The sequence below is a fragment of the Agarilytica rhodophyticola genome, assembly GCF_002157225.2.
GTDB classification, from domain to species: Bacteria; Pseudomonadota; Gammaproteobacteria; order Pseudomonadales; family Cellvibrionaceae; genus Agarilytica; species Agarilytica rhodophyticola.
Map to the genome: position 1 here is coordinate 1 of NZ_CP021745.1, position 57,671 is coordinate 57,671.

General features: G+C 39.6%; 46 protein-coding genes and 1 pseudogene. 10 read left to right on the forward strand and 37 right to left on the reverse strand.

The features are described 5' to 3' along the window. Positions 1–115: 115 nt before the first annotated feature. The 3 genes from BVC89_RS28335 to BVC89_RS28345 form a co-directional block, all read right to left on the reverse strand. Positions 116–538 carry a hypothetical protein gene (locus BVC89_RS28335; protein ID WP_103654323.1) on the reverse strand — a complete coding sequence of 141 codons (423 nt, stop codon included), beginning with the start codon at positions 536–538 and terminating at the stop codon, positions 116–118. 235 nt (positions 539–773) lie between these two features. Further along, entirely contained in the window at positions 774–1,175 is a 402-nt protein-coding gene (locus tag BVC89_RS28340; protein WP_103654324.1) for a CesT family type III secretion system chaperone, read from the reverse strand. Between the two features lie 113 nt (positions 1,176–1,288). Next, the gene (locus BVC89_RS28345) at positions 1,289–1,738 is read right to left on the reverse strand and encodes a hypothetical protein (protein ID WP_103654325.1); all 450 of its coding nucleotides are present in this window, start codon (positions 1,736–1,738) and stop codon (positions 1,289–1,291) included. Between the two features lie 1,436 nt (positions 1,739–3,174). Between BVC89_RS28345 and BVC89_RS28355 the strand changes: the two genes are divergently transcribed. Together BVC89_RS28355 and BVC89_RS30650 are read left to right on the forward strand one after the other, a co-directional pair. Beyond that, complete coding sequence (locus tag BVC89_RS28355) at positions 3,175–4,044, forward strand: AraC family transcriptional regulator (protein WP_103654327.1); 870 nt, start codon at positions 3,175–3,177, stop codon at positions 4,042–4,044. A 213-nt stretch (positions 4,045–4,257) separates the two neighbouring features. Next, positions 4,258–4,386 (forward strand): hypothetical protein, encoded by a 129-nt coding sequence (locus tag BVC89_RS30650; protein WP_281261010.1) that lies wholly within the window; start codon positions 4,258–4,260, stop codon positions 4,384–4,386. A 324-nt stretch (positions 4,387–4,710) separates the two neighbouring features. On the opposite strand, the gene BVC89_RS28360 is transcribed toward BVC89_RS30650, so the two are convergent. The 9 genes from BVC89_RS28360 to BVC89_RS28400 form a co-directional block, all read right to left on the reverse strand. Further along, entirely contained in the window at positions 4,711–4,992 is a 282-nt protein-coding gene (locus tag BVC89_RS28360) for a 2Fe-2S iron-sulfur cluster-binding protein (protein WP_103654328.1), read from the reverse strand. Continuing rightward, positions 4,979–6,061: a fatty acid desaturase gene (locus BVC89_RS28365; RefSeq protein WP_103654329.1), complete on the reverse strand. Its 1,083-nt coding sequence runs from the start codon at positions 6,059–6,061 to the stop codon at positions 4,979–4,981. The genes BVC89_RS28360 and BVC89_RS28365 overlap by 14 nt, the downstream gene beginning before the upstream one ends. 10 nt (positions 6,062–6,071) lie before the next feature. Then, positions 6,072–6,905: a hypothetical protein gene (locus BVC89_RS28370; RefSeq protein WP_158658184.1), complete on the reverse strand. Its 834-nt coding sequence runs from the start codon at positions 6,903–6,905 to the stop codon at positions 6,072–6,074. A gap of 659 nt (positions 6,906–7,564) precedes the next feature. Next, entirely contained in the window at positions 7,565–8,701 is a 1,137-nt protein-coding gene (locus BVC89_RS28375) for a DUF2891 domain-containing protein (RefSeq protein ID WP_103654331.1), read from the reverse strand. Positions 8,702–8,855: 154 nt separating this feature from the next. Further along, positions 8,856–9,659: a hypothetical protein gene (locus tag BVC89_RS28380; protein ID WP_103654332.1), complete on the reverse strand. Its 804-nt coding sequence runs from the start codon at positions 9,657–9,659 to the stop codon at positions 8,856–8,858. 38 nt (positions 9,660–9,697) lie between these two features. Further along, on the reverse strand, positions 9,698–10,285 hold the full coding sequence (locus tag BVC89_RS28385) for an imm11 family protein (RefSeq protein WP_103654333.1): 588 nt from the start codon (positions 10,283–10,285) through the stop codon (positions 9,698–9,700). Between the two features lie 17 nt (positions 10,286–10,302). After that, positions 10,303–11,295, reverse strand: a complete 993-nt coding sequence (locus tag BVC89_RS28390; RefSeq protein ID WP_103654334.1) for an AHH domain-containing protein — start codon at positions 11,293–11,295, stop codon at positions 10,303–10,305. A gap of 15 nt (positions 11,296–11,310) precedes the next feature. Then, on the reverse strand, positions 11,311–12,396 hold the full coding sequence (locus BVC89_RS28395; RefSeq protein WP_158658185.1) for a hypothetical protein: 1,086 nt from the start codon (positions 12,394–12,396) through the stop codon (positions 11,311–11,313). A gap of 440 nt (positions 12,397–12,836) precedes the next feature. Next, positions 12,837–13,343 (reverse strand): papain-like cysteine protease family protein, encoded by a 507-nt coding sequence (locus BVC89_RS28400; protein ID WP_158658186.1) that lies wholly within the window; start codon positions 13,341–13,343, stop codon positions 12,837–12,839. Positions 13,344–13,700: 357 nt separating this feature from the next. Between BVC89_RS28400 and BVC89_RS28405 the strand changes: the two genes are divergently transcribed. After that, positions 13,701–16,847: a tetratricopeptide repeat protein gene (locus BVC89_RS28405; protein WP_103654337.1), complete on the forward strand. Its 3,147-nt coding sequence runs from the start codon at positions 13,701–13,703 to the stop codon at positions 16,845–16,847. Between the two features lie 331 nt (positions 16,848–17,178). Here the strand turns inward: BVC89_RS28405 and BVC89_RS28415 are convergent, their stop codons facing one another. From BVC89_RS28415 to BVC89_RS28465, 11 genes are all read right to left on the reverse strand, one after another. Beyond that, positions 17,179–17,541, reverse strand: a complete 363-nt coding sequence (locus tag BVC89_RS28415; protein WP_103654339.1) for a hypothetical protein — start codon at positions 17,539–17,541, stop codon at positions 17,179–17,181. 58 nt (positions 17,542–17,599) lie between these two features. Then, a complete protein-coding gene (locus BVC89_RS28420; RefSeq protein WP_103654340.1) occupies positions 17,600–18,031 on the reverse strand; it encodes a hypothetical protein in 432 nt (143 codons plus the stop codon). A 173-nt stretch (positions 18,032–18,204) separates the two neighbouring features. After that, positions 18,205–20,328, reverse strand: coding sequence for an FG-GAP-like repeat-containing protein (locus BVC89_RS28425; RefSeq protein ID WP_103654341.1), 2,124 nt, complete (start codon positions 20,326–20,328; stop codon positions 18,205–18,207). Positions 20,329–21,193: 865 nt separating this feature from the next. Then, complete coding sequence (locus BVC89_RS28430; RefSeq protein ID WP_103654342.1) at positions 21,194–21,793, reverse strand: hypothetical protein; 600 nt, start codon at positions 21,791–21,793, stop codon at positions 21,194–21,196. Positions 21,794–21,933: 140 nt separating this feature from the next. Then, complete coding sequence (locus tag BVC89_RS28435) at positions 21,934–24,636, reverse strand: S8 family serine peptidase (protein ID WP_103654343.1); 2,703 nt, start codon at positions 24,634–24,636, stop codon at positions 21,934–21,936. Positions 24,637–24,753: 117 nt separating this feature from the next. After that, a complete protein-coding gene (locus tag BVC89_RS28440; protein ID WP_103654344.1) occupies positions 24,754–25,248 on the reverse strand; it encodes a hypothetical protein in 495 nt (164 codons plus the stop codon). A gap of 255 nt (positions 25,249–25,503) precedes the next feature. After that, positions 25,504–26,013: a hypothetical protein gene (locus BVC89_RS28445; RefSeq protein WP_103654345.1), complete on the reverse strand. Its 510-nt coding sequence runs from the start codon at positions 26,011–26,013 to the stop codon at positions 25,504–25,506. A gap of 274 nt (positions 26,014–26,287) precedes the next feature. Beyond that, positions 26,288–28,066, reverse strand: coding sequence for an NF038122 family metalloprotease (locus BVC89_RS28450; protein WP_103654346.1), 1,779 nt, complete (start codon positions 28,064–28,066; stop codon positions 26,288–26,290). A 276-nt stretch (positions 28,067–28,342) separates the two neighbouring features. After that, positions 28,343–29,401, reverse strand: a complete 1,059-nt coding sequence (locus tag BVC89_RS28455; RefSeq protein WP_103654347.1) for a sensor domain-containing diguanylate cyclase — start codon at positions 29,399–29,401, stop codon at positions 28,343–28,345. A 394-nt stretch (positions 29,402–29,795) separates the two neighbouring features. Continuing rightward, positions 29,796–32,258, reverse strand: a complete 2,463-nt coding sequence (locus BVC89_RS28460; RefSeq protein WP_158658187.1) for a leucine-rich repeat domain-containing protein — start codon at positions 32,256–32,258, stop codon at positions 29,796–29,798. Positions 32,259–32,986: 728 nt separating this feature from the next. Beyond that, positions 32,987–34,633 (reverse strand): hypothetical protein, encoded by a 1,647-nt coding sequence (locus BVC89_RS28465; protein ID WP_158658188.1) that lies wholly within the window; start codon positions 34,631–34,633, stop codon positions 32,987–32,989. 240 nt (positions 34,634–34,873) lie between these two features. Here BVC89_RS28465 and BVC89_RS28470 point away from each other — a divergent pair, with 240 nt between their 5' ends. Both BVC89_RS28470 and BVC89_RS28475 read left to right on the forward strand, forming a co-directional pair. Then, positions 34,874–35,095, forward strand: coding sequence for a Na+/H+ antiporter NhaA (locus BVC89_RS28470; RefSeq protein ID WP_103654350.1), 222 nt, complete (start codon positions 34,874–34,876; stop codon positions 35,093–35,095). A 486-nt stretch (positions 35,096–35,581) separates the two neighbouring features. After that, entirely contained in the window at positions 35,582–37,105 is a 1,524-nt protein-coding gene (locus tag BVC89_RS28475) for a hypothetical protein (RefSeq protein ID WP_158658189.1), read from the forward strand. A gap of 169 nt (positions 37,106–37,274) precedes the next feature. On the opposite strand, the gene BVC89_RS28480 is transcribed toward BVC89_RS28475, so the two are convergent. From BVC89_RS28480 to BVC89_RS28540, 13 genes and pseudogenes are all read right to left on the reverse strand, one after another. Further along, positions 37,275–38,156: a hypothetical protein gene (locus BVC89_RS28480; RefSeq protein ID WP_103654352.1), complete on the reverse strand. Its 882-nt coding sequence runs from the start codon at positions 38,154–38,156 to the stop codon at positions 37,275–37,277. A gap of 1,011 nt (positions 38,157–39,167) precedes the next feature. Then, positions 39,168–39,923, reverse strand: coding sequence for a hypothetical protein (locus BVC89_RS28485; RefSeq protein ID WP_103654353.1), 756 nt, complete (start codon positions 39,921–39,923; stop codon positions 39,168–39,170). Between the two features lie 258 nt (positions 39,924–40,181). Next, positions 40,182–40,313: a hypothetical protein gene (locus tag BVC89_RS30655; RefSeq protein WP_281261011.1), complete on the reverse strand. Its 132-nt coding sequence runs from the start codon at positions 40,311–40,313 to the stop codon at positions 40,182–40,184. A gap of 485 nt (positions 40,314–40,798) precedes the next feature. Further along, positions 40,799–41,059, reverse strand: a complete 261-nt coding sequence (locus tag BVC89_RS28495; RefSeq protein ID WP_245929453.1) for a hypothetical protein — start codon at positions 41,057–41,059, stop codon at positions 40,799–40,801. A gap of 140 nt (positions 41,060–41,199) precedes the next feature. Next, positions 41,200–41,280, reverse strand: a pseudogene (locus tag BVC89_RS28500) (IS6 family transposase); the annotation flags it as partial. Positions 41,281–41,467: 187 nt separating this feature from the next. Next, the gene (locus BVC89_RS28505) at positions 41,468–43,075 is read right to left on the reverse strand and encodes a hypothetical protein (RefSeq protein ID WP_103654356.1); all 1,608 of its coding nucleotides are present in this window, start codon (positions 43,073–43,075) and stop codon (positions 41,468–41,470) included. A 13-nt stretch (positions 43,076–43,088) separates the two neighbouring features. Beyond that, on the reverse strand, positions 43,089–44,246 hold the full coding sequence (locus tag BVC89_RS28510; RefSeq protein WP_103654357.1) for a c-type cytochrome: 1,158 nt from the start codon (positions 44,244–44,246) through the stop codon (positions 43,089–43,091). Positions 44,247–44,250: 4 nt separating this feature from the next. Next, entirely contained in the window at positions 44,251–45,102 is an 852-nt protein-coding gene (locus tag BVC89_RS28515; protein WP_103654358.1) for a hypothetical protein, read from the reverse strand. A gap of 51 nt (positions 45,103–45,153) precedes the next feature. Continuing rightward, positions 45,154–46,407 (reverse strand): hypothetical protein, encoded by a 1,254-nt coding sequence (locus tag BVC89_RS28520; protein ID WP_103654359.1) that lies wholly within the window; start codon positions 46,405–46,407, stop codon positions 45,154–45,156. A gap of 332 nt (positions 46,408–46,739) precedes the next feature. Further along, positions 46,740–48,908, reverse strand: a complete 2,169-nt coding sequence (locus BVC89_RS28525; RefSeq protein WP_103654360.1) for a galactose-binding domain-containing protein — start codon at positions 48,906–48,908, stop codon at positions 46,740–46,742. A 536-nt stretch (positions 48,909–49,444) separates the two neighbouring features. Next, a complete protein-coding gene (locus BVC89_RS30660; protein WP_281261012.1) occupies positions 49,445–49,570 on the reverse strand; it encodes a hypothetical protein in 126 nt (41 codons plus the stop codon). A 1,376-nt stretch (positions 49,571–50,946) separates the two neighbouring features. Further along, on the reverse strand, positions 50,947–51,447 hold the full coding sequence (locus tag BVC89_RS28535) for a Clp protease N-terminal domain-containing protein (protein WP_103654362.1): 501 nt from the start codon (positions 51,445–51,447) through the stop codon (positions 50,947–50,949). A 7-nt stretch (positions 51,448–51,454) separates the two neighbouring features. Further along, complete coding sequence (locus tag BVC89_RS28540; RefSeq protein WP_103654363.1) at positions 51,455–51,679, reverse strand: helix-turn-helix domain-containing protein; 225 nt, start codon at positions 51,677–51,679, stop codon at positions 51,455–51,457. A gap of 117 nt (positions 51,680–51,796) precedes the next feature. On the opposite strand from BVC89_RS28540, the gene BVC89_RS28545 reads away from it, so the two are divergent. The 5 genes from BVC89_RS28545 to BVC89_RS28565 all read left to right on the forward strand — a co-directional run bounded on the left by BVC89_RS28545 (position 51,797) and on the right by BVC89_RS28565 (position 56,758). Further along, positions 51,797–52,186, forward strand: a complete 390-nt coding sequence (locus tag BVC89_RS28545; RefSeq protein ID WP_103654364.1) for a PadR family transcriptional regulator — start codon at positions 51,797–51,799, stop codon at positions 52,184–52,186. Beyond that, the gene (locus BVC89_RS28550) at positions 52,179–53,051 is read left to right on the forward strand and encodes a sensor domain-containing protein (protein ID WP_103654365.1); all 873 of its coding nucleotides are present in this window, start codon (positions 52,179–52,181) and stop codon (positions 53,049–53,051) included. The genes BVC89_RS28545 and BVC89_RS28550 overlap by 8 nt, the downstream gene beginning before the upstream one ends. Positions 53,052–53,168: 117 nt before the next feature. Continuing rightward, positions 53,169–53,867: a CPBP family intramembrane glutamic endopeptidase gene (locus BVC89_RS28555; RefSeq protein WP_158658190.1), complete on the forward strand. Its 699-nt coding sequence runs from the start codon at positions 53,169–53,171 to the stop codon at positions 53,865–53,867. 189 nt (positions 53,868–54,056) lie between these two features. Then, on the forward strand, positions 54,057–54,956 hold the full coding sequence (locus BVC89_RS28560) for a sialate O-acetylesterase (protein WP_103654367.1): 900 nt from the start codon (positions 54,057–54,059) through the stop codon (positions 54,954–54,956). Between the two features lie 509 nt (positions 54,957–55,465). Further along, positions 55,466–56,758, forward strand: coding sequence for a sialate O-acetylesterase (locus BVC89_RS28565; RefSeq protein WP_158658191.1), 1,293 nt, complete (start codon positions 55,466–55,468; stop codon positions 56,756–56,758). A 192-nt stretch (positions 56,759–56,950) separates the two neighbouring features. On the opposite strand, the gene BVC89_RS28570 is transcribed toward BVC89_RS28565, so the two are convergent. Then, the gene (locus BVC89_RS28570; protein ID WP_103654369.1) at positions 56,951–57,541 is read right to left on the reverse strand and encodes a cupin domain-containing protein; all 591 of its coding nucleotides are present in this window, start codon (positions 57,539–57,541) and stop codon (positions 56,951–56,953) included. Between the last annotated feature and the right edge of the window lie 130 nt (positions 57,542–57,671).

Here is a 57,671-nt window from a genome sequence, read left to right on the forward strand (position 1 = left end):
CTCATACGGTTTTCAGATAATTTTTTTGATAAAACTGTATGGGCTTATTCTCACCAATTTAATTAAATAATGAGCCTACCTTTAGGTTAGGCTCACTACTGGAAATTATTTCTGCTTATCTCCTATGCGAAGACTTCGTATTATCATAAGAATAGGTTTTTGCTCCTGTGTTATCGGTACCTGTACGGTGAGGATTATGTTGTCTTCTATTTTTGTTATTTATCTCTTTTTCTGTTCGTTTATGAATTTCAGCAGGTATGTCAGTCCAATGTGGTCCAGGTTTAGTAAGTTTCTTTTCCACAGTTTTTTTAGCAGCTTTACCAGCCTGACGAAGCATTGCTAATGATGGGTCATTTAGCAGCTTATCTAGGTTGTATGCCTGTTCTAGATCATTTTTTGATGCTTTAGCCATCTGTGGATCCAGCATCGGAGGTCTACTTTGTGCGGTAAAGTTTGGCTTTACCATAATTCCACCGGTAAGTTTAACTGCAGGTGCTGTGGTTCGTTGAATGGTTGCTGGTTGTAACGGGATTTTCATAGTTATGCCTCATGCTAATTAAATATGGAAAAGTGCACTATTAAATAAAATATATTTAATAGTGCAAAACAAAAAAATTTAGCAAGCGTACGAGTAGTATTCACTCAAATAGATAAATACTGATATTTATCTATTTGAGTGAATACCACTATAGATTTTCAACGCTTGAAGTGCTGATCAAAGCTACCCTTATATAAAGTAGCTAGTTAATAAAAATTAAAAACCTTTAACATCATTAATTGATTATAAGACGTTTCGCCTCATCATCTACTTTTTCCGTTAATGCTGAAAAATCTTTAAAAACTTCTTCAATTTTTTCCGAGGTAGCAATGTCTAAGATTGTAGAATTACAAAGGCGCAGTGACTTGGAGTTAGCTTCTATCCCTAACCATGCACCCTTCATAATATCAGGGCGAGTATTGAGTGTTAACCATTGTCGTATTTCATTTGAACCAGCCACAGCAGCGGCGCTAGCAATTTCTGTATGCATAATTAATAGGGAATCATCACAGGCTAATTCAAACCAAAACTCTCTTCCATCATTATCGTTATCGCTAAGCACCGTAGCCCCGTGATAAAATGACATTTCCACACCTAAGCGATCGCCGAGCTCACGAAAAATCACATCATTATTCATTTTTTATTTCCAACAATTATTTCTATGTTAACTTATCTTTATTTAAATATAGTGGGAAAGTAATGAGTCTATCTCTAGTTTAGAGACGACTCATATTTTGAAACTATAATTATCTATCTTCTCTTCGAAGAAGAGCTAGAATTATCGTATTTATAATGCCGTGTGCCTGTACTGTCTGTGTGTGTATAGTGAGAGTTATGTTGTGGTCGGCTCATATGTTTTCTATGCTTCTCCGATTGCCTATGAGCTTCGGCAGGTACGTCAGTCCAATGTGGCCCAGGTGAAGTCAATTTATTCTTGACAGTAGTTGCTGCGGCTTTAGCTGCTTTTTTACCAAGTTTGCTTGCTGCGTTACGAAGTATTGCCATCGAGGGATCATTTAATACTCTATCCAAATTATCTGCTTTTTCTATATCACTCTGTGATGCTCTACGTGCTTGTGGATCTAACATTGAAGCTTTGCTTTGAGCGGTAAAATTATGCTTTACCATAGTTCCACCAGTTAACCTAATTGCTGGTGCTACAGTTGCTTGAGTGTTTTTTAATTGATTCGAAATCATCATAATTATATCTCGCTTATATTCAACAGGTATTTGCCCGTTAAGTGAAAATAATTATTGAAAAGTTCTTCTGCTAAATTTTCCTATTTGATTTCTTGTTGCCACCTATAAATTTTATTCTTCATTTTAAATTCTATTAATTTTTAATTAACGTATTAAATATTTTAATTTCTTGATTATCATCAATCCATTATTAACAGTAATTTGATTTTAATCAAATCTCCAAAATGACTCTATAACTAAAAATAAATTGATCTTGATCAAATTTACTTTATATTCCTTGTTAAGCCATTACCAGTTTTTACATTTTATTTATAAATTTTAATGATCATTTATAGCGAAATATATAATGCTTGTATTAATAACATATTAACTAATAATCAAACGAGTTGCTTCAAAAATAACGCTACTAAAATTTACATGGAAAATGGTTTATCTTCTCGTCTTTATACAAAACCTATAAAATAAACTGATTATATTCAGATGCTAAGTTATTATTTAATCAGTTGAACGATCTATTAATAGAAAAAATTCTTTAGGATTGTGTTAAGAATCAGTTGATGGCATTCATCGACGTATAAATGGCAGTTATCAATCGATATTACACTTTATTGATAGATACAAATAATTGTATATGGTCTATGTCAATCTATTATTGTGCCAATAATAGTAATTCAGGCCATTTAATATTTACACATTTCTAATTCTAATATAGTTCGAGATCTGCTTAGTTAGTGTTTACTGGAGGTGTTGTAGATATAATGGGCAATTCTAATAAAGAGTATCAATGTTGTAATATAGTATGCGTCTTCCAGTTTAAATATCAAACAATTGAGTGTCAAAATGATAGAGCAACAGTATCAATATTTCTTGCTCATCCTGTAACCAATCAATGGAAATTGAACCCAGAATGAAAAATAAAAAAATGTTAAATACCAGTAAGGAAAAACAAATTTTATACCTAGTCCTTTATATATACCTAATAGTAAATAGTCGAAAATAAAAAGGGGAAGAGTAAGATACAAGGCCAACCAAAACGAGTTTTTGAAGTGATGGCCATTATTCCAAAACTTCTTAAGTGATTGTGACGTAACAGGAAAGTATAACCCAGTAACTAAAATACAAATAATTATTTTTGTCTCAAACATCCAGCTTTGATAATAATCCGGTAAGCCGATAATATAAAAAATTGCCCATGTAACAAACGCATAAGTAAACAAGCTTATATGTTTCTTCAAAGTCATAAATATTCTCTATAGTTCAATTAAGTTGTGTTAAGTTTATATTGCTTTTAATCATTGAAAGCGATATTTTAAGCCGCATTTTGTAACACAACAGACACAATACTATTGTATTCCTGCCTAAAACTCTCATTCTTCTTGAGCTATTTCAATTCCATCAATATACTTTCTATAAAGGAAATATAAAGTTTATTATTGATGAAAAATATACTAACACTTACAAAAAATCTGGCTGAGAAAGAAAGTTTCAATTCAACTAACATAGAAGGGGTTAAGATTTTTAGAATCAGCCAAAGTCAATCACGCCTTCCCCTTTCATATGCACAAGGAATCGTGTTTGTTATCCAAGGTGCTGAAACTATCTATTTCGGAGGGGAAAAGTATATCTATGATAGCCAAAATTATTTGGTACTGCCTGTGCCTATTATTGCTGAGTGTGAAGTTAGAGCATCTAGTGAAAAACCATTCCTAGCTCTTACTATTGATATCGACTTGAGTATGCTAGAGGGGATCGTATATCAGCTGAATAAAACCGATGCATTAACACACATTGATTTTCAGAATTCAGTAAGGGGCTTGTTTGTATCACCGGTATCTGATGATATCAAGAATACTGTATTTAGATTATTAAGCATACTATCAGACAGCGTTGCGAGTGAAGTGATAGGAAGCCAAACCGTTAGAGAATTGCTATTTCGAGTATTTATCAACAATAGGGGTAAAGAGTTTTATAATCTCACTGCAAAGGAAGCAGAGCTATCCCGTATTGATAATGCACTTAAATGGATGCATCAGAACTTTAAACAAAAAGTTAGCATCTCTGAGTTAGCAAATAAAGTGCATATGGGGGAGTCAACCTTTCACAGAGTTTTTAAGGATATCACTAAACAGTCTCCTACACAGTATCTAAAAAAACTGAGATTAAGCCATGCAAGAAACCTAATCATAGAGAATGGTTATCAGGTTCAGCAGGCAGCATTTAATAGTGGTTACAATAGCACCACACAGTTTGCACGAGAGTTCAAACGACTCTATGGCAAGAGTCCAAGCGAATTTTATAAGGCCTAATTAGAACACATAATTAATAAAGACTAATCTAAATTAACGATTTTAAACATTACTTTATGCACGTCTAAGAAACTTGGAAATTTCCTCGTTGTTATAGTTTCAGATGTATACACAAAATCTATTTAACCACTTTTTAGCGTGGCCATGGTAGAGATAACAAAAGAGCAATAGAACTTTCTACTTGAAAAGGCTACAAAAAAGAGGTTCTTATTTATGAAAATTCGTAATGACGATAGTCTATCGTGGTTAAGTTTTTATAAAAATGCTGCAACCGATAAAAAGCCTTCCTCATTTGCCAAGGTAAGTAGGGCTATGCCCGCCTTTTTGAAAAGAAATGGCTGAGAGCCTTAAGTCAGCGGGCCTAAAGAGGTTATTTCAGACCTACGTGAGCATATCCGAATAGGAGATAAGGGCGTCAATATTAATCCCGTAATCATGCGTAAAGCCGTATTTCCTAATGGATTTCCGGTACCAGAGAGATTCGGATTAAATACCGTGAAAGGTAACGTAGATATTGCCTTTGAAGGCATTCGCTATAAATAACAAAAGACGAAGGAGAACATTAGACTATTTTTTTAATGTTCTCGCTATCGAGAGTACTAGAGGTTTAAATTTGAGCATCTTAATAAGTAAAGTGCATGTAAAAGAGTGATTGTTTATTTTCTACTAAAGTGCTAATTCAAACTCCATATCACCTTCTACCATAACTTTACAGCATAAACGATTATTTTCGCTTGCCCCTAAAGCTTCTAACAATGCTACCTCATCATGGCATTTTTCGTTCAAGTTATCTAAGCCTTTAGTGATATTGATAAGACAAACACCACACCCTGCGGATCTGCAACCAAATAGAATGGATGCGCCCTCATCTTCACAGGCTTCCATTAAAGATTCACCAGCGTCAACTTCAAATTCAATATCGTCTGTTAATAATTTAACCTTTGGCAAGATATTCCTCCTCTATAGAATCTTGACCTTTTCCGTCATCATAGAAAAATACATCGACGTCATCATGTAAAACTTTCTGTTCACGAAAATTCTTTAAGTATTCCCAAAATGCCGGCCATACCGCCATAGTACGGTCTTTTGCCAAGTGAGGAAAATGTCTTCTAAAATGTGCAGTAGCCTCTTTCATATGATAAGTAGGAACATGAGGGAATAAATGATGAATTTGATGCAGGCCGTTATCTTGCACAAGGTAGTCAAGGAAACGTCCATATGAAACATCAATAACAGAAAAAATATTTCCTTTCATATATGTCCAAGTCTTGTTTCCCCACCATGGCACTTTTGGATCAGCATGATTTAGAAATGATGAGATGACGAGCCAAGTTGCATACCCAAATAAAGGAACACCGTAGAATGCAAGCACATTGATAAAGCCAAAAATGAATATCGATGCGATAACAGCACAAAAAAACACGAACCAAACAAGTAATGATATTATTACGTCACGGCGATTGTTTTTAAACACATCGCCAAATGGATTAAAGTGATTTATTCTATAAGTAGAAAGGCCACATAAATAAAGAAAATGAGCGATACCTAACAATCCTACTATCCAATGACGTTTGATTAATTTTTTGCTCCTTTTCGGTGGATAATTAACATCTTTGTCAATATTTCCAGCATTCATATGATGCAATTTATGTGTAGTTTTCCAGCTTTCATAAGGCATGAGAATAAAAGAATGAGTAATGTTACCTACCAGAGTGTTTACCCACTTATGCTTTGAAAAGCCATTATGTCCACAGTCATGGCCCCAGCCAAAGAAACTCCAGAATATTGTGCCTTGGAAAAACCAATAAAATAGCCAGGCGAGTTGCTTAAATGGCGAACTCAATTCTGGAATGATATATAAGGCAAACAAAAATAGTAAAACACATAGAAAAACTGTTTGTGAATATAATAAAAAACCTTTTTTATGGTCTGGCAAAAAAAGATGCGAAGGAATTATCTTTTGAATATCTCTTAAAGTTGGTAATTCTTTATTCCAAGGTGCATTGTTCGTCATCATTTATCTACTGCTATTTGTAAGTTAAGTATAAATCTTGTGCATACCGAGGGTTAGGGTAATTCAAAACAACCGACATAATGTCATTTCTAAAAACTTTTTTAGGGACTTCTTGGTCACCTAACACATGTATAAATTCAGTGTTTCCTTTAGGCTTTTTACTCCACATACTAATGGCTAAGGTCTTCACCTCAGAATTAATTAATTGATCACGGCCTGTTTTAAAGTTCCTACAATAGTTAGCATCATAATAAGGATCTTGTTTTGTAGCTCTACCATATAAAAAAGGAACTTTCATAGCCATAGTTAATAATTCTTCAACAGTGATTTTATCTGTTTCAAAGCCATTTTCTTTAGTTAAAGCCACTGGATGATCTTTTCCATAGACACCTATATATGGAACCAAGTTAGAAGAAACTTCAGTAAATGGTGTATCTAGAAACTCTCTTGTAAATGCATAATCAAATATTTCTTTATATGGTAAATTTCCGTACAAAGGTTTTCCTGTCAAAAACTTTATCATTTGGTATAAAGGCTGAAATCGACTCTTATTATGAGCATAACGAATAGCCTTATCGAGACCACCATAATATGTTTTTAGAGGATGTAGGTAATGGTTTTTCTCAAATGCGATATAATTTATATATGCAAAAGTAGAACCTGAGAAAACATGAATCTCAGAAAATTTTTCAAGTACTTCCATGCCAACACCAGATAGATATGGCATCATCATGGTTACTCTTGGACCTGTACCCTCAAGTAATAAACGAGTACTTTCCGATTCATGCCGCTGAATAAAATTGCGGATTGGAGCACTTAAATTTTCTCTTTGATTTTTGTAGTTCACAATTTCAACCATTTGTATTATTAGGTGGTATTTTTCCTATTTGCTATTATTTAGACACTTTAGGAAAAATAACTAATATTGGAAAATCTTCTGGCCACTATGATGTAGTAATGTGTAGTGTAAATAGAGTGCTTTAGATACAGCATAGTTAGAAGGCTGCGGATCTTAAATAAACAAAAAATACAATACTAGATATTTTAATGATATCTAGAAAAGATCTACATGTTGTAAGGGTTTTATACTTTTAAAGGAATAAATGAAAAAGTGGTAAGGCCACACTAATCTGTATTGATTAAAACTGTATATTTATATTACTTCTATCGCATTATTTTCCGGAGAGTCTAAGAAGACATTTCTATCAATTCGATAACTATTGTAAATAATATGAGGGTAGACTTATTTATTATCATATTATTCTGAAACTTTGCTGGAATATAATTCTCCCTTCTCGAAGAAGGGATTAAAGAGCTCTCTAAAATTAAGCACAATTAGATGAGCTCTTCAGATACATATTGGTACACAAAAGGCTAATACCAAGAGTTAATTTATCAAAAATTATAGTATTACTAAAATTCAGTTTCTAATTCACAATAATAAAGTGTTATGTACTTATTCGTTATGTAAAAACTAATAAGCTTACTATAGTAAATTGGTTTAATTTATTGCTCCATGATATTCAAAGCTTCAATAGCAAATGAAGCTAGCCAATGACCGCCTTCATAAGAATCATCTACTAAATTAGGCAGAGAATATTGCATATGGCGATTAGCCAGATGCTGTAAATGTTGGTATGTGTCACCTTTATTGTGTAGAGCTGCAAATCTACTTATCGCGTATAGGTTCCATGCCCGACTAAAATTTAGACCATCAAGATGTACTAGTTTTCCATCGCTTCTGTCGCTAACTAAACCCACAGGTAAATCAAAGTTCTTATCACTTAGCTGCGGCAAATAACTCTCTAGCCATAGAAAGTATCGATCGGCAGGTAATACTCGACGCATAAGGTTTGCTACTTCTAAACATGGAGATAAAAAGTCGAAGCCACTTGGCTCCCAAGATAGGGGACATGCTTTGTCGTCAGCATAAAAATCGATAGCACGTTGCTCTATCAGCGATTTTAACTCGCCATGCTCTGTTTCATTAGCATAATCTAAGGCGAAACCCAAACCAAATGCCGTATTAGTGTGCTCCCCAACACGTATTGGATAAACCAGCTTAGGTAAAAATTGTAGATACAAGTCGATGATTTTTTCAGTTAATGGCGATAAGTTTGCTGATAAGTTGCTTGCAATATCGTCATCCCATGTACGCAACTCTAACGCTAACTTTAATAGCCAAGACCATCCATACGTGCGCTCAAAACTTTTATTATGCTCACTGTTAAAGTATGCGACTTCTCTTTCTATATTTTCTTGCGATAAGCTATTTATTAGCAATCTTCTCGCTTTTTTTCCTTGGGGCAGTTGTGGAAATTTTTTTAATAAAGAAACTAATGACCAATGCCCGTGAACTGCCGAATGCCAGTCAAAGCAGCCATAAAAGGCAGGGTGTAGTTGCTTTGGCGATGCTAAATCCTGACTGCTACCAAGTACCTGATTAAGTTTATTAGGGTATTCCACAGTGATACAATTCATCGGCAATTGAGCCAAATTACTTGCAGCCTCGCTAGTTAAGGATGGTGCCTGTGGGACTTCAACTCCCGATTGCGGGAGTAAATTTTCTGAGTTTTCATGTGATGCATTGTCACATCCAGCCAGATAAAATAAGCATAATAGTGAGATGACATTTCTGTTCATAATCTGCCCCTAATATATCTTGATAGCTTAAAGACGAATAAACACGCCATTGTATCAAGAAAATTGTTTACAAATATAGATAAGCTATCTATTTGGCCTGGTGAATTATTTTCACTTTAATACACATCTTGTATCTTCTTACGACCAGAATTCATTAGTGCTTAAGCGGGACTATTAGCCAATCTTCAGAATAGAAATCGTCTGGTATTTTTTCTAAGGCCTCATCGGGACAGTATTTTGTATTGTTAAAAGGGAGGGGCACCTCTTTTGCTAAAGCAAGATGCAAGAATGCTAACCCCTCTAGCCACACATATCTATGAGCAATAAACTGTGTAATACAAGTAGCGGCAGATGAGCTTTTTACTTCTATTGCTTCATCATACTCATACAACGCCGTCTCAAATAAAGGCCAAAAGTCATTCATACTTAGCTCATCTAAGCCAAGTAATACTTTAAACATTTCTAGTTTGGTGGCGTCTTCACAGGCGCTTTCGTAAGCTTTGAGATGAGTTTCTATTTCTGCAGTAAGCACACATTTATTTTGTGCTAATAATAAAAAAAGCCAGCTTAAGTGGAAGTTATCAGCATACTCTATTTTTGGGGTAGGTGATTGTGGTAACACTTTTGCAATATCGAAAAGTTGTGTATTGTTACCAACAATAACTGCTGCCATAAGTGGCGCATTATAGGTTAGTAAGGGTTTCTTATTATAATATCCTTGACTGGTGGAGATAAAACGTAGCCAATTATTTGCACATCGGTATAAATTGGCAAAGAACATTGCCGGCTTAACATTGATGTATATTGAACCTACAGACAGTATTAAGAAATAATCACAAATTTCCCGGACTTCATCCCGAAAATCCCGCCAGTCACTAGCGAGAACTATTCCACTAGCTAATTGCTGTAGCTGGAACTCGGCGCTAGTTTGCATACCTTTAAGATTAAAATCTAACATATATTCTTTCCCCAGCTATAGCAACTTCCCGACGTAATCTAGATGCCATTCCAGCCTTCAGCATCTTTCACCACAAAGCCTTCAACACCCGCTTTTTCTAATGCGTCTTTCACATCATCATTAATAAAAATCTGCACTAACATTTTAGATGCTCTGAAGACTTTGGCATCTTCTGGTACTGCATTATAATCAACAACCATGTTGTCTACATCATCAATTTGGCTTTCGTCTAGAGAACTCATATCATATTCAGATTCTTCCATATCAAAAATGTCTACCTTGCTCAGAACATTGCAGATAAAATAATCCTTTGACGATACTTCATGTTTGTGATCGCATAACCAGATAGGCAAGTATTCAATACTGTCAACTCCTGTATCTTCAAATATCTTTTTTACTTCCTTGTTTACAATAAGAAGATCGTTAATATTATCTAAGAAACCATACAGCTGAGTACCTTCAGGATATTCTGGGTCATAATAAATTTTACAATTTTCTGCGGCGGGATATTCGTCAATCAAGCTAATACCTTTATCAAATTTATAGGCTTTAGGCATGCTTGAAGATACCTCTGAAAGGTATGCAGCATCAGAGGGGCCTGACGGTTTTATTACCCAATATTTCATTATTTATTCTCTCTCTATTATATTAAATTTCCGCCGCCGGATTTATCACCCACCATAGCAGCCTGCTCTTTAGTCAATACTGCCTTACGTTTTTCTACATAAGCAGTGACGTTTTCTTCGCCGATTTGATGCAGTAACTTCCAACATTTGTTTTCGATTTTAACTATATCTTTAGCCACTTTCACACTAACATTCGGGTGTGGTTTGTCGGCATCGCCTTTAATTTGATCTAGCTTTTTTGCTATTTCTTTCAGTTTTTTTTGGACATGCCTCGTATAATTGGGGTGGCCAGAAGGATGTAGCAGCATTTTGTGTACAGGTTGAAAGAAATCCCACCCAGCGTCCGGTAGAGGGATCATATTATTGCCATTATTGACATCGTAGTCTGACATTAGTAAAAGGTAATATTGCTCCTGGGTAAAGATTTCTACAGGGTTGCCGTCAACCACATAGGTAGAATAAAAGGCGCTGCCGGGAATCATATGATGGGCGTTCCACTTATAAGGCATCGTACAGTTAGCATTTTTACCTTTCTTTTTACTTTGGGTTCTGGTGGCGCCGCCCCTTTTGGTTACCTTCTTTTCACTGCCCTTGTATTTAGCTTCTGTGTTAAAGTTGCATGCCATCGCCCCATAGGGATAATAGTCAACAAAAACATCGATAAGTTTAGGGAAATCTTCATAGGCTTTTTCCATAAAACTTTTTTCTACTTTAAAAACTTTATCTTTACCTCCTCGACCATCTAATCCTTCAGCGGTATTCTTACGATAAAGAGAGTTTTTCCACAATACAGCCTTTAATTCACCTAAAAATGGACTATGCTCCTGTTTATCTTTTTCGTCTTCAGGTGGAGGGTTTTTCTCTTGTTTTTTATTCTCTTCTTTAGCCCATTTCTCTACTTCTAGTCTAAGGTTATGTTTTAGATCTTGAAGGCTAACAGGGTTCCCTCCTTGTTTTCTAATTCTCTTTCTACCAGCATATTCTTGTAATTGGTCTTGTACATAGCCCATGTAATACCCTCTTCACTAAACACTTATTTTAATCAGCGCTCGTCGGCCACTATCTTCGGATAAGCTTATGATAAAATGTCGTTGTTTAGCATATTTTCGTTCAATACTAGCAAGAATAATTGCTAACCCGATTGGTCCTGCCATAGCACCTAACTCACCAAATCCTAAAGCGGGAACTTGCTCTGTTGGCAATGGTATATCAGGGTAACGACTCTTAAGCATAACCTGCAACATACCATATTCCTGTGCACGATGCTCTTGACCGTTTAGGTCAATAATAAACTCAGGATAAGCTTCCATTTCTTTTGGTAAACACTGTTCATATAGAGCAAAGAGTTTTTTACCCATCCAAGATTCCCGTTCAGCTGCTTCGTCATCATAATCAAAAGTTGTTTTATCCATAAGTACATGCACCGACATTGACACATTACTGCGCTCGGTTGCAGTGCTCACTAGAAGCATCGCTGCTCCCTCTCCTGGAATATATCCCACAGGGTTATCCGCAGTTTTGATCATATTGTGTTCAAGCTGAAAATCTAAGTCCTCTTTGCCGAGTAAGCTATCTGCAATAAAGAGTAGACAGTGCTCAGTATCTTCACTTTCCAATGCATCCTGCGCTTTTTGTAGAATACGCGGAAAGGCTAGGCGGTCACCAAAAACAATTTGAAATGGCATTTCGCTGAATGTAGGACTCAACTGCTTAAACAGGGTGGGGAGCAAAGTATCCATGTAGGACTTTAGCTTTTCCGTTCTATTGGCATACCAGGGTACGTCTAGCTCGATTTCTCTCTCTTCTGGCTCTGGTAGTGCTATCAATATCGAAAATTTTTCTGGCAACGGTTTTTTTCTATTATTCAGCAAGTCCTTATAGGCCTGTTGAAACAATTTAATTGTGCGTCCGATACTTTCATACCCATAAAGGGTGGATACCCCAGCAACCGTAAGTGGAGCTGGTTCTTCTTCACCAGCAAACATTAGTTTCATAAACTCATGGCCACTAAAACGATTCAACCCTGCTCGATATGCTGCACAAGCATCTTGATATCCTCCCATAGAAGAACAAAGTCCAATTCCAGAAATATCTATAAGCTTAGATTTCATAGACATAAATATAAATGTATTTTGGTGGTTAATCGGATTATTTTCATATTTAGATAAGAATACTTTTGTGTTAATACATCTCTGAAAACATTGAGTGGTTTGTTGGAGCTAAACTATTTATTACTTGGCTATAATAAATATCATCACCATACTACAGAACAAATAATTGCTTAAAGTGACAACCGAATTATTTATAGTTTAATTACAGAAGCTACATCAACTGTGTTAGCTCCCTAAGACAGTCGATTGTATTTTAATATTCGGCTCTTTTAAAGAGACAAAACATAAGGTAGACAGTACAGTGGGCAATTCTATTATTGTATCTTTCTTTATAAACAATAAATAAAAGCATAAATATTCTTCTTACGAAGAAATAATACACGGCATAAAAAGAGTATTTTCATCTAGTCGTCTTTGTGTTTTGTTATTATGATTAGTATTTAATCCATCACCCAGGCTGACATTAAGAGCCTTTGCATAACACCAATACCAATGATTTCAGGTTGTTGGTTAGAATCTTTCCTTGGATCAGGGTCTAGTATTAATAGCTGACCCGCTCCATTGTATCCTACAAGTACACGAGCATGGTTGTTAATTGACGTTAACACAGGTTTATATTTATTTAGATGTTGCATCCAATAATCGGCATTTTTTGATTTTGGATTATCGATTGGAGAAAAGGAGATAGCCCCATCTGTCAATTTTTTTGCAACTCGATTAGCTTCTGCATTCGTGGCTTGTTGGCCATATTGATAGCCACCGGGTATAAATTCTGGCGCTCTTGTAAATATTTCGTCAGAGGTAATAGCGACACCTCTCCAGCGGAAAATCATTGCTAAACACGTAGCCCAACAATCATTGTCATGTTTTTGTTTTAAGTGCCGAATCGGAATGCGGAAGCCGCCAATAAATGGCCCACCGGGGGTTGTAGGAAGAGAAACTGACATATAAAACATCCTTTTAAACAAGTTTATATTGGATTTGAGTCGGGTTAATATATCAGCAGTCCTAATGTTTCTGCAATTTATAAGCGCCTTTATAAAGGGTGCTTTATTTCACTTTTATTTTTATTTGTAGTGGTATAAATAATTCTTCATTTTAATGTTGAAAAATGTGCCAAGCACCATTTTCAGTAGTATTTTTTATGCGACGAAGGGGCAGGGCACCCTTAATATGTCTAGCTAAGCAAGTTTCTACGCTACTATCTTCACAATTATAGGAAACAAGCATATAGAAACTGTTGATGGATAGCACCCAGGATATTAATATCATATGCCTATTATGGGAAATTTTATGGAATAGCCATGTACTTAAAGGGAAATGTTAATTGCCGCGCCAAAAATACTTCTTTTCTAATTTTTTTTATTTTTCTTCTTTGTCTTCAAGTACATGCTGAGGAGACATTAGAAAACCTAAAATCACGTCTTACCGACAGCCGCGATATAAAGCGTGCGAAAGTTGCTGCTGAAATTGCCCTGGCTCTCCGGCAATCCGATGCGGATCAAGCGCTGCGTTATGCACGAATTGCACTGACACAACTCCAAAAGACACCACACAACCCGACATATGTCAGCGTTATGAACACGTTAGCAATTGCACACCTCCAAAAACGTGAGTACGAGAAGACAGTTAGTCATGCTGAACAAGCCCTGCATATGGCAGCCAACCACACACTAGTACTTGAACAAGCGCGCGCCCTTAATACCCTGGGTGCTCTAAGCTGGTATCGTGGTAATCTCGATGAAGCTAAAAAGCATTTTGAGGCCTCATTAAAGTTGCGCGAACAAGCCGGCGCCTATAAAGAGATGTCTCCTGCATTAAATAACCTGGGCGTACTTGAAGAAATTCAGGGTCACTACAATAAAGCGATTCAATTTTACTTAAAGGCGATCGATTATGCAGAACGTGTAGGTGATAATGAGCAGCTTTCCCGTCCTATTAGTAATCTTGGCATACTCCATCAGATGTTAGAGAATTATGACAAGGCCTTGGCTTTTTATCAGCGCAGTCTAGATTTAAAGTTAAAAGCCGGGAACTTAGTCGGCGTTGCTCTTGCTTACAATAATATTAGTGAAATTCAAGTCATAAAAGGCGATTATCAGAACGCAATTCAATCCTTAGATTCCGGTTTGAGCGTACTAAAAGATATTGAAGCGCCACAAGAAAAAGCGTTGTTACTGGTTAACACAGGTACTGCTCAACTGCATTTAAATAATCCTGACACAGCGTTTGACTTCTTTGAGCGTACTAAAAATTTGGTCCGTCAGTTTAACAGTATCGAAATCGATATATACCTTGCCCAAGGTTATGCTCGTGCTCATCTACAAAAGAATCAATTGAATGATGCGTTAGCTTATGCACAGGAGTTTTTAACACTTTCCGAAGAGAAAAAAGGACGTAACAACATTAAAAAAGCGCATTATTTACTCTACGAAATATATAAACAAAAAGGCCTCTATGCCCCAGCGCTGGCGGCATACGAAAGCTTCTTTCGTATTCACGATGAGCTAAGTAGTAAGAAAAACACTGATTATGTTGCCAGATTGCAGGCGGAATTTGATTCCGAGAAAACAGCCAAAGAATTGGCAATTTTGCAAGGACAAAACGCTCTTTACGAAAGCAATATTAAGCGTCAACAATTCATACGTAATTTTGTTATCTTATTAAGTCTGTCAATTTTGATTGTTGGGTTTTTAATATTTAGGGCACGGGCAATAAGCATAAAAGCCACATTACTTGAACAAAAAATCGTTGAACGCACACAAGAAATTCAACATAAAAACTTGGCAATCTCTGAACTCCTCAAGCAAAAAGAAACGTTGTTGGAGCGGAAGAATTTTTTATTTTCTTCTGTTTCACATGAATTTAGAACGCCACTCACTCTAATTATGGGCCCTTTAAAACAGCTAGCTGCTGGTACAAGCGACGGAAATACTCAATTGACACTTCATCGCATCCATCAAAATGCAACTCGCCTTTTACGAATGGTAGATCAGTTACTTGATTTAGCTCGTATTGATATGCAGACAGAGACGATAGAAGAGCCTATCGAAGCGAGCGCGGTGGTAAGATTTTTGCTGACTAGTATGTCTCCCCTGTTTGATGAACATAAAATTACTTGCACTACACAACTAAACACAGATATATGGATAGTGATATCGCCAGAAGCTTTGGAAAAAATTATTATCAATCTACTATCAAATGCACTCAAATATACACCGCAAGGTGGTGAAGTTCATGTTATTGGCGAAGTCAATGATAATATGGTAACTATATCTGTTAGTGATAGTGGTATTGGCATGGAGAAAGATCAACAGCCTAGAATCTTTGAGCGTTTTACACGTTTGGAAAACCATTTAGACAAACCTGTGCCCGGTGCCGGTATTGGTCTAGCACTAGTTAAAGAGTTAGTGGAATGCTATAGCGGTAAGATAGAGGTTGAAAGTGAACCTAACCAGGGAAGTACGTTCACTTTGATTTTCCCTGCAGCTACATCGACAAGCACGTGTACTCAGCTTCGATTACAATCCACCGCATGTGAAAATGAATTTGCAGTATTGACACAAATAACGCCTCCCAATAATGAAGAACAATTTTCTACCGAACCAGAAACAGTTATCGAGAAACAAGGTACCGCACTCATTGTGGAGGATAATGAGGACATGCGTACTTACATTGGCCACTATCTCAATCGCCATTACCATTGTCTCTATGCCTGCGATGGCCAACAGGGTATTGAATTAGCAATCAAGGAGATTCCAGATTTAATTATTAGTGATGTGATGATGCCCCGTACTAATGGCCTCGATCTTGCCGCAACCATAAAAGGCAACCAACTCACATCACATATCCCCATTATTTTACTAACTGCCAAAGGCGACCCGGAAACGCGGCACGCAGCTTGGCGCAAAAATGTAGACGAATATATTGAAAAACCCTTCGATGCCGAAGAGTTACTAATACGTTGCGATAATATTTTGAGTATTCGCCATCTTCTCTCCCAGCGTTTTAGTCTCAAAGCGATAACATCAAAAATTGAACATCGAGAAGCAGACAATGATAAAAGTGATTGCGAACGCAGCTGTTTTAGTCAGAGAGATCAAGTGTTTCTAGATAATCTATATCGCTATCTGGAAGATAATTTCTATGAAAATCAAGTTAACGCAAAAGTGATTAGTGGTGCCTTAGCAATTACAGAAAAACAATTACAACGCAAAGTGAAGGCACTCACAAACGAAACAATCCCTGCATGTGTTCGCAACTTTCGACTGAAAAAAGGCGCCGATATGTTAGCTGATGGAGCAAGTATTACTAACGTAGCACTTGATGTAGGCTTTTCCTCTCAGAGCTATTTTAGTACCGCATTTGCAGCACGCTATGGTTGCTCGCCTTCTGAGTACCAACGGCAAAAGCGTCAAGTTTTTGAAGGAGTTGATGTTATAAATAGTTAAAGTCCGTAGTTAACTAGCCTGTTATGGGCCATAAAAAGTTAGGTACCAGTGGGTACTTTCCTTGAAATAAAAAATTTATTTCTTTGATCATAACTTTGGGAGACAATACTGTTATCAACATCTTGATATGAATAACACTTTCTTCCTGTACTTTAATATTTAATCTAGGAATTAGGGATATGTATTCGCAGTCGTTATTATAACTCATAAAGCTCCATTTAAAGTTCGTGAAAGCTTTATCATTATTGGTAGTTACTACTACTTTTTCGAATTTGAAATTTTTTACAAAATCAAATTAGACTTTAGATAGCTACCAAATGTATTGGTGGCCTTAATTTTCAGGGATATCACCGAAAAATCCAATGACACATGATATTTTCTTTTCTTCATTTATCTCTACCACATCGAACCCAGAGAGAATTAATGTATTATTTAGATGGATTGCCCAGTGGTAGCGATAAAACCCATGCTGAGAATCCAGACCACTGGTACGAGAGTATACGGCTCCTGGAATTTTTGATTTGACATCATGGACATTACCCTCAAAACCGTCAATCCCCGTCACATCTATGGTGGGATCAACAAATCGAATATCAGCACTAAGTGCCTTTTCGAGATAACCTCGGACTTTTGTAAGGTCAGGTTCATTCCATGCAGCCAGCATATGATCAAGTGCTTCAGGGTAGTCCGACATTTTTATTTCAATCCTCTATCAAATTTTCAAACGCCCAAATACTAAGTTGATTGCCTTGTTAAAGATTTTCATCACTTAGTCTAATCAGAGAATTTATCAGATCTTTTTCTCTTTTTGAATTTCCATAGTTTACACCTGTTTCCCAATTATAGTGGAATTCATAATTGGGATCACATAAATCTATCTTATCTAGAGAATCAGTAAACACAGCATAGATTTGCCCTAGTTGAAAGATCTGGTATTCGGCTCCTTCTGTGCGAGCAATCAATACTGAACTAGAGTCACCCTTTAGATTTTTTTCAACTTTGAACTTATACGTTATTTCAGATGATCCATTTTGATGACGTGTATATTCAGCTTGAATCAGAAATCCAATAAACACGTTGTGAGCATCTTCCCAAGCTAACTCTGGTGTTTCTTCTTTCTGAATACATTCCAGTGAAAAAGTGTTCATTGAAGCAAGACAAATAAGTAAAATAGTAAATCGCATGGTGCTCCTTGTTTGTTATTTCACATCATTCCACTTTTGTAGATATTTGGCCCAAAACTCGATGAGTTCGGATTGGTGCAGTCTGGGAGAAGAGAATTTTTATAACAGTGGCTCAATATTAAGCGAGCAAGCAGCATCGCCGCTCGCCCGCCAATAACTCTTATGTGAAAGTATTAGGGAAAATTACTCAACGAAACAGAAGCCCCCGCATTACCAAAGCCGACGATATCCGCTTTGCTATCCCCGTTCACGTCCGACATAAAGCGCGGGTGTAAATCAACTCGCCAGCCACCGGCGTTGTAGCCAAAGCTATTTCGTCCTAGTTGTGGTGATGTAAAGCCGAAGCCCGTTGACAGTGAGACATACGCGCCGGCATTGCCAAAGCCCACGATATCGTCGCGATTGTCACCGTTAACGTCGGCGAGTATTCTTGGGTGTCGATCCACTCGCCAGCCTCCAGCATTATAGCCATAACTGCCAACCCATAGGCTAGGACTCGAGAAGTTGAAGCCGCTGGATAATGAAACATAAGCACCAGCGTTGCCGAAGCCCACAATATCTTTGAGTCCATCTCCATTCACGTCAGTAATCACACGCGGATGTTGATCCACTCGCCAGCCACCAGCGTTGTAACCGTAACTGCCAATCCATAACGAGGGAGCTGAAAACCCAGAACCTGTGGAAAGCGAAACATAAGCCCCCGCATTGCCAAAACCAACGATATCATCGCGTCCGTCGTTATCCACATCGGCCAGGATTCTGGGGTGTCTATCTACTCGCCAGCCGCCGGCATTGTAACCGTAACTGCCAACCCATAGTGATGGGTTAGTAAATCCGGATCCCGTTGATAGTGAGACATAAACCCCGGCATTACCAAAGCCAACAATGTCTGCACGTCCATCGCCATTCACATCCGCCATCTCGCGAGGATGCAGACCCACTCGCCAACCGCCGGCATTGTAACCGTAACTACCGACCCACAATGCGGGTGCGGTAAAATTTGACCCAGTGGATAATGAGACATAGGCACCTGCGTTGCCGAAGCCGACGATGTCAGCCAGTCCGTCACCGTTGACATCCGCCATTATCCGCGGGTGTTGCTCCACACGCCAGCCGCCGGCGTTGTAACCGTAACTGCCAACCCAAAGGCTGGGGCTAGTAAAGCCCACACCTGTGGACAGGGACACATAAGCTCCCGCATTACCGAAGCCGACAATGTCTTCGTAACCATCGCCATTAACATCCGCCATCATTCTTGGATGTCGATCTGTTCTCCAGCCGCCGGCATTTTGGCCATAGCTAGCAACCCACAAATTAACGTCACCGAAATCGTAGAGTGCGTCGTCGAGGATGTCGGTTAAAATGGGTGATGCAGCAACAATCACATCCATCGGTACACCATGGTTTGCACCACCGGTCGCGCTGCATCCTGCGTTGGTGTGAACGCCAACGATAGCACCAAATTCATTGAGTATACCTGAGCCGGAGGAGCCACCTTGTGTGTCGAGGTCGGAATAGCGCATATAGCCTGTCAGACCGCCGCTCGTCGCGAGTCCTTCATAATTGCCAGCCTCAATAACTTTTGGGATACCTGCTGGGTGTTGAATAATACTCAGCTCATCGCCGACAGCTGGAGCATTGGTGGAAATAGCGGTTGAGCCAAATTGGTTGCCGGGACTGCCGACGAGCTCGAGTACGGCATAGTCCAAACCGTTTAAGCGGTATTCGTGCATGGCCACAACATCCACTACAGTTGCCGTACGCAGGTTTCCGTTAGGGTCTTCTTGATAGTTAAAATTCACGTGCATTCGCTGCGCAGCGACCTGAGGTGTAATTTCGTCACCGGTTGCATTATCAATGGGAAAATCCCAGCCAAAACCATCATTGTTTTGTACATCAAAACAATGACCGGCGGTTAAAAATAAATTCGCTGAAATTAAGGTGCCAGAACACCAGCGAACGTTTTGCACGTTACCTGGATCATTGTAGATGGCCGATAAATTATTATCCCATTGCAATTGACCAACGGGGCCTTGGTGTTGATTAACAAAAGCGATGGATGGCCCCAAAGTACCGTCGTATTGCTCAACATCTTGGTAGTCAATGGTGCTGCCACATATGGATTCTGGCTCGTTTGAGTCGGGTGGTAAAGGAATTTGTTGGGTGCTCACTGTGGCATTGCTCGCGTGGGCAAATAACAATCCTGCAACCGCACATAAGTTTTTTATTGTGGCGTATTTCTTTCGCGACAAGAGAAAAAAATGCTGCGATGTTATATCGTGTAAAAGCGTATTCACTCTTTAAAATCCTCTTTTTTTATGAATAAAAGCTTTTCGCAGGCACAGGCAAAAAGCAGATAACTTGATGACATTACCGTTTTAACATGTTCTAGCAGGTGTTCTTATTTAACTTTTAAACTGATAATTCCATGCAGATTACTTCCATTTCATATTTTTTGAGATGAGACTTTAATTATTATTTTTTTGTCAGCATTTGCCGATATCTAAAACATTATCATAACTAGTTCGTTATCAAGAAGTTTTAAAGTGACAAAATAGATGCTAATTTTATAGCATTTTTATAAAATTATTTTTCCAAAAACGCGATATTAAGAATAATGATGCACTCAAGATAATAGTGTATGGAATGCTTATTTTATTTTGTAGAATTTATCTATGAATAATGGCGTATCGTGAACGACTCTTTTTTATACTTAGTACAATTGTCTAAACGCCAAATACTAACATCAGAAAAACACCGACGAACGATAATAGTAAAGCCCATGAGTTTTATGCTTCATTTTTTAAATAATAAATAGTTGTTTTAATAAGAAAATGATGCAATTAAACCTAAATGGAAATTTTATTGACGAGATGTTAACTTTTGTGCCAAGCAGTCAGAAGAACTATTCCCTCAGTCACTTTAATGTAGTCAATTATAAAATAATATAATTGACCAAATATTTAAATAGACATGGGTTTTTAATTTAAGTTAGCCACAATATTATCTTTCCATTCATTCTTTTTATTTAAGGTATTATCAATTGCATCATATACTGGATTATTTAAATATAAACGCCCAAGCATGAAGTTCGTAAAATAGGCTAGATTTGCAAGATAATGTATGGATATTTCTCATACTTTACTGCCTTACTAATAAGCGCTAATGATTTGCAGGAGATAAATGCCAACCGTTTGGTAAGCGTACAAAGGATAGAAGGTCAGTAAATGCTGGTGAATTTAGAATTACTTCTATACAACGATCTCTCTGTTGGTTTCTGCCCCGCGGATAAAAGAACAAGTCAGCATATGTATCGGCGAATTTTTCCTGTGAATGATTAGTAAACCGACTAGAGTGATGTCGTGCGTTTATCAAATGGTAGCCCACTCTATCATTGCGCCTAATCCATCTAAAATTATTTGTCGACCAATCAACCACATGGCCTATCTCGTGTAAAAGTGTGTAATGAAGGCCATTGGGTCGATTATTAATGGGTCTTTGTACAGGGTCGAAACTATCAATATCTAACATGATCCAATAATTTCGACTGCCAGGCCTTGTTGTCGGCCATATGTTCCTTGCGCGGTTAGTGCTACCCCCCGCGTAGTCATTGCGATCTCGGATTTGTATATACTGTAGACAATCAAGGTGAGCCCCTGGTATAGCTTGAAGTGTTCTTTCCAAACACGCCTTCATTCCATTGTCGATATTAAACCTTCCGGTTCTAAGTTCAATTCTTCGAGCACGAGCTTGTAAATACATGTGTTCATCCTCCAATTTTTACATTACAGTAATTCACTAAACAGCTTCTACTGGCAAAACTAAGTCGTTTTTTATTATGTCTTTAAGCTGAGCCATATATTTTAAATTTACGACATGCCGGCGCGTACGCCGGCAATTCATTATTTTATTTTTATTTTATTTCTTTCTGCTTGTAACTTACTGTTGATAACTCCAATAGTGAGGCCACCCAGTGTTTCAATCCCCTTCTCACCTTTCACCATTTGTGCAACGTCAATATCACCCATCACTTCTCTTGATCTTGCATGAAGGTATAAATCCACCAAGATCTCTTCGCCAGGCTCCATTTTGAAAGGTTGTTGCCAGTCGAAGCCTTCGGTTTTGATTTCTACTAACTCTTGTAGCCGTGGGTCGAGATTTACCGCTAACCAAGTGTTGATTACCCGTCGGGTGGGGTTGCGAACAAAGAAGCGGAAGTTACCATCTTCAGCGACGGATGTATCTAGGTTATGGTAATTTCTATGAGTGACATTATTGTCGTTGGGTGTGATGGTATCGGCTAGTAAAAATGTTTTAGAAAGGGGATCTACTGGATCATTATCTGCATCTGCTACCGCCAATAAACAGTAATGATTAGCAAGTGAAGAATCGTAGTCAGGTGCGTCAAAATCAAACCTGGCAATGCGCGCAGCATCTGCCGGTGTACCGGCGACACTCGCTCCAGAGTAGGGGATTTGGTCGATGTTACAATGATCCATGCCTGTACCGTGGCAGGTCATTGATGTCCATCGACTGGATGGTAATAATGAATCGTTAGGATATTGTGTCCAAAAATCTGCATTAAGTGCTGGTAACGCTGTGCCAAATTGTGTCCACATTAATTTAACATTAACATTTTGCGCGCTAACGTGGCCGCGGTTACGAACTCTCACATAAGCACGGTTTACATCGCCTGGGGCAAGACTTGGCTTCTCATCCACAAAGGCATCAAAGGTTGCAGCAGTTGGAGGTGTTTGATACGGTGGCGCATCTACTTTTACATCTTCACTTTTCCAGTGTCCGATAAAGCTACGTGGCGAATCAAATTTCACATTACTTTTTTGTTGCCCTAGATACCCTGTTGTATTTCCCCAATCCAAACGATTATCACGTACAAAAATATCGACTCCACTGCGCCCATTAGCATTAGAACTCGCGACACGAACAGCCTCATGAGCATTGGTTCGACCATAAGCATGGGTCACACTGACACCGGTATCTGTATTATAGTTTGCCGTATCAGGTACGATTTTGTCAGCGGTATCTTGAATAAGGTTCTCAACTTGATTTGGATTTAAGCTATTGTCAGCTGATAAAATTAATCCAGCAATACCTGCGGCAAATGGACTGGCCGAAGATGTTCCACCAAAGCAATGAGTATAATCGCGATCCGTCGGGTCAGTCTGCGCACAAGGTGTAGATGATGGACTATTTAAGTTATAGCCTGCGTTTCCTGAACGGTCCGTTGTGGTAATATTTTTTGTGCCTGTAAATGGCGCTGAATAACCGCGATGGCTGGGAGCAAGAATATCCACGCAGTTACCCCAGGCTGAAGCAGTAACTTTTTGATCTAGGTTAGTTGAACTAGAAACAGCGACAACACTATTTAGCGAAGGGTAAGAGGCGTTACACCAACCACTAGAGTTACCATTACCCGCAGCAAAAAAGATCGTCACACCACTGGCGTTAGCATTATTTATTGCCGTTGTTAGGCCTGCAGAAACAGTACCCGAAGGGAAGGTATGTCCCCAGCTATTATTCATAATATCTACATTCATCATTGCTACGTAGTTAAAAGCAGCGATGCGCCCAGAATCTGGAAAACCTCCGTAGCTTCGACGTAATGGCATCCATCGGCATTGTGGACATGCGCCAGCGACACCTCGCGAGTTATCACCTCGGGCTATGGCGACACCACTCACTGCCGTACCGTGGCTTTCAGTACCTTGAGGACTTGGGTTATTATCGCCACCAGCAAAATCCCATCCGTTAACATCGTCAACAAAACCGTTACCATCATCATCTACGCCATTGCCAGGAATTTCGCCTGGGTTAGTGTACAAATTCGGTCTTAGATCTTCGTGATTAATATCAGACCCATCATCAAACACCGCTACAACAATGTTGCCTGAGCCTAGACCAAAATCCCAAGCCCAGGATGTATCTGCATCCGCATCCAGTAAACCACCCAATTGTCCGGTATTGCGATGGTGCCATTGTTCGTTAAAAAGTGGATCAGCCGGTATAGTTTGAAAGGGAATTTCAACCTTCCAATAATTAGGGTGTGCATATTCAACGACACCGGTTTTCAGATATTGCTGACTAAGTGCCATCACACCTTCTCTGCCTGCTGGAATCGACACAATATATTGGTTGGGTGTTATTTTTAGTGGTTGACGTACGACTTTTACACCCAATTCATTATTAAGTGATTGAATATCCTTAGCAGACATTTCCTTGTTAAATTCGACAATAAGCTGCATTGGGATAAGCATATGATTATCCTTTGCTCCATCATAGGCTAGTAAGCCAACTTCTCGTATTAGGCTTCGTCGCTTTTGCGATACTTCTTTAATCTCCGCTGCAATTTTTTCTAACTCGCCTCGCTCGCGTAGTTTGTGACTGTAAAGACTGTAAAGGTTTTGAGTTTTTGACTCGATAGAAAACCCGTATTGCTCAGCTATTTCATTAATTACTTCGCCATTACCTTTGTCACCAGTGACAATAGCAAGTGCATTGGGAATAATATTATTCTGCTCAGTAGCAAAACTTAATTGCGTAATGGCGAATAAAAAAATACAACCTATCAATGTATATTTCTTCATAACAATTTTCTCCGTATTGTTACTATATTTTTTACCAATTTATTCAAAAAAGGCGGCATCCTTGTCGGCGTAATTCCATTTAATAATTACCTAAGAAATCAATTATTATTGTTATAATTATTTTACTATTTCCTTCTCAAGCGCATGCATTTTCCTGCTGAAACCATCCAGGTCATACTGAGAATTAAGGTCTTTAAGTGCTTCGTTATATTCTTGTATTCGATAATCATCCATAAGCCTAGTAAATCTTTCAGATTCACCAGGGTAAACTAATTCAAAAAGTTTAGTATTGAAGTAGGGACAAGAGGTACACAGAGGGCCTGGTTTGGGTGGCTCATATCCTATTGGCTCATTAACAATAAGGTTATCTGAACCTACACTAAAATTAGAATAACATATCGTTTCACTTATGACCGAGAAAGGAAGGAAGTGCATAGATTTTCTAGAAGCTCGTTGCGCCTCACAGGCAGTATAGGTGGGTCCTGAAAAATTTTCTTCAATAGTATTTGCGCCATCAGAAAATGTTACGGACCCGCGCCATATCATTAATTCGGCAGTTGCTGAATGCATAAAAAATAACAGGATGGTTGCTACAAATAACTTTATTTTCATCACTATTTCCTTGTTAATTACGATTGATCTATGGAATGTAAATATGCGTAGAATAGTAAATTTTGACACTTGATATACGCTAAAAAAATTGTATTATTTACGAAAAATAGTGCATTTAATAATGAGACATACATATTTATAATTCAGACAATTTTCTTTATAGGGTTATCATTTTTACTTTTATCTGTAAGGCTAAAATAGATTGGCATCCATGCCAATATAACGTCCATGAATAATCACCTACTAAGTAAATCTCTACTGGCCGATTCCTCGGTTTATTTCTCTCTCAAGAATATTTATGTCTTTACTAAAACCTTCCATATCATACTGAGAGTTAAGTTCTTTAAACGCTTTGTTATATTCCTCTATACGATACTGATCCATAAGCTTAATAAATCGTTCCGCTTCATTAGGATAGATCGACCTAAACAACTCATGATTCAAATATGGACAGGATAGGCATAAAGGGCCTATTTTAGGTGGTACATATATTTTTGGTTTTTTAATATATTTAAGTTTGTCGAGATCGATATAAGGAAAAGAAATACATGCTGTTTCATTTACAATGGTGAAAGGAGGGCCGTACATGGATTTTGTAAAACTTCGTTGCGCCTCACAATCTTTATATGTAGGCCCTGAAAACCCTACTGGGATAGTACTTGAGCCATTGGCAAATGTTACAGAACCGCGCCATTGCATTATCTGAGCAGCTGCTGAATGCATCGTAAGTAAAAGAATGGTTATTATAAGTAGTTTTATTTTCATCGTTATTTCCTTGTTAATTAAGATTTGCCTATCGAACATCAATGTGCGTAAGAAATTGTATTACTCAGAGAAAATAACGCATTTAATATTAGGACATAAGTATTAATAATCCAGACGATTTTTGCGCCTGTGAGTGTTGATATCCTTAAGAGAGTTATTAACGAGATTATAAAACAGTGTTTGTTGTTAACAGCCGGGGCGCAGTTTATTTTTATTCGCGCCGCCAGCTGTTGATAAATATTTTAATAAGTTGGATTAAGGATGAGAAGGTGATTTAAAGAGCAATATCCCGGCCTGGCTCGGTATCACCATCTAGCTGCTTAACTCGCATAATCCAAGCTTCTTTGTAAGATGCGGAGTTATTGTATCCTGAAGGTGCTCCAAAAGCGGCCGGATCGATAAGGTGTATAATATTGTCTTGTACTCTTTTTTTATCTGGCCATTTAATAGCAAAAGGTGCCCCACTAATGCCAGCACGGATATCATGGGGCTCCTGTAAGAGTAATAGTATAGTAATAGACGCGTCATAATCTCCCCGGTAATCATCATCTTGCTCCTTCTTATGAAAACGCGGTTCGGAAAAAACGCCATCTAATTCACCGTCTAAAAATCCACTTATACGAAAACCGCCATACTCACCTAATTCAGGGTCAAATACCGACCCGTAGTCGGAAAAGGTACTGATAAAATTGAAACGATAGGAACTGTTGTTTGATTGAAAATAAAAATGTGCAAGGTGTGCAGGAAAATATTTCATACTCTCGACTGACGATTCCGCTTCCCACTGGCCTTCCAATTCATGTTGCATCTGCTTGGAATGAAAGTTAACCGCTTCTACTCGTGTATTTTTAATTCTTGGAACAAATACCGCGTATCCTGCACCTGCATGGCCATCAAAACTAATATGAAATGCATGAGTGGGTGGTGCTGTGAATGTAGGAATCACTTCACCAAAAGATGGGGCTTTGGTGTTTGTTGAGAACTTATCTCTGTCATAATCAGGGAAAGTCCCTCCGACATCATAAAATTCGGCTCTTGCATTAATCACAGGAATACCATTACGCCAGTAGGTATCTACACCGAGACGATCAATGGCATGGATATCGTCTGATTCTAGAGTCATAAGCTTACCCTTTTTGGCTGATGTCATAAGATTGCCAGTAGTATCGGCCCAGTGACTTGCTGAGCAGCGCCGATCCGGCATGAGACAATGGTTTGGATCGAAGATATCCAAGCCAGAGCCGAAAAATACCTTCGTCAGCTTTTCATCGTGAAACTGTGCGAAGTTTGGAGTGGTCTGGCGTGTATCAAAGGTAAGAGATGGATACACCATAGCCCCATTAAACCGAAACATATCCAACAACATAGGCTTGAGTACCACACCAGGATTCATCGCCTGAATATCCACAATGCTGGTAAACCCCAGTGCATGACCTATTTCATGAGCGACAACACCGGTAAAGTCGTATTTCCCGGGTGTAACCAAGTTTTGATCATAAAAGAATAGGTGACGGTGTTTCTCGTTAAAGCTCACATGCGCATCAGCGTTATGCTTTAAAGCCGCGCCAAAACGGGGATCATTCGCGGGGGTAATGCCAAGCGCTTTGGCATTGGCTAAAGTTAAACTTACCTTTTTCGCCCGTGTACTTGTATGTGACACAGGTAGCAGTGTCGGCAAAGCTGACAAAAGGCTGTACTCATTATTATTTGCCTCTGCCAGCAGAGTATCTTTTACCATACGTACCGGAGCCGTAGTACGCCCAATTTGTACAGAAGCAAGAATTTCATCAGCAACAAAAAACTCTTTTTTCTGCCATTCGACATAGATCTTGATGGTGATCGGATCTGTGAATTTACTACTCCATAACTCACCGGCTCGCTTTAACGCGTGCATTTCTTGCTGCGATAGAGGCATAACCTGGCTGTTGATGAATTCGAATGTCAGAGCCAATACGTTACTCGGCCAAATAAGTAACAACAGAGCAAACACGCGAGCCCAAGTGCGTATTAGATATGATTGGATACTTGACGCCATCGTAACCCAAATTTTCATAAGTCCTTTCCTTCGTCCTTTATATTTACAGATTTGATTGTAAATAAAGAAGGGATATACGCATTTAAATTCTGGACAAAATTATTAAAATTTAAGTGCGAAGCCTTATGCGGCGCATCCTGAGAGGTAGTTGAGAGTAGAAACGGAATGCAATGAATAACCGCTTATAGTGTGTGGCAATTAATCAAACGTATTTTACTGCTCACCATTCGTTGTTGCAGAATAACGAATGGTGAATAAAAATTTCGTCTTGATCGAACACCCTATCTATTGCTTTTATTCAGTAGGAGGATACTTCTGGATAACAACACAATTACGACCTTTCTCTTTCGCTTTGTACACAGCATTATCAGCGTGGCATAGAATTTCTTCGCATTGGGTATTTTCTGTAAGAGCCGGGGCATGAGATATTCCGATACTTGCAGTGAATCTATGTTGTTTCCCATCGTCGAGTAGCAAAATTGCTTTTTCGTTAAATAAAGAGAGTATATTTTTTCCAATTTGCTCAACACTATCTTGGCTTATACCCCGGATTAATATGGTAAATTCTTCTCCCCCAAAACGTGCGACAATATCAGAACCTCTCACACCTGATTCAAGAATTTGCGCTGCCAGCCTAATCGCATTGTCACCTTCAGCATGCCCATAAGTATCGTTAATCACTTTGAAATGATCGAGGTCGATCATCAAAACTGCCATCGATTCATTATTGCTTTTGGCTAATGCTAATTCCGATGCCATTAGCTTATCCAATCCTGCTCTATTCCACAATTTCGAGAGTGGATCAATCAGGGCTTGCCTCTTAGCAACCTTCAGTTGGCTTAATAGTTGAGATTGGCTGTGGCCTAAATTTCTTGCTCGTTCGGCCATTTCAACGAACGACGCAAAATCACGTAAGATGGATTGCTGATAGATATCCAATTCCCTCGGTTTATTATCAAATATACAAAGCGTACCCGCTATATGGCCCTCTGAATTTCTAATCGGCATACCTGCATAAAATCGAATATTGGCAGAGCCGGTTACTAGCGGACTATCAAAAAACCTATCATCCTTGAGGGTATCCTCTATGATAAATAGATCAGCAGCAGCTACAGTATGACCGCACATGGAGGTATTTCTGGGAAGCTCAGAGGCTTCAGCACCTGTACATGACCTCGTCCAAACCTTTTCCTTACCAACAGCAGTTATAAGACAGGCATCGACGTCTAAGAATGCCTTCACTAGTCTTGTAATTCGATCAAAATCCGCCTCTCGCGGAACCGCAATTATATTCATGCGCTCAAGGGAGATTAATCTATCTGCATCATCGCTCGGTATGGGGGCAAATTCCATAATAAGTTTACTTGTATAAATTACTGAATGTCTTACGAAAAAATCATATGGAGCAGTATCGTATTAAAAATAATGACGAATATAGACATTATAGATGCTAAAAATACCTGGGCTAAAAATACTAGAGCAAACTCGGCCGATCCCAATAAGGCTCTGCAATCTTTGGGTTCAAAAGCGTGATGCGATGAGCATCGTTAATGTGTTGCGCCATGTGGCTGCAAAAACGGAGTTTCTCGATAAGCTCAGGCCGCAGTAATCACGCTATAAGAAATCGACAAATGAAATAGAATGCTTGTTAGCTTGCCTGATTCAGCGAAGCCCCCAATAGGGGGATAAAACTGTTTTTCAAATCACCATTAAACCTAAAAAAAGCGGCAACTGTGGCTCAGGTGGGTCAATTTCCGCCACCTCTCTGGCCGTTTGGCCCGGCCAAGGTCTGAAGGGTCTTTACCCCCCCGTAACCTTTAGCGATCTGGGTGAGTTGGTCTGATGTATAGCCTTTGTCCAGCAAGCTCTGGCCGGTTGACCCAGCCAAGGTATGAAAGGCCTTTTCCCTCCCAAAACTTATAGCGATCTGGGTGAGTTGGTCTAGTGTGTAGCCTCTGCCCAGTAAGCGCTGGCCGGCTGGCCCGGCCAGGGTCTGAAGGGTCTCCTGTGACAGATGGCAATGCTCAGCGATCTGGGTGAGTTGGTCTGGTGTGTAGCCTCTGCCCAGTAAGCGCTGGCCAGTTGGCCCGGCCAAGTTCTGAAGGGTCTTTGCCCCCGAGAAACCTTTAGCGATCTGGGTGAGTTGGTCTCGTGTGTAGTCTCTGACCAGTAAGCGCTGGCCGGCTGGCCCGGCCAAAGTCTGAAGGGTCTTCTGTGACACATCGGAATGCTCAGCGATCTGGGTGAGTTGATCTGGTGTGTAGCCTCTGCCCAGTAAGCGCTGGCCAGTTGGCCCGGCCAGGGTCTGAAGGGCCTGTGCATTGTACTTAGCGACCTGGGTGAGTTGGTCTGGTGTGTAGCCTCTACCCTGTAAGCTCTGGCCAGTTGACCCGGCCAAGGTCTGAAAGGTCTCCAGTGATACATTGTAACGCTCAGCGATCTGGGTGAGTTGGTCTGGTGTGTAGCCTATGCTCAGTAAGCGTTGGCCGGTTGGCCCGACCAAAGTCTGAAGGAATTGTAACCCATCTCTTTGCTTAGCGATCTGGGTGAGCTGAGTTTGTGTATAGCCTCTGTCCTGTAAGCTCTGGCTGACTGGCCCCGCCAAGTTCTGAAGGGTCTTTACCCCATCGTAGAACTCAGCGATAGGGGTGAGTAGGTCTGGTGTGTAGCCCCTGTCCAGTAAGCTCTGGCCGGTTGACTCAGCCAAGGTCTGAAGGGCCTTTGACCCATTGCCCTTAGCGACCCGGGTGAGTTGTTCTCGTGTGTAGTCTCTAACCAGTAAGCGCTGGACGGTTGGCTCGGCCAAGGTCTGAAGGGCCTTTGACCCATTGTCGCGCATAGCGACCTGGGTAAGTTGGTCTGGTGTGTAGTCTCTGGCCAGTAAGCTCTGGCCGGCTGGCCCGGCCAGGGTCTGAAGGGCCTCTGCCCCACCGAAGCCCTTAGCGACCTGGGTGAGTTGGTCTCGTGTGTAGCCTCTGACCAGTAAGCTCCGGCCGGCTGGCTCAGCTAAGGTCTGAAGGGCCTTTGCCCTCCCCCCGAAACCCTTAGCGACCTGGGTGAGTTGGTCTGGTGTGTAGCCTCTGGCCAGTAAGCTCTGCTTTAACATGACCCCGTCAGGTTGTCGTGTTGGAAAAGAAGTATTACCGACATTTACTCGTTGTATGGCTTGATCAAGTGACAACTGTTGCTGTGATTTTATGCTATAGACTTTATATGTATCCTGTCCATGAAGTTCTGACATCCCGAGGCGAATGTAAGGCCTTCCATCATTATTGTATGAGATTCTCGCTATAGGCACATCCTTATCGTGTTGAAGCGACAAAAATGTAGCAGACTTATTTCTGAGAGAACAATTATTTTTTAATTCTCTAATCTCTTGCTCAGTATTAGCATTTTTATTCAGACTCACAAAAAAATTGCCCATTGATGTTGAAACCTTAAAGTAGCGATCAGTTCCTACTTTCGCACCCATCCCTTGTGCGTTTCCATCCACTGCGTTACAAAATATATCCGCTCCTTCTTCTAGAGCATTCACAAATATCGCTTGATCTACACAGTCTATACTTTTAGGCTTAGATCTCCCGACGGGTAACTGTATAAACACGCTTTCCCCCCAAGAGTTATTACGCCAATCTTCTTGGGTGATAATATTGACTCCAGCAACGCCAAATGCAGCGTGCAAATTATCAGTAGCCGTCATTGTTGAATGCAATATCACTGGCCCTTCATAATCTGGGCGATTTATTTCTGTATAAATAGCATTCCTGACCTCGTAAGGGAAAGCGTTATTCTCGGCATAAATGCAAAAATTTCGATCCAAGCTGGAAAAGGCTTTTGGTAAGGTGCTCAATTGATTATTTTGGACATTTAAAACTGTTAGGTTTGGCGGCAATTTGTCCGGTAAATCTTGTAAAGATAAGTTTGATAAACTAAGAGCATTAGAGTTCTTTTCCAAGCAATTTTTCAATCGTTTTAAGGCTTCCGTTCTGTTTTCAGTACGACTCCCTCTTTGAGCCCAACTTTCCCACGCTGAGACAATTTCGCTGCGACTCTCTGGTTGACAAGTGCTATCAACTAACAGCGAGTTGGTTTCTGGATTCGACATAACTGGAGCTTCCGGACGGCACCGTGAAGATGAAGACGACTCCCTGCTAAATGTTTGAATATTCCCAGTCTGGTTCACTCTAGGAACCGAAAAGCATCCGCCCACGATGTGTCTCCTCAATAGCTTTAATTTGTATGGATAGTGGGCGTTAAGCTGAGATTGTTCTATGTCGAGCATTAGTCAAAGAACAGTTTTCTTTACCTTTTTGAGCCCCGTCGTACCACAGCTTATTGTCGGCCAGTATTTTGCAATCCAGAGATGAGTCTGAAGAGATTGAGGTTACGCCTCTATCTTGCGTCGCTCATGGAGGCAATGAAATGGTCTGCCCCCTTTTTAATAAACGCCATCAAAAGTGGCAGAATGGACATTTCCAGTAGCGTCTATGCCAAAAACCAAAGCCGTGTTTGTCTTATGAAGTGGACTGCTGATAGGTATCTAATTCCCTAGGTTTATTATCAAATATATAAAGCAGTATCGTATTAAAAATAATGACGAATATAGACATTATAGATGCTAGAAATACTTGGATTAAAAATACCGGGGCAAACTCGGCCGATCCCAATAAGGCTCTGCAATCTTTGGGTTCAAAAGCGTGATGCGATGAGCATCGTTAATGTGTTGCGCCATGTGGCTGCAGAAACGGAGTTTCTCGATAAGCTCAGGCCGCAGTAATCACGCTATAAGAAATCGACAAGTGAAATAGAATGCTTGTTAGCTTGCCTGATTCAGCGAAGCCGCCAATAGCGGGATAAAACTGTTTTTCAAATCACCATTAAACCTAAAAAAAGCGGCAATTGTGGCTCAGGTGGATCAGTTTTACATTGCTGGTGACATCAATTTCCGCTGTCTCTCTGGTCGGTTGGCCCAGCCAATCTCCGAAGGGCCCCAGACACGTCGTCGCGCTCGCGGTGAGAGATCTGGGTGAGTTGGTCTGGTGTGTAGCCTATGCTCAGTAAGCGTTGACCGGTTGGCCCGGCCAAAGTCTCAAGGTCCTTCTGTCCCACCCAGTAACGCTCAGCGAACTGGGTGAGTTGGGCTCGTGTGTAGCCTATGCCCAGTAAGCGCTGGCCGGTCGGCCCGGCCAAGGTCTCAAGGGTCTCCTGTGACCCCTCGTAACGGCTAGCGACCTTGGTGAGTTGGTCTGGTGTGTAGCCTATGTCCTGCAAGCTCTGGCAGGTTGGCCCGGCCAAGGTCTTAAGGGTCTGTAACCCATTGTAGCACTTAGCGACCTGGCTGAGTTGCTCTCGTGTGTAGCCTCGGCCCAGTAAGTTCTGGCCAGTTGGCCCGGCCAAAGTCTCAAGCTCCTCTTGTGCTCCCCTGTGACGCTTAGCGACCCGGGTGAGTTGGTCTGGTGTGTAGCCTGTGTCCAGTAAAATCTGGCCGGTTGGCCCGGTCAAGATCTGAAGGAGTTGTAACCTATTACTTCGCTGAGCGATCTGGATGAGTTGAGTTTGTGTATAGCCTCTGTCCTGTAAGCTCTGGCTGGCTGGCTCGGCCAAGGTCTGAAGGGTCGTTACCGCTACCTCATAGGGGAACCGAGCGATCCGGGTGAGTTGGTCTGGTGTGTAGCCTGTATCCAGTAAAATCTGGCCGGTTGGCCCGGCCAAGATCTGGAGGCGTTGTAACCCATTACTGTGCTTAGCGATCTGGGTGAGTTGGGCTGGAGTGTAGACTATGTCCAGTAAGTTCTGCTTTAACATGACCCCGTCAGGTTGTCGTGTTGGAAAAGAAGTATTACCGACATTTACTCGTTGTATGGCTTGATCAAGTGACAACTGTTGCTGTGATTTTATGCTATAGACTTTATATGTATCCTGTCCATGAACTTCTGAAATCCCGAGGCGAATGTAAGGCCTTGGCCTTCTATCATCATTGTATGAAATGTATGAAATTTTCGCTATAGGTACATCCTTATCGTGTTGAAGCGATAAAAATGTAGCAGACTTATTACTGAGAGAACAATTATTTTTTAATTCTCTAATCTCTTGCTCAGTATTAGCATTTTTATTCAGACTCACAAAAAAATTGCCCATTGATGTTGAAACCTTAAAGTAGCGATCGGTTCCTACTTTCGCACCCATCCCTTGTGCGTTTCCATCCACTGCGTTACAAAATTCATCCGCTCCTTCTTTTAGAGCATTCACAAATATCGCTTGATCTACACAGTCTACACTTTTAGGCTTAGACCCCCAAGCGGGTAACTGTATAAACACGCTTTCCCCCCAAGAGTTATTACGCCAATCTTCTTGGCTGATAATATTGACTCCAGCAACGCCAAATGCAGCGTGCAAATGATCAGTTGGGACAATTTCGCTGCGACTCTCTGCTTGACAAGTAGTATCAACCAACAGCGAGTTGGTTTCTGCATTCGACATAACTGGAGCTTCCGGACGGCACCGTGAAGATGAAGACGACTCACTGCTAGATGTTTGAATACCCCCAGTCTGGTTCACTCTAGGAACCGAAAAGCATCCGCCCACGATGTGTCTCCTCAATAGCTTTAATTTGTATGGATAGTGGGCGTTAAGCTGAGATTGTTCTATGTCGAGCATTAGTCAAAGAACAGTTTTCTTTACCTTTTTGAACACCTTCGATAGCGCCGACTAGATGATGATTTAAAAAATAATGGATCTGAAGCGCAAAACACTAGAGCTGATTTTATACCAATCCTGACCATTAATGGGCAAGTTTATAAAGGAGCATGGGATGAGCAGGCGTTATTGGAAGCAGTTAAAAAGAGTAGGGGACGTCATATTCAGATTGCTATAGACAAATTTTTTACGTGGGCAGCTTCGGCGGCATTTACTCTGTTAATTGCAACAATTGCAGCCTTAGTTTTTTCTAATAGTGGTTTGCAAGAAACTTATAGAAAGATACAACAATTTAATTTTGGATTTGTTTTTGATAAAACGGCTTTTGATGCATCGACTCTTGACTCTTGACGTGGCAAAAATCAGTATTTTAATTTCCTCGACAATCGCAGCTTTGATAGGGCTGACAATACTATATTTCTCGTCACCTAAAATATCGTATTCCTAGATGGAGGGAAATACTTCGTAATTTGTATTTATATCTGACATCAGATGCAAAATTTCAATGATGTAAATGAACGCCAATCAACGGCAGTTCGCTACTGCGCCACAACAGAGTATAAGAGGGTACTAGCGACAGCTCAAGTGCGACAACTCGGAGGGATGGGTACAATACCTCAACTCTGATTTTACTATCCTTTTAAGTCTCTTCTGCTCAAGCATATTAGTCAAACTAAATAATCTGTTAAATGGCATGAGCTAGTCCGGTCATGTGCTAAATTTCTTAGAGTAACTTTTCGTTCCATTAAGCTTCAGATCCCTAATTAAAACAAGCGAACACTTTCACCTTCAATTACTGTGTTTAAAAATCAACGTATTAACTAGGAGTATTCCGTGGTGAAGACTAAAGTTTTATCGTTACTTTTCGCACTATTTTTTTCATTTTTTTACTATCCTATAAATGCCATAGCAGGCATCTATCAATCCACTGGCAATGGGAATTATCACCAAGCCAGTACTTGGGTTTTAATAGCAGGCACAGGACCTGCTATACCTGGCAACACTGATGAAGTCAGAATTCTTAATGGCCATGTGATTTCCGCCACCAGTAGCATCAATATTGATATATTAAGCGTACAAACAGGTGGTAATCTAACCCTGCAAACTAATGGTGGCTTACTCCAAGCTAATTCGATAACAGTTCAATCAGGCGGCGTTATTCAAGGTTTTGACAATCTCAGCGGCCCTGGTGGGCGTGTCGATATCGCCAACAGTGGCAGCGGTTTTACTTTACTCAACGAAGGAACCATTCGCGGCGGTAACCCCGGAGGCACCTTATTTATCAGTACCGCTAACGGCAGTGACTTGCCCTGCGCGAGCAACGGCGCAAGCGTTACTGGTATTAACGGGCAATTTGTTGGTGGTAGTGACTATGGCGGTGTCTATATCGTCTCAGAAACCATACAGATGACTAACTCGCTCATTGAGGGAGGCTCGGGTAACGCGCCCAACAATGATAGTGGCCCGGTATATATCGGCGGTATCAACATTACCTTAAACGGCTCCACATTTGTTACCTCCGGCTCAAACTCAGCTGCTTCAGGAACGGCTGGCACAGTCTCAATTGTTGCCAGTAACTGCAACAATAGCCAAGGAACCCTATACGTTGATTCTGGTGTGAACATAACCGTTGGTACGCCCGTGGTAGCAGCTTGCCCTGGAGTACTATTATATGCCGGATTCAGCTCAACCATATTAGGTAGTGTAGGGCCAATGGGAGCTATTGGTTGTGCATACTGGGATCCTCCCACATTATCACTTGCTGGTTACGCCAATATGAAAGCAATCAACCTGGACGTTGCTGGCGATACACTTAAGGCAAGCTCACTCGCCCCTGGAGTGCTAGCACTAGAAGCACAAGATAGATTAACCATCTCAGTGCAAACATTGGATCTGACAGGCCTTCAAGTTGGATCACCTTATTTTATGGCTGGCAGAGAAATTACCATTAACGCCGCCGATATACTGTTGGATGATGGTGTTGAACTAGAACAGTTAATGGAGCCGGCTCCCAATATCCAAGAGGAGATCCATGTACAACAACTGAGCGTTACACCGACTCTCATTTCCACAGTACACCACGGAATAAACCCCGCTATTCCGATTCAATTAGTCTCTGTAGGTAATGTTGCAATTGATAATCTAGAGGTAAAAATTTGGGACTCTGAGGGATGGTTGTCAGGCAATAGTTATTCCTATAACGGCCCACTTGCGGCAGGGGAATCCATCAACTACCAAGCCATAATTAATGTGCCCCCAGACATGGAATATGGCAGTAAAACTAAACTTTATGTAGTGATCTTCGTCAATGGAGAAGCTACCCCAGTCGAAGCTTCAATCTTTACTCTCACTCGGAGATAAGTAACTAAAACCAATAAACTGAACGTGATATTACACGTTCGGTTTGTTGGTTTAGCGCTCAATGCTTTTCATTTTTGTCTGTACATTTTTTTTTGTAAGTTATCTCTGTCTATTTGTAGTCTTTACATATGTTTGAGATGTTTACTTAAGAAAAAGCCAGGTGAAGTGTTTAGCCTCCCTCAGCAATACTGCCGGGTACAAATTGTTTTCGACTCCATGCGATACTTGCTTTTTGGTATTTACTGTAAACTTCTGCAGTGTCATTTAATGTATCTACCGGTGAAACTTTCGAAAACCAAGAAAGGATCGCTGCTTCAAGTATGTAGGCTTCTGGAGTCACAACACCTTTGGTCGTTAATAGAGGGAAGGTGCCGGTACTGCGCAACGGCTCTGTAAATGTAGCAGAGGTTCTCCTGCCCAATACTATTGCACTGTTTGGCAAGGTATTTTTTTCTAAATCGAGATCGAGTGTGAAGTTAGCGAGGCCATTATGTCCTAAATACGCCGTGACATGAGATTCACCTCCGGCATAAATCGTCCGATCTTCAAATTTAAACTTTTCAACATTTTCCCCTGAACTCATAGTAAGAAAGCTTTCAGTCGCTTTTCTGACATCACCGCCGCGCCAAACATCGGCAACTAAGTACACATCAACCTCTCCAGACCGGACTTTCACTGCTCGTTTAAAAGCAACTCTTTCAAGGTAGCCAGACCCGCTTGTTTTAGGAACAGACAAACGTTGCCAGTGTTTTTGCCGGTTAAAATATGTCTTTACACCAAATTGAGCACCCCAATATAAATTGGTACGCGGTTTATTCTCATTACAAATATCCGTATTTTTAGTTCGGTTAGTACACAATACAACCGTGGCATGCACCACAAGTGGTGAACCAGCTTCCAAAGCTGTCTCCACACGATCTTTTGCTAACTCGAAATCCGATGCCGAGGCGGAAAATGCGATTAACCCACTCAAAATACACACTAAAACTGCCGGTAGTCTGGACTTTTGGAGCTTTTGATGGCGTTCGTTTGCCTGCCTTTTAACTTTCATTGATAATTCCTCGATATCAAGACGTATTAATGTACTTGTTCACATAACATATTAACTGTGTTAGAAATATTCTAACTAATTTAGCCATTAAGTTATCTTTAATAGCATGCGTCAGGTATAACACAAGCGATTAACTTTGTAGAGAATACCCAATCACATATCAGTAACTTGCTTTGTTATTATCTCAAAGCACATAGTGCTTTAGGCAACTTCAGGCTCACTTCGATTACCGAAGAATCATCATCCCTTCCTACACATTGCGCAAGGTATATTCAGCCAAACCTTTGTTTGCTATTAAAGAATGGCGTCTAAATACAAGTTTAGCCGCGATAACAGCGTCAATAGTAAATGGGGTATTGTGGCCATTCCCTCGAAAAGTCCACTAACTCATTGGAAGTTTAGAACCGTAAAAGCTTCAGAGATTCTCTCACCCAGCACCCAGCTTATCAAACACACCATTCTCAATCTCCAGCTCTGTCTTAAGTGAGCTTATTTCAAGTCTTTGCTCCTGCAATTTAGCTTCCTAGGTTTCTTGCTTGCCTCGCAATAATATTATTTCTTCAGATAGTCCTTGGTTATGTGTGGTCGTACTCTAAAGATGTCGGCATTTGGTTTTATAGGCGGCCTCTTTTTCGCGTAAGGCCTGTTCAAGGTGGGCGATTTCATTTAGCCGAATCGATAGGTTTTGATCTGCTTGTAACTACCAGCCCTCAGGAATTGACGGATTTGATAAGGGTTAGTGGGCTTCCCACGGTGTTTTGACTCGGTTGTAGAGTTCGCCACGTCGGTAATGGAAATGCTCGGGGTTTTAGCCATGCGGAGGACTCCTCACAAAATTGATAGGTGTTTATCATAATATGAGAATTAGTAAAGTTAGATCTAATGAAGTAGGATAATTATGGTGGATTTTTGTGTGATACTAACCTCTGACAATATAGTGTTTTCAGAGGTTAAACCTGCTTAGTCAATCAAATATTACTTCAATTCGTAATTATAAATACTTAATAAGCGTTACTCTTTTCCAACCATGAATTTATAGTTTTCAGAGTTAGGGTCGCATAGAGCAGAAGAAAACCCTTTGCCTATAGCCATCATATCTACATTATCTGATAACCCTATGCATTTAAGCTGATTTAACATCATAACAACCTTCGATGCCGCCCCTTGATCATTTGCACCCACTATTCCAATAGATATTTTGCTTGGATCTTCATATTTTAACCTGTCGATATTTGATCTGAAGCTGCAGTTTAACGCGTCAACATGCATGCACGTAACACTCTTCCCACTCACAGCCATCAGCGCCACGCATGGGTTAAGATCTTTGGTCCATAAATATGTATTGGGAGTTACAGAACTTAAGCTTAATATATTCCTACTACCTTGAAAAAATTCTGTTCTATTGGATTTTATTGTGCTCCAATTCTCATGATTTTTATAAGGTCTAATATCTCCAGACCTCGACCAAGTAAGTTCAAGATTACGTATTTCTTCTGGTTTCATAGCCAAAATTTTATCAAAAATAGACTCTTTTCGTGGCGATGAAGCTTGTGCTCGTGAAGACAATGAGGACGCGTTATCAGCAGTAGCTAAGAAGTCAGAAGTACTTGACATAACAGGCCGAGAGGCACTGGCTCCCCGAGCAGGAAACCAAGAGCTGACAACACTACGACTAACATCGTATGGACATCTAGTAGGATTAGTTTGTGTTGCCCGTTCTGGAAAAACATCATAATTTCCATAACGTTGCCCATTAGTGATAGTCATTCTTCTTTATCCTTTCTCATGTAATATATCATTAGTGTAGAAAGATGCAGAAAACGCCAAAAACTTATGATAAAACTTAACCAGCGACAGTATAAGCAGGTTAAACCACTTCAATTTGAAGATTTGGAATTGCTGGTTGGGTGGCTAGACAAACAACTCGCTGCCGCAATTTCGATAAATAACTGCACCGCGCTACTAACGCATTCTCGCGATCAAGCGTTGCTGCTGATAGGCTTGCGGGCATTTAGTAGTGATGAGCTATGTGAGTTCTGTAAGCGTCCATAAGCTTTCTGGCAGATCTGCCATCCCCAAGCGACTGAGAGACAGAGATGTTGCCTCTTCCCTGTATACGTTATTGATTCTTTCTTCGGCTTCCGAACGTCTACCCATAGAGGTTGGCCTTACACTTCTTTACTAATAGTAAGAATAATAGCGTTATTTCCAACTCTAACATTCAATACTGAAGCTTTGAATATCTCGGCATGCTCATTAATTAATTGGCACCTTATGGATCTAAATGGAAGATCCGATAAGGTTCTAACTGCCCTGTATGATAGGAGTTAAAAGGTTACATGATCGGAACAGCTCTGGATTACTGTGGGTTCTTCGTTAGGCACTATTAGTGTACAAATTAGAGCTATTTAATGATCAAAAAACACTCTGGCATGAGTTAATGAGGGATTATTTAGTATTAAATTAGTATAAACTTATAGAAGAAAAAACAAATAAATAACATGTAAATACATGATACGTAACACAGTACAAAATAAATATAAACTCTTATCCTAAGGATCCTATTTAGTGCCGTTTTAACCATAAGATGTCCGATCGACGAAATGTTGTGCAAAACGGACTTTAAAATGAGAGTTCCGGAGTTAGAGGGGCTTGGTTGCATGAAGGAAGGCCTTGCTGATCATGAGGACATCGTCTGCGGCTCTGTGGTGTTGGAAGCGTCCTGATTCAGCTAATAGAGCCTTTTGTGAATCAAAAGCCTTCTTCTTATCATCGTCGATCAAATCGTAGATCGAGTCGATGTAAAAATGTCGTTCCATTTTAGCTGCAAAGTATAAAGTATCTATCCAATCGCCATCCCAGCGGTGGGCATCGCTATAGAGTACAGTGTCTGATTCTGACAAAAAATCATTGAGTTGTTGAGCGACTTCTAATATCGGTAACCCCTTCTCTTCGAGAAGAGATCGTTATTCAAGAATACGACTATAAATCAAACAAAAAAGCTTTACTAGTCATTTTCGAGGGTTGCTCCATTAGATCCCTAGGAGACGCCGTATCGGACATAGAAAAACACAGCATAGAGAATAACGACCTTGGGGTAGTGGGTACCTTTAAAATCAATCATAAAAATATTATTCGAATGAAAAGATAACAATTATCCTCTAAACATCGAATATCTGCGACAGAACCAATTGAGTCACTAATATAGTGTCTTGACTATTAATAAAAAATGAATGGATAAAGATGAGAATAAATGTGATACCGGCTATTAAACTAAATGTAAGAGTCTCGTATCACATTACTAAAAAATATTAACAATTGGGGACACGGAAAATATGATTGCTAGTATCAGGTGCACCCAAACAGTCGAGCCTTAAATGACTAATAAGGTCTTCAGATCGTTGATAGTGTTGAATTTCAATAACTTCCGGTATTTGACTCGATAGATTTTCGAACCGAATTCTAGGTACCCAAAATAATGTTTGTTCCATATTATTCGCCGATATTATCTCAACAAAAAGCTCCTCCTTTAATTCCTCCACAATGGCATTATTTAAACTTCCTTCAGAAGGGTTATCTTGCACAACAATATAGCCATCAGCTATTAAATTTTGTGCCAACGTATTAAGTGTGGTTTGTGTCCATTGTGTCATGCCGGCGTTGATTTCAGTGATTAATGTATCAACAATCAAAGACCAGTCAAAACTTACGGAAAAATGCGTGACATTATCGAAAATCGTTGGCCACTCAAAAGAGAGCTGGAAAGTGGTGCTTAGATCTGCTGCTTGTGCGCTGAAGAGGTCGTTAATTTCAAGTGTTCCTGGTAATGTATATTCAACATTTAATAGCCCTCGAATATTTTCATGAGAGCTAATTTGGCCCGGATCAAAATCAGCGTCCTCATATAATACATTTCCAATATAATTGATCGTCTGCTTTTCATTGGGTGTGGCAGTATCCATTATTGTACAATCGAGCAGCGTTACGGTTTTATTGTTAATTATCTGGCTTAAATTATCACAGTTTACCTGTAACTGGTTTGCTGAGATATCGGTAACGTATCTGCGAGATAAATGGATAATGGGAGGTTGTACTCTCAACTCTCTTAGTTCGGTAAAATTCTGATTTTGGGCAGCCGCAGCAAGGGCCTGAGTATCAGTGCCTAGAGAATAACGTGTATTAAACGTTAACTGCTCTTGTGATATCCAATCAGTAGTACTGTTGCGTAAGAATATTTCCAGCACAGCATTAATATTATTCCCGCTACTCACAGAAGCGATTCCCGGTGATGAACGCAGCTCCATTCTCTTCGGCAAATACAGTAATCTTTGAGGGAAGCCCGATTCACTCAATAAATAGAATTGATTTGCCAAGGAAGTATCAAATTGAGCACTTACATCTATCAATTGTCCTGTGCTACTGTTAGCTTCTACTATGTATTCAACGTCCAGCGCTTGCAATGATACACCAGGAGCATCCGCGCTAAGCCGACCTGTAATGTCTCCCTGAGTAGGATTCGCAAACTCTAGCTGATTTTCGCTACCCACATGACAGTCAAAATCAATATTAGCACTGATGGTGTCGTTTATATTAGATTGCCATCGACACATGATACCCGCAGAACTATCTAGTTCTACAGATTCAATTGAAAAAGAAATTTGACTTGCGTTATTGGGTAGGGAATTAATTTCTACATCGCGAATTTTAATAGCCGAACCTGCAACTGGACTTGGGCTTGGAGATGGCGTGCCACCATTTCCACTGCCGCTACTACTACCACCACCACCACCACCGCAGCCATTAAGTAGTATTGAAGCCGCTAATATTACTGTTCCGGGTACCGCTGTTCTAAAGAACCAGCTTCGAGACCATAGATTAGAACAATATGAAAGGCACCTCGGTTTCATATATGGTGTCATGCTTAATATCTACTCAATTTTTAGTTTGTTTTTCCGTCATTAAGACATTGTTATTTTTCTCATGCCTAACACAATGGGTTTTTCTATCTAGATCAGGACACCCATGATTGATCCATGTACTGACTATAGTTATGCCTTCGAGGGGTATAGGCTCTCTGGTCATGGGCATACCCGGTGTAGATGAGCCCAAACCAAGCCTTTTCTCGACATGCCGTATGAGTAGTCGTTCGACTAACTCCTCTGGCCTATTATTTTTTAGCCATGCGAGAATACCGGGCAAAGAGGTATCAAAAGCTTTACTCGCTCGCCCGCCAATGGCGTGGCAATGAACGCAATCGCCTTCACGCCAAAATTCATTCCATACATATTCAATGCTTCGATCAGAAATATGTTCATTTTTATTTTTAAAGTTCACAAGCACTTGCTTAACAAGTTTATCAACTTCAGCTTCTTTGATTCCTCTAGAATTCTGGAAAAAGCCAAATAATGCTCGTGCTTCTTCTTTTGACACATTTATCTTAGGCATTTGCCGGCCATCAACTTCGAGGCCATCTGAATTTGCATATTCATAAATCCACTCGGATGAGAATAAACTTAATGCAACCTTATCATAACCAGAAATATCACTAAATTCATGACAACTTTGGCATTTAGCTGCAAAAATGGCGGCTCCTTCCTTTGTTGATTCAGGTGTATATGTTTGCTTCGGAGCTTTTGTCGAAATCAAATTATTTGTGTCTGGATATGCCATCATTCGAGGGGCATAACATGAGTCATCCTGCATACAGCGACCATGTGGGCGCTTAAGGAATTGTATTAGAGTATCTGCTGTTAATTTGTCTTTGTTTTTATGTGCCCAAGGCTTTTCTTTTGTGGTCAAATAAGGTAGAGGATGATGACGTATGTTCCTTATACGTTCATCAGAAATTGGCAAAGACGACAGGCGTTTATCTTCCTTTCCTTCTAAAACGTTCATGGATACCTCCACTAGCTCCGCATGGCAGCCATAGCATTGGGAATCATCCCATGTGCCAAAACCGGAAGGAAAACGCTTTTCAACATTACCTCTTTCAGGTAGATGGCAGCCGACACATTCAGTATCTTTAGAGAAATGAATAGCCTGTGCTGTGCTATCTACCAGTATGAAAAGTAGTAAAAAAATTCTTAACATTAGATTACAACTCTTCATCTACCGTAACTATATGAATGCTCGGCTCCTCTAGAATCAATATGCGATTCTCCTCTGTCAAATTTACTCGTACAAAACCTTCATCAAATACTAAATTGTTAATAAACAATTCCCATGATACCGACGGGATACTATCCGTTCCGCCAAATAGCTCCGGGTCGATCAACATCGCCTGATTGAGGACACTTTCAGATACACCTTCAAATGCCCCTGATGGCGTTTCAACCAATGCGCCGAGATCGATCAACACTCTAATAATTTCATGGAACTGTACTGTTGCCACAAGCCTTGGTTCGGAGCTTAAAGAATATTTTAATGCCACACTTCCTTGGGCAGATAGGATATTAAGTATGGTATCTTCGCTGGGACCTTGTGGGTATAAAAAGAATCTAACAGTAAGCGAGCAAGCTTTTGGATAACCACCAAAGAGGACGCGTGTTGTATATATTGCACCAATACCACGTAATGAACTTTCTGCGCCTTCAGTCAGTTTGCATAGTTCTGAATCAGAAGGAATTAAATTAATACGTCTATCGATAATATGATTGGCAATGATGAAGTTGTCGTAGGCTTCGCTTCCAATGGCTTTTGGTAAAATGCTTAGTACCACTGATTTCCAGCCGAAACCAACAGATGTTGGCCCTAGTAAATTTTTACTATAAGAAGAATAAACAAAAGTTCCTTGTGTCGAACTTCCTACAATTGGAAGAAAAGTAAACTGCTCAAACTCTTCTCGATTATCGAGATCATACTCCGATAAGTCCATTACCACGGGAGCTGAACTTGCAAAACCAAGTACACTATAGACGATTAAAATAAAAGCCGTTAACGTTCTCATATTTTTTCCTCTGAAGAGGACAGCAAAGCCGTCCTCAATATTGGATTTATGTTATTCAATACCAAAAAGTGCGCGACAGTTTGGCGTATTTGATGCTTGTACTGGCACACCAAAACCACCATTCAAGCAGCCTAGGAACATGTCAGTTCTAGCTGTTTTAATTTGTGGGCCGGGATTATAGTTAAATATACGCGTTTCGTTGACACGGAATATTTGTCTTTCGTAATTAGCTCGAAGTGTAAAAAATGAGTTTACTTCTCGACTAACATTGGGAAGGTTTGGTTGTGCATAAGATCGCATCTCAGTGAAAATTTCGTCGCGAATTAATTTTTCAAGTTCTGCAACGGCACCAACAAAGTCGTTGTCAGATGGTGCTACAGTGCTCCAGACATTATTCCCAGTTAGATATTCAACTTTAATATCTCCATCACGCACTAAACGTTGAAAGAAAGTAGATACTTCAATATCGACACAAGCCCAATTATGTATTGCAGCAAAAGTCGTCGCTTTTTCAAAAACTTGATTAAAGTTAATTGTAAAACGTGCTGTTTTTGTAAGAGCTTCTGTAAAGATTTCCCAGTCGACGACAGCAGAAAGCGTCTCATCAAAGTTTGCACCTACAGCAAGGTTATTTTGCGCAACCAATGCGTATTCAGGTGTAGTTTTCGCTTGGAAAGGAATACTGGTGAGCACAGATGTCTGACCAGCTGGCACAATCGAATTAAATCTTTGCATGGTATCAACCAGTTGCTCATTACCATTTTCATAGGTGACAGAGCATTTAGGCATTTTAACTTCTCGACTGATGCCTGTAAAAGGGTCGGTAATGATGAGTGTTTCGAATTCACAATCCACATCTAAGCTATTGCCTGTTTCAATCCCGCTTACAATAAACTTAGTGGTTGCTAAACGAGCTGGAGCTGGAGCAATACGCATTCCTAAATCTTGTGCTTCGCTTTCAAGCAGATCACGAAGAGGCGCAAAACCTGCAGTTGAAAAAGAACCGCCAAGCAATGCCACTGTTTGTCCTGCGAATACACCGCTAAATTCTGTAAAAGCTGTGGCATTAAATCTTGGTACTGGATTGTTTGAGTTACCAAGCATGGCGATAGAACCGCCTCTAGGCACGTACCAAACGAGCTTATCATCGTCGGTATCAGCATAAAGTTCAAAATTGACCTGAACATCAGTGCTGAAACGTGAAGAAATATTGACTTCTTCTGGATTAACCGGAACCGCACTAGCAAAATCTAGTGTTAGTATTGCTAGGCTTGAAGCCGCTAGCATTTTAAAAAACTTTCCCATTTTATTCACCTTAGTTATAGATGTTAAAAAGATTATTTTTCACTTTTTATCACTTCTACCGAGTTAAGCTCGATAAAAATAATTCTTTACGATATTCACCATGTATCTTTGCGCGATTAACAAACATAAAGATGTATGGTTGTTAGTATTAAACCTGTGGCCGCAATTATTCTTTATTGCGAGATATTACGACCAAATACTTAGTGATTAACCTAGCGATATTATGCGAAATACCTTGATGTTATGGGTCTCGCATTGGCTTTGAACCAATGGCGATATATCCATATATTGCGTATTAACCAGGCAATAGCTATTGCCTGGTTAATCGCTATTTACTCTGGTCTACCCTCTACTACTACTTCGTTAAGACGCACATGAAATGTTTGTCGGTTAGGTCCCTTCAATCCCATGATGCGTATTCGTGAGGTGATTACCTCTGGGAAGTCTGTCTTTACAACGATATCTTGATTGCCACGCACTTCTTTGAGTGTTATCCATGCTTGGGTAATATCGTCAAAATATTGAATGTCAAAATCTTGAATCTCGTAGTTTTCACTGGTGTAAACGGTTATTGAGTTAGCTCTCACACGAGAAGGCCATTGCAATTGCCACCACTGAGGAAGTGTTGGCGTACGGTCATTAGACCAGCTAGATTGTCCCCCTAAACGGGTATCGGTAATGCCATCATTGGCGCGTGATGGAAAATAACAATGTTCAGTTGCGCTTGGACTTGGGCAATAACTGGACGTTGCTGATGCAGTCGCTAAAGTTGCTATATTAGTTGTCGCATTGTATCCACAGCGTGGATTTTCCGCCCAGGTTACGGGCGTTCCAAATCCGCCCGTCATACATTGAAGATACATTAGCGTTGACGATGTTCTAAGCGTATTGGGGTCACCGGAACTCAATTGAATTATCTCCGGGCTTTGACGTAATATTTTTTCGATATTTGAACGTAAGGTAAAGAATGTTTGTTGTTCGGATATGTTGGGCAATACTTCGCGCCCAGTGACAACTATTTCATTAATTCTGGTATATATTGTTTGTCGATCTGGCCCGCGTCTAGCGCGAACACGTAACCTATTGGTTATCGCTCGCCCGCTAAAGGCTGTAATTTTTAATAATGTATTATTGTTGACCGTGGCAATATTTTCCCAGCGTCCATTTTCTTTATTAAGTATTTCAAGATCGAAATCACTAATAGGAAAACCTTCACTTGTGTACACATCTATCTTATGTATATCGTAATCTTCTGGCCAGTTGAGTTCTAGAAACTGGGGGAGTGGGCCACCAGCATTCGTCCAGCTACTGAAACCACCAAGTGATGTATCTGTATTACCATCATTTGCTCTTCTTGGACTATAGCAATGTGCTGATGGGTTTGGTCCCGAACAGAAAGTGGATGAAGCGCTTGCTTTTGCTAGGGGCCCAATATTTCTCAGCTCCCCAAATGTTGGGATGACAACATCATCGACAAAAGCAACAAACAGTTCTGGGCCTAGAACATCTACGAGTTTATTTTTGGTTTGCAGTCGCTGATTTTGACTTGCAGGTATAGGCCCGTAGCTGCCATCGACTTGACGATAATTAATCACTAATCCCCAGTCACTTGGCGTATTTAAAAACTCTTCGTATAAGAAATTAATTTCGTTTTGTGTGCACGACCATCGGCAGTTGGAGACGTAAGTGCTTAGCTCTCGGAATAGAATTGGCCAAGTAACAGATACCCTGGCAACATCAACTTCAGATATAGTTTTAATTGTCCAGTTGGTTACTACTTGGAATAACTGATCCCAACTTTGTCCGAAACTCATAAGGTCTCGTATGGGGAACTCCCACCCTGGTAGAGTTGTTCCTTCAAACGGTATATTTTGAGAGATAGAAGTACCGCTGACTGGAGGTGTTGAGGTAAAAGAGTATAAAAAGTCCAGCGGTCTTACCACTCCATCTTTATCTGTAGCTTGACAAAAAGGGACTGATACTGGGCCAAAGGGTGTATCAATCACTTGTGAGTCACACTGGGCATCGATACGGCCATCACTACCTACCGGGAAGCCTGCCACTAAAAATGTTGTGTCTGCTGCGGTTATACGAATAGGCGCAATATCATAACCAAGTAACTTAGCTTCCTGCTCTAGGTCGATAATTTCTGTCGCTATACCGCTGGTGTCTAATTTACCTTCAATATCAATCAGTGCTTGTCCAGCAAAAATGCCATCACTTGGATATTCAACGTTAACAGCAAAATCTGGATTAAGTTGACGATTTAACGCAATACTTCCAAAGCGGGGTGAGTACCAAACTAAGTTAGGGTTTTCAGAGTCTGCATACAGATCAAAGTTAACTTGCGTTTCCTGACTAAAAAATTGTGTGACATTATTTACCGCTGGATCAATAGGATCTGCAAAAACATATGTGTTTAAACAGAAGATTGATGCAATAGCACTACCTAGTATACCGAGTCGAAAATGTGTATTTCTACTATTGTCGTATTTATTCATTAGTATCACTCTTATGAGAACAAATAGTTAAAAATTTATTTAGTCATTTTTTATCATTACTAAATAAATTTTTATGTAGATAACTGAGAACTCCGCGAATACTAATGTAAGAATTCGTTGGTATACACTACCCAAATATAGGTATAAGTTTTTATTTTTTTGTTAGCACCTTAATGAGATGTTTTTTTTGCTGTCATATTGAATATGATTTTTTTATGGCAATACTTATTTTTAATTATTTTTTGACGTTATTTTTATTATTTTTTATTTAAGATAGAAAAATTCATTGTTGTGTTAAGGTTGCTTTATCTGCCACTTTTATCAACAGTGTTTAACAAATATAATAATTATTACTTAAAATTAATTATCGTTTTAATTTTTGGCAATTAAGATTGATTCTAATAGCTTATAGAATGAAGGGGGTTAATTTAAAAATATTATCGTTCTATAAATTTTTGTATGGAATTTTTGTCAGACCGCTTTAGCACTAAGTATCAATGTTTCTGTCGAGCTTTAAAGCTTCATTAACCTAACACCTAGGTTGAAGGTATTTTCGCGCCTTGTATCACTACTGCAAAAACAAAGATAAAAAACAAGGTAACAAAAACTGTCGCTATGGCGTCGTAATCAAATAATACTTTTAGTTTTTCGAGTATATCCATTGTGCTCTCTTTTTAATTTTTGGTCTAATACCGATAAAGAAAGCTGCCCACTCACACGACATTTAATCTTTTATTGGCACACATGAATATTTTTTGTATAAAAGGCAAGTTTTTACGCCAAGCGAAAGGGGATTAGGTTAAAGAAGATAGAACAGGGAGGGGTGTGTTCATTTGAGCAGGTGGAAATTTTAAGCGCCAGCTCGTATGGAACATAAATCATCGGATCTAAATAAAGATACGTCATTTCAAATTTTTCCTATATTTCGCTACTGGAACCTGATGCTAAATACAGTTTATTGTCAATAGTGCTCTTGGGCACATTTGGCAACAAGTATTTATTTAAATTTTTTGCTAATTCGCAAACTAAGTAGTTGTTCAAGATCCCTATATTGTTGTCTGTTATTACTTTTTTGTTTCTCATTCATATTCGATACTTTTATATATCTATTTCCGAAATCTACTTTATATAGAGACTTTAGGAGCTTTTTGAGTAAATATCCTTCGCTAGTTAGTTTACAAGCTGGGTGAAAGCACTCACTTTAAGAATCTATTTAAATACAGAAAATATTTTTTCTAGCTTATTCCGATGAGTCGTAGTCTTACTTAACCATTCGGCATAAGGAACTTCATTTGGTAGTTTGTCTCTTGTCCTCAAAAAAGATATTGCAGGATCAGATCCTTCCGTTTTATATATGTTCCTTAATTCAGATTTTAAATCTTCGAAGTGGGATATTGATTTTTTACTGTATAGGTCAAATTTCCGTAGTGGTATTCGACGATATGGAAGCTGATTTAAATAGCTATGGAACCTGCTTAAAGAAGAATCAAACTCAGGATTGTTTCTCTTGCCTTTAAGTCTAAGGACAGCAGACTTAACTGACCACTGATTTCTAATACGCTCACCTAAGTCAAGAGAAAGAAGCTTCAACATATATCTCTTAGGATAAGGCGTGACTAGGGCAATCCATGCTGCCCAACTAATCGATCTCCAACAGTGCCGTGTGAGGTCTTCAAACAGGAGCTTATCCATAGCACAGACGCTCCGGTGAGTCTGGTAAAGAAATTCGAGCGGCTCACACTTTATATATGGATAGTTGTCAATAAATTTCTCATAAGGGATTATAGTTTCAAGGTTGTAGTTTAAAAAGAAAAGACCAGATCCTTTTCTCGATAGTTGCATATAGGGAGTATGGGCCATGTATTCCTGAGAATCTAAGTAGTTTGGTATATGGCGTTTATTTAGTGGTGTAGGTATACCAGCAATTTCCCCTAAGTTACTCTTGTAACAGTTTAATTGTAAAAATCCCTATTTCTACTGGACTTAGTGGAAAAGCGCCTGTCGTTTTGGCTACAGATATTTTATACAAAAAAGTTTACTAACAGGATTCAAGTTCCTCTTTAATTAAATAATTTAACTTCTCTTTATCTATAGCCAAAATTTTAAATGCTCTGGCTACAATTCCCTGTTCGATTTTAGATGCGGCATTAATAACATGAACTCCTAGTAAAGGGCGTAGCTTATCGCTTTTCTTGAGAGTATAAAGCGATCTCATTAATTCTTGAGCTGATGGCTGTGCATTATGAAGTATTTTATTTGACTCTAGTGGCTCTGGAATTAATTTATTATCTATACCAATAGAAGCAAGAGCATTAGCGTATTGTTGATTTATAGCATTTTTAAACTTTTCTGTATCTATGCCAATTTTGTCAAACACTCTTTTCGCACTACCGTCTTCCAAATTTAAAGCTGAAAGAACGAAATGTTCAGCGCCGGGCATTTCTTCCCCGCTAATATGAGCTTGTTCATCAGCTCCAGTTATTAATCTACTTATGGTTTTCATATCTCGAAAACGAAGCATGACTCTGTTAAACATCATATACACCTTAGTTATCAGTTTTAGGTTTAGAGATATTGGCAGAATGGCGCTTATGAGCTGCCTGCTTTGAAACTCCAAGTGCTGCCGCTATTTGTGACCAACTCCAGCCTTGCTCAATGGCTTCTTTAACAGCTTTACGTTCCAACTGTTCTGCCATACGACGCAAAGCTACAACAGCAGCAAGGGCTTCTTCTGGATTAGAGGCCGGTGGTAAAGATTCTATATCGTTCATGGCGTCAACTATAATTGACGATTTCACAATCGTCAACCTGTGTTGACGAATAAAGCGCTAGTGTTTAGTTATCACTAGTGTTATATTATTACTACTATCAACTAAACACTAGCAATAATGACGAACAAAAAAGTTTCCCACAATGACGATGATATTTTGGAGCAGCAAGTTAAAAAGTTTCAGAAAGAGCTCAACGGCGGCACCGTGGCGCTAATGTTACTGTCCATCATTAGCCAGGCTAAGAAACCACTTTATGGATACGAAATTGCTAAGCAATTTCAACAAAGTAACGAAGGCAAACAAGGGGCAATTTATCCGGTGTTGAGAAACTTACACAGCAAAGGGTTAATTGACTGCGACGTAAAATTGTCGGAAAGCGGGCCGCCCAGGAAATATTTCAGTATTTCACCTTTAGGACAAAAAGTGCTCGAACAATGGCAACTAACTTGGCAGTCGATCCAGATGCGGGTGAATGAGATTTTAGATAGGAGTGAAGACAATGAATAAACATCATGACACCATTCGCGCATACTTATCCGAACTGAAGCAAGCTCTGCGTGGACAACCAGCGGGATTTGTTCAGGATGTTTTGTATGATGCGGAACACCATTTATACGACGCCCTGCAAGAAAATTCAGCCAGTAGAATTGAGGACATTGTAGAAAACTATGGCAGTCCAGGGGAAATCGCTTCTCAATATATTCAGATGGAGCAAGATTCTCAGGAGTATCTCAATGGTTATAATACTCAGCGCCCGCGTTTTAATGGCTTTTTCGAACCTTTGTTTTGCCTCAAAGATTATAAAGCTCTTGGCTACTTTTTTATCGCATTTCCATTGAGCATGGTTTACTTTGCATGGCTCGCTTTGTTTGGTTTACCCAGTCTCGTGTTGTCTGTTGTTGTTATCGGAACGCCTTTACTTGCTCTGTTTCTAAATATTCAAGGTCACCTTGCTCTGTTTGAAGGCCTATTAATCAATGCTTTACTCGATGTTCGAATGCCAAGGCGTCCAGCGAGGCAAGATGCAAGGAGATTAACCAATAGAAGCCTGATTCAAGGGTTGATAAACTCTATCAAAGCACCGCAAGGGTGGAAAGTCTCTTTATACGAGGCCTTGCAACTGCCTCTAAGCGTGACCTATTTTAGTTTGGGGTGCTTATTGTTTATCGTCTCGCTGGCATTGATGGCCTCTCCAGTATTCGACCCCATAATTCACTATTTTGCTCCCCACTTGGAAATAGATATCCAATGGTACTTTTTTCCTGTAACTACCTTAGTTGGCGCAATAGGTATTACCATGTCCATGTATATATCACGTGCTCTGGTTAAACTGCATACAAGTATTGCCAGTTATTTATTAATCGAACATTAAAGTTTCTTCGCCTTAGGGTGTGACAGCACCCCTTTGAGCCAGCCCGATGTTATCTTCTATTAAACCTCAGGGTGCAGTATGCCAGCGCCCTCAGCCTTATTTTGTCTGGAGTATTTCATGACGCTATCCAAACGAGCTTTTATTCTTTTTGAGGTGTTCGGCTTTATCGCTTTCGCACTAATGAGTAAGCTTCTCGTCTCTTTATGGACATGGAAATATGCAGGCCCCATTACCTTAATAACTACTTTAGTATTACTGACGATTTATATGGGGCATCAAAACAGGGACTGGTCCATGTACGGGCTCAAACCCTTAGTTGGATTAAAAATAAAACTGCTGTTGCTTCCTCAGTGTTTTTTTGTATTTTTAGCATTTGCTGCCGCCGTCGGATCAGTATTAGGAGTGGCAGAAATATTTCAGATCGAATTTTTACAACAGGTTCCTGAAGGGATTGAGGAGCGCTTTGGCGAAGTAAGAAATAACTTACCTCGTTATCTAATGTGGTTAGCTATAGTGTGGACATCCGCTGCTTTCGGCGAAGAGATGTTTTTTCGTGGATACTTAGTCACTAGATTACAAGAGGCCTTTTCAGGAGTTTACATTGCACCAGCATTAGCTATTTTAATCGCTGCTACCGTTTTCGCATATGGGCATGCCGGTTATCAAGGCTTGCGTGGTTTTATCATAACAGGCCTTATCGGAATTGCTTTTGGAATCATGTACTTGACGTTAAAAAAGAATTTATGGCCAATCATTTTAGTTCACGGCATAATCGATACAATATCCTTTACCTCAATGTATGTTGGAGTCGAGTAGCGGGAACGTGTTTGTATTCCTATATTAATCATATGTTCTTTCGAGTGTTTTTGAGCAGGTACATATTTCAAATATGTTACACTCATAAATTAAATATAAGATCGTATTGAGACTGAACCAAACAACCTGATAATATCATTTTTAAGTAGCTAAAAATTCCGAATTCCAATAACAACGAGGGAAATATAAATGAAATTGAAATTATGTATTTGGTTATTGTTAATAATTTTTCCTAAATACGTTATTAGCGCCGAATACCATATGTTTTTCCTCGGTGGCCAGTCTAACATGGACGGATATGGATATATTAACCAGTTGCCACAAAATTTAAAAGCGCAACAAAATGTAATGATATTTCATGGTAATGGTGTATTTGACAACAAAAGTGGTGGAGGTGTTGGTATGTGGGAAAAGTTAAAACCAGGACACGGCACTGGTTTTAAATCAGATGGAAATACCAATCGCTATTCCGAGAGATTTGGCGCAGAACTCAGTTTTGCTTCAGCACTTAAAGACCAGTTTCCCAATAAAAAAATAGCATTAATAAAATATGCTGTAGGTGGAACAGGACTACATCTGAAAACAGGTTATGGCAATTGGTCACCTGATTTTAGAGAGGGCGGAGGAATGAATCAGTATGACTTTTTTCTTAATACGGTTAAAAATGCGTTTGCAATTTCAGATATAGATGGTGATGGTGTTAATGACACCCTAACGCCAGCAGGAATTATCTGGATGCAAGGCGAAGCGGATGCACATAGTAGTAAGGAGGCTGCATACGCTTATTTCAATAACTTAACTCGCCTGATGAACCTGATTAGAGCAGCGTTTAGAGATGATTCTATTCCTGTGGTATTAGGGAAAATTACTGACTCCGAACTAGGAGACGAAGATATTATGCCCTACATTGATAGCGTGCATTTGGCTCAACAAATGTTTATTGAACAAGATGCTTGCGCAGCATATATGACAAAAACAGAGACATATCCTTATAACAAAGAGGATGTATGGCATTATTCAAGTGAAGGTTATGTTCGCATGGGTGAAGATTTTGCAAAAGCTTATGCGGCTTTAATAAAAAGGTGTTAACTGTAATATCGCAAGTACTCTATCTGCCTACTTTAAAGTAATTTTTATCGTTTTGATAATAATCATTACGAAGTTATTTTCGGTGACAAAAAACTTAAATTAACAAAAATGCAAATAAAAATATTGGTGCCATTTTATCCAAAAAATAAATAGTGTATTTACTTTACCATATCTCTTAGTAAAAGCATGTCGAAACATAATTTCTTACGACAGCTTTAAAATAAACTCTCATTGCTTAACAATGTTTATTATTTTTTATATTTAAATGTAGTATATTTACCAAAAATAATAAACTTTGCTTTCTGAAATAAAGCCTTATAAATCATTTTGGCGACGTTTACCTGTTAAATAATAGCCTCTAATTCACGTACACAATAATTATAAAAAGGTAAACGCCATGATTAATCATTTCAATACTTAAATGAGAAAGAAAAATGATAAAATGTATATTATTAAGAATATTAACTCTCTTTTTTACGTGTATTCTTACGACATCATTTAGTTACGCATTGAATAATTATTCAAAAACAGAATCTACGAAGCTAAACAGTTCTGTAATTTATAACCTCTTAGAAAGTGATGGCACTTTTTCACAAGGCCAAGAGTTTTTTAATTATTTTTCTCTTGCACCTAACGATGTAGTGGTTTTTAACGGATCTGCCGATTTTACCATCACCCAAGCCTCACAAAATATTTATGACTTTCAATTTACTCACCCTGTTAGCTTAACCTCAGGAAGAGAATATACCCTATGTTTCGACGCTAAAGCCGATGGTAACCGCACCTTGTATGTTGATATTGATAGCGCAGGGCCTGACTCCTACGACAGTTTAACGAATCAGCCCTCTACGCTGCCATTAAATATTAACTACCAAACATTTACTTTGACTTTTACTGCAGTGACGACAGACGCAACTGCTCGACTTGTTTTTCACTTAGGAGGAAACAGTACACACGATGTAGAGTTAGATAATATTGGTGTTTATGAAGGCGGAATATGTGGAGAGCCTAACGTACACAAGCCGGCAGGCTCTGGTTCCGATCCTTCAGACACATCCTTCGACCCGAATTTTCATATTTATTTAGCTTTTGGACAATCGAATATGGAAGGAACAGCACCCTTTACGACAGCAGACTACATTAATGATCCTAGGGCTCAGATTATTTCTAATTTTACTTGCCCCAACTTACGTAGGGTATACGGTGAATGGTTTGAAGCCCAACAACCTTATTTTGGATGCTTTGGCAGTATTGGGGTTTCTGATAGTTTTGTACAATCACTTGTTGCGCGCGTACCTGCTAATATTTCTATAGGCTTAGTACCAACGGCTATTGGCGGAAGCGATATTGCATTGTTTGAGAAAGGTGCACCGATTGGTAGAGGTAATATCGGTACAGAAAGGATTCCAGCGCATTTTGATGGCGGGTATAATTGGTTACTTGATCTTGCCAAAAAAGCCCAACGCCGAGGCGTTATTAAAGGTATTATTTTTCATCAAGGTGAAACAAATACGAGCCAGCCACAATGGAAAAATAAAGTATCCTCGATTATAGAAAATTTGAGGCAAGATCTAGATTTAGGAGATGTGCCATTTTTAGCTGGTGAATTACTCTATCGGTCAGCGGGCGGATGTTGTGGTATTCACAATACCGAAGTCAACTTTTTGCCAGAACTTATTAACAACGCACATGTAATTCCAGCACACGGATTAGAAGGCGTTGACAATGCACACTTCAGTTATAATGCCTATAAGATTTTTGGCGAACGTTACGCAGATAAAATGTTTGAGCTCGTTTATTAGAAATTTATCTAAGTATAAGGATTACCATTTTGATTCCAGGTATAACTCCTTGTATCAAAATGGCTAGTTCTCTGTATTTGAAGAGAAGTGTCCATTTAAAAGCTAATGGACACTTCTTTTGAGAATATTAAGAATTTAATTATTCGTACGGATACTTTATTGTAAGTTAAAAAAGTAACTGTTATCGACGATTTAGTGTCGAGTTAATTCACGAATTAACTCTTTGTGTTGCGGAAATTTCTTTATAAGCACGTCACGCTCCCCAATTTTCATATCTTTATAGTCAAAACCAGGAGCAACTGCATCACCTAATAGACCATAATCATATAGAGAGTCTTCTTCCGACATAAGTCGAGCCGCTTTCCAGTACCCACCTGGAACGATCAGTTGTAGCGAATGACCCGAGCTTATATCCGGGCCAAGTACATGCCTTTCAAGCTTACCATCAGGTGTAATAAAGAAATACTCAATAGGCTTGCCGCCGTGGAAGTAGTGGACAATGTCTGACTTATTAATATGGAAATGCCCCTTGGGTGACTCATCTGTCAAAAGATAATAGATCGATGTCATAGTGAAGCGCTCACCATTCGGTGTTTTTATTTTGCTGCGATGATCGGCTATAAAAGTCTGTTTAAAATAGCCACCTTCTATATGCGCCTCAAGATCTAATAACGCAATTACTCCTTTCGCATCTAATCTAGTATCTAAATTTTTCGCTTCTCCTGCATGACTGGAGCTTATATATAAAGATAGAAATAGTGAAAACAAAATATTAATTCGCATTACTTAAGACCTCCTGTTGTTTCGTATCTTGCAGGATAAACATATCTAATTCTTCTAGCCTATCTTGCCTTAAAAAAAATTGAGTTGGGTTATAAAAATTAAAATCTAGCATAAATACTCCGATAGGGAT

Bases quoted from the DNA above. Each gene is read 5' to 3' on its own strand.
- BVC89_RS28335 (WP_103654323.1), bottom strand. From the start codon at position 538: ATGAAAATCCCGTTACAACCAGCAACCATTCAACGAACCACAGCACCT.
- BVC89_RS28340 (WP_103654324.1), bottom strand. From the start codon at position 1,175: ATGAATAATGATGTGATTTTTCGTGAGCTCGGCGATCGCTTAGGTGTG.
- BVC89_RS28345 (WP_103654325.1), bottom strand. From the start codon at position 1,738: ATGATGATTTCGAATCAATTAAAAAACACTCAAGCAACTGTAGCACCA.
- BVC89_RS28355 (WP_103654327.1), top strand. From the start codon at position 3,175: ATGAAAAATATACTAACACTTACAAAAAATCTGGCTGAGAAAGAAAGT.
- BVC89_RS30650 (WP_281261010.1), top strand. From the start codon at position 4,258: ATGAAAATTCGTAATGACGATAGTCTATCGTGGTTAAGTTTTTATAAA.
- BVC89_RS28365 (WP_103654329.1), bottom strand. From the start codon at position 6,061: ATGATGACGAACAATGCACCTTGGAATAAAGAATTACCAACTTTAAGA.
- BVC89_RS28375 (WP_103654331.1), bottom strand. From the start codon at position 8,701: ATGAACAGAAATGTCATCTCACTATTATGCTTATTTTATCTGGCTGGA.
- BVC89_RS28380 (WP_103654332.1), bottom strand. From the start codon at position 9,659: ATGTTAGATTTTAATCTTAAAGGTATGCAAACTAGCGCCGAGTTCCAG.
- BVC89_RS28385 (WP_103654333.1), bottom strand. From the start codon at position 10,285: ATGAAATATTGGGTAATAAAACCGTCAGGCCCCTCTGATGCTGCATAC.
- BVC89_RS28390 (WP_103654334.1), bottom strand. From the start codon at position 11,295: ATGGGCTATGTACAAGACCAATTACAAGAATATGCTGGTAGAAAGAGA.
- BVC89_RS28395 (WP_158658185.1), bottom strand. From the start codon at position 12,396: ATGAAATCTAAGCTTATAGATATTTCTGGAATTGGACTTTGTTCTTCT.
- BVC89_RS28400 (WP_158658186.1), bottom strand. From the start codon at position 13,343: ATGTCAGTTTCTCTTCCTACAACCCCCGGTGGGCCATTTATTGGCGGC.
- BVC89_RS28405 (WP_103654337.1), top strand. From the start codon at position 13,701: ATGTACTTAAAGGGAAATGTTAATTGCCGCGCCAAAAATACTTCTTTT.
- BVC89_RS28415 (WP_103654339.1), bottom strand. From the start codon at position 17,541: ATGTCGGACTACCCTGAAGCACTTGATCATATGCTGGCTGCATGGAAT.
- BVC89_RS28420 (WP_103654340.1), bottom strand. From the start codon at position 18,031: ATGCGATTTACTATTTTACTTATTTGTCTTGCTTCAATGAACACTTTT.
- BVC89_RS28430 (WP_103654342.1), bottom strand. From the start codon at position 21,793: ATGTATTTACAAGCTCGTGCTCGAAGAATTGAACTTAGAACCGGAAGG.
- BVC89_RS28435 (WP_103654343.1), bottom strand. From the start codon at position 24,636: ATGAAGAAATATACATTGATAGGTTGTATTTTTTTATTCGCCATTACG.
- BVC89_RS28440 (WP_103654344.1), bottom strand. From the start codon at position 25,248: ATGAAAATAAAGTTATTTGTAGCAACCATCCTGTTATTTTTTATGCAT.
- BVC89_RS28445 (WP_103654345.1), bottom strand. From the start codon at position 26,013: ATGAAAATAAAACTACTTATAATAACCATTCTTTTACTTACGATGCAT.
- BVC89_RS28450 (WP_103654346.1), bottom strand. From the start codon at position 28,066: ATGAAAATTTGGGTTACGATGGCGTCAAGTATCCAATCATATCTAATA.
- BVC89_RS28455 (WP_103654347.1), bottom strand. From the start codon at position 29,401: ATGGAATTTGCCCCCATACCGAGCGATGATGCAGATAGATTAATCTCC.
- BVC89_RS28480 (WP_103654352.1), bottom strand. From the start codon at position 38,156: ATGAAAGTTAAAAGGCAGGCAAACGAACGCCATCAAAAGCTCCAAAAG.
- BVC89_RS28485 (WP_103654353.1), bottom strand. From the start codon at position 39,923: ATGACTATCACTAATGGGCAACGTTATGGAAATTATGATGTTTTTCCA.
- BVC89_RS30655 (WP_281261011.1), bottom strand. From the start codon at position 40,313: ATGGGTAGACGTTCGGAAGCCGAAGAAAGAATCAATAACGTATACAGG.
- BVC89_RS28505 (WP_103654356.1), bottom strand. From the start codon at position 43,075: ATGACACCATATATGAAACCGAGGTGCCTTTCATATTGTTCTAATCTA.
- BVC89_RS28510 (WP_103654357.1), bottom strand. From the start codon at position 44,246: ATGTTAAGAATTTTTTTACTACTTTTCATACTGGTAGATAGCACAGCA.
- BVC89_RS28515 (WP_103654358.1), bottom strand. From the start codon at position 45,102: ATGAGAACGTTAACGGCTTTTATTTTAATCGTCTATAGTGTACTTGGT.
- BVC89_RS28520 (WP_103654359.1), bottom strand. From the start codon at position 46,407: ATGGGAAAGTTTTTTAAAATGCTAGCGGCTTCAAGCCTAGCAATACTA.
- BVC89_RS28525 (WP_103654360.1), bottom strand. From the start codon at position 48,908: ATGAATAAATACGACAATAGTAGAAATACACATTTTCGACTCGGTATA.
- BVC89_RS30660 (WP_281261012.1), bottom strand. From the start codon at position 49,570: ATGGATATACTCGAAAAACTAAAAGTATTATTTGATTACGACGCCATA.
- BVC89_RS28535 (WP_103654362.1), bottom strand. From the start codon at position 51,447: ATGATGTTTAACAGAGTCATGCTTCGTTTTCGAGATATGAAAACCATA.
- BVC89_RS28540 (WP_103654363.1), bottom strand. From the start codon at position 51,679: ATGAACGATATAGAATCTTTACCACCGGCCTCTAATCCAGAAGAAGCC.
- BVC89_RS28545 (WP_103654364.1), top strand. From the start codon at position 51,797: ATGACGAACAAAAAAGTTTCCCACAATGACGATGATATTTTGGAGCAG.
- BVC89_RS28550 (WP_103654365.1), top strand. From the start codon at position 52,179: ATGAATAAACATCATGACACCATTCGCGCATACTTATCCGAACTGAAG.
- BVC89_RS28555 (WP_158658190.1), top strand. From the start codon at position 53,169: ATGACGCTATCCAAACGAGCTTTTATTCTTTTTGAGGTGTTCGGCTTT.
- BVC89_RS28560 (WP_103654367.1), top strand. From the start codon at position 54,057: ATGAAATTGAAATTATGTATTTGGTTATTGTTAATAATTTTTCCTAAA.
- BVC89_RS28570 (WP_103654369.1), bottom strand. From the start codon at position 57,541: ATGCGAATTAATATTTTGTTTTCACTATTTCTATCTTTATATATAAGC.